General features: G+C 58.0%; 61 protein-coding genes. 8 read left to right on the forward strand and 53 right to left on the reverse strand.

Translation table 11 applies throughout. The features are described from left to right. The 6 genes from H6B15_RS10840 to H6B15_RS10865 form a co-directional block, all read right to left on the reverse strand. Window positions 1-114: transposase (locus H6B15_RS10840; RefSeq protein WP_204648047.1), on the reverse strand; the 114-nt coding region annotated here is incomplete at its 3' end. A gap of 55 nt (window positions 115-169) precedes the next feature. Beyond that, window positions 170-1,678, reverse strand: coding sequence for a recombinase family protein (locus H6B15_RS10845; protein ID WP_204648002.1), 1,509 nt, complete (start codon window positions 1,676-1,678; stop codon window positions 170-172). An 88-nt stretch (window positions 1,679-1,766) separates the two neighbouring features. Beyond that, complete coding sequence (locus H6B15_RS10850) at window positions 1,767-1,943, reverse strand: hypothetical protein (protein ID WP_204648003.1); 177 nt, start codon at window positions 1,941-1,943, stop codon at window positions 1,767-1,769. Window positions 1,944-2,080: 137 nt separating this feature from the next. Further along, the gene (locus tag H6B15_RS10855) at window positions 2,081-2,284 is read right to left on the reverse strand and encodes a hypothetical protein (RefSeq protein WP_204648004.1); all 204 of its coding nucleotides are present in this window, start codon (window positions 2,282-2,284) and stop codon (window positions 2,081-2,083) included. Between the two features lie 492 nt (window positions 2,285-2,776). Beyond that, window positions 2,777-3,199 carry an RNA polymerase sigma factor gene (locus tag H6B15_RS10860; RefSeq protein WP_204648005.1) on the reverse strand — a complete coding sequence of 141 codons (423 nt, stop codon included), beginning with the start codon at window positions 3,197-3,199 and terminating at the stop codon, window positions 2,777-2,779. A 496-nt stretch (window positions 3,200-3,695) separates the two neighbouring features. Next, window positions 3,696-4,439: an alpha/beta hydrolase gene (locus tag H6B15_RS10865; RefSeq protein WP_204648006.1), complete on the reverse strand. Its 744-nt coding sequence runs from the start codon at window positions 4,437-4,439 to the stop codon at window positions 3,696-3,698. Between the two features lie 182 nt (window positions 4,440-4,621). Here H6B15_RS10865 and H6B15_RS10870 point away from each other — a divergent pair, with 182 nt between their 5' ends. Continuing rightward, window positions 4,622-5,197, forward strand: a complete 576-nt coding sequence (locus tag H6B15_RS10870; protein WP_204648007.1) for a TetR/AcrR family transcriptional regulator — start codon at window positions 4,622-4,624, stop codon at window positions 5,195-5,197. 93 nt (window positions 5,198-5,290) lie between these two features. Beyond that, window positions 5,291-5,650: a helix-turn-helix transcriptional regulator gene (locus H6B15_RS10875; RefSeq protein ID WP_204648008.1), complete on the forward strand. Its 360-nt coding sequence runs from the start codon at window positions 5,291-5,293 to the stop codon at window positions 5,648-5,650. Window positions 5,651-5,825: 175 nt separating this feature from the next. On the opposite strand, the gene H6B15_RS10880 is transcribed toward H6B15_RS10875, so the two are convergent. The 29 genes from H6B15_RS10880 to H6B15_RS11015 form a co-directional block, all read right to left on the reverse strand. Then, a complete protein-coding gene (locus tag H6B15_RS10880; RefSeq protein WP_430661843.1) occupies window positions 5,826-7,223 on the reverse strand; it encodes a relaxase/mobilization nuclease domain-containing protein in 1,398 nt (465 codons plus the stop codon). 97 nt (window positions 7,224-7,320) lie between these two features. Continuing rightward, window positions 7,321-7,611, reverse strand: coding sequence for a CD1845 family protein (locus tag H6B15_RS10885; protein WP_036744856.1), 291 nt, complete (start codon window positions 7,609-7,611; stop codon window positions 7,321-7,323). Between the two features lie 173 nt (window positions 7,612-7,784). Further along, window positions 7,785-8,126: a plasmid mobilization protein gene (locus H6B15_RS10890; RefSeq protein ID WP_021419845.1), complete on the reverse strand. Its 342-nt coding sequence runs from the start codon at window positions 8,124-8,126 to the stop codon at window positions 7,785-7,787. After that, window positions 8,126-8,308: a DUF4316 domain-containing protein gene (locus H6B15_RS10895; protein WP_021419846.1), complete on the reverse strand. Its 183-nt coding sequence runs from the start codon at window positions 8,306-8,308 to the stop codon at window positions 8,126-8,128. Before H6B15_RS10895 ends, H6B15_RS10890 begins: the two co-directional genes overlap by 1 nt. Before the next feature lie 12 nt (window positions 8,309-8,320). Continuing rightward, on the reverse strand, window positions 8,321-8,944 hold the full coding sequence (locus H6B15_RS10900) for a hypothetical protein (RefSeq protein ID WP_204648009.1): 624 nt from the start codon (window positions 8,942-8,944) through the stop codon (window positions 8,321-8,323). A gap of 99 nt (window positions 8,945-9,043) precedes the next feature. Further along, a complete protein-coding gene (locus tag H6B15_RS10905; protein WP_102268374.1) occupies window positions 9,044-9,445 on the reverse strand; it encodes a cysteine-rich VLP protein in 402 nt (133 codons plus the stop codon). After that, window positions 9,446-9,637, reverse strand: a complete 192-nt coding sequence (locus H6B15_RS10910; protein ID WP_036744833.1) for a hypothetical protein — start codon at window positions 9,635-9,637, stop codon at window positions 9,446-9,448. Further along, window positions 9,634-10,308, reverse strand: a complete 675-nt coding sequence (locus H6B15_RS10915; protein ID WP_204648010.1) for a DUF4366 domain-containing protein — start codon at window positions 10,306-10,308, stop codon at window positions 9,634-9,636. Before H6B15_RS10915 ends, H6B15_RS10910 begins: the two co-directional genes overlap by 4 nt. After that, window positions 10,295-10,561, reverse strand: a complete 267-nt coding sequence (locus H6B15_RS10920) for a DUF4315 family protein (RefSeq protein WP_006574806.1) — start codon at window positions 10,559-10,561, stop codon at window positions 10,295-10,297. The genes H6B15_RS10915 and H6B15_RS10920 overlap by 14 nt, the downstream gene beginning before the upstream one ends. 22 nt (window positions 10,562-10,583) lie before the next feature. Beyond that, complete coding sequence (locus H6B15_RS10925; protein ID WP_204648011.1) at window positions 10,584-12,251, reverse strand: C40 family peptidase; 1,668 nt, start codon at window positions 12,249-12,251, stop codon at window positions 10,584-10,586. Between the two features lie 279 nt (window positions 12,252-12,530). Continuing rightward, window positions 12,531-14,960, reverse strand: a complete 2,430-nt coding sequence (locus tag H6B15_RS10930; protein ID WP_430661841.1) for a VirB4-like conjugal transfer ATPase, CD1110 family — start codon at window positions 14,958-14,960, stop codon at window positions 12,531-12,533. Beyond that, complete coding sequence (locus H6B15_RS10935) at window positions 14,878-15,264, reverse strand: PrgI family protein (RefSeq protein WP_021419855.1); 387 nt, start codon at window positions 15,262-15,264, stop codon at window positions 14,878-14,880. Before H6B15_RS10935 ends, H6B15_RS10930 begins: the two co-directional genes overlap by 83 nt. 44 nt (window positions 15,265-15,308) lie before the next feature. Further along, window positions 15,309-15,929: a DUF7007 domain-containing protein gene (locus tag H6B15_RS10940; protein ID WP_430661842.1), complete on the reverse strand. Its 621-nt coding sequence runs from the start codon at window positions 15,927-15,929 to the stop codon at window positions 15,309-15,311. A 42-nt stretch (window positions 15,930-15,971) separates the two neighbouring features. Then, on the reverse strand, window positions 15,972-16,613 hold the full coding sequence (locus H6B15_RS10945) for a septation protein SpoVG family protein (protein ID WP_158096794.1): 642 nt from the start codon (window positions 16,611-16,613) through the stop codon (window positions 15,972-15,974). 42 nt (window positions 16,614-16,655) lie between these two features. Then, window positions 16,656-17,522 (reverse strand): VirB6/TrbL-like conjugal transfer protein, CD1112 family, encoded by an 867-nt coding sequence (locus H6B15_RS10950; protein ID WP_204648012.1) that lies wholly within the window; start codon window positions 17,520-17,522, stop codon window positions 16,656-16,658. A gap of 41 nt (window positions 17,523-17,563) precedes the next feature. Further along, window positions 17,564-17,779: a Maff2 family mobile element protein gene (locus H6B15_RS10955; protein ID WP_021419859.1), complete on the reverse strand. Its 216-nt coding sequence runs from the start codon at window positions 17,777-17,779 to the stop codon at window positions 17,564-17,566. 85 nt (window positions 17,780-17,864) lie between these two features. After that, the gene (locus H6B15_RS10960) at window positions 17,865-19,688 is read right to left on the reverse strand and encodes a VirD4-like conjugal transfer protein, CD1115 family (protein ID WP_087214637.1); all 1,824 of its coding nucleotides are present in this window, start codon (window positions 19,686-19,688) and stop codon (window positions 17,865-17,867) included. Then, window positions 19,685-20,155 carry a PcfB family protein gene (locus tag H6B15_RS10965; RefSeq protein ID WP_087214635.1) on the reverse strand — a complete coding sequence of 157 codons (471 nt, stop codon included), beginning with the start codon at window positions 20,153-20,155 and terminating at the stop codon, window positions 19,685-19,687. The genes H6B15_RS10960 and H6B15_RS10965 overlap by 4 nt, the downstream gene beginning before the upstream one ends. A gap of 91 nt (window positions 20,156-20,246) precedes the next feature. Further along, complete coding sequence (locus H6B15_RS10970) at window positions 20,247-21,284, reverse strand: hypothetical protein (protein ID WP_243424385.1); 1,038 nt, start codon at window positions 21,282-21,284, stop codon at window positions 20,247-20,249. Between the two features lie 26 nt (window positions 21,285-21,310). Beyond that, window positions 21,311-22,024 (reverse strand): antirestriction protein ArdA, encoded by a 714-nt coding sequence (locus tag H6B15_RS10975; RefSeq protein WP_204648014.1) that lies wholly within the window; start codon window positions 22,022-22,024, stop codon window positions 21,311-21,313. Window positions 22,025-22,028: 4 nt separating this feature from the next. Further along, window positions 22,029-23,114, reverse strand: a complete 1,086-nt coding sequence (locus H6B15_RS10980) for a DNA cytosine methyltransferase (RefSeq protein WP_087233731.1) — start codon at window positions 23,112-23,114, stop codon at window positions 22,029-22,031. Then, complete coding sequence (locus H6B15_RS10985; RefSeq protein ID WP_036744842.1) at window positions 23,101-23,457, reverse strand: hypothetical protein; 357 nt, start codon at window positions 23,455-23,457, stop codon at window positions 23,101-23,103. The genes H6B15_RS10980 and H6B15_RS10985 overlap by 14 nt, the downstream gene beginning before the upstream one ends. A 307-nt stretch (window positions 23,458-23,764) precedes the next feature. After that, complete coding sequence (locus H6B15_RS10990; protein ID WP_204648015.1) at window positions 23,765-25,144, reverse strand: ParB/RepB/Spo0J family partition protein; 1,380 nt, start codon at window positions 25,142-25,144, stop codon at window positions 23,765-23,767. Between the two features lie 408 nt (window positions 25,145-25,552). Further along, window positions 25,553-25,918 carry a hypothetical protein gene (locus tag H6B15_RS15540; protein ID WP_243424386.1) on the reverse strand — a complete coding sequence of 122 codons (366 nt, stop codon included), beginning with the start codon at window positions 25,916-25,918 and terminating at the stop codon, window positions 25,553-25,555. Window positions 25,919-25,921: 3 nt separating this feature from the next. Then, window positions 25,922-26,476, reverse strand: coding sequence for a nucleoside hydrolase (locus tag H6B15_RS15545; RefSeq protein WP_243424387.1), 555 nt, complete (start codon window positions 26,474-26,476; stop codon window positions 25,922-25,924). A 184-nt stretch (window positions 26,477-26,660) separates the two neighbouring features. Further along, window positions 26,661-27,881 (reverse strand): helix-turn-helix domain-containing protein, encoded by a 1,221-nt coding sequence (locus H6B15_RS11000; RefSeq protein WP_204648016.1) that lies wholly within the window; start codon window positions 27,879-27,881, stop codon window positions 26,661-26,663. 36 nt (window positions 27,882-27,917) lie between these two features. Beyond that, window positions 27,918-28,082: a hypothetical protein gene (locus tag H6B15_RS11005; protein WP_204648017.1), complete on the reverse strand. Its 165-nt coding sequence runs from the start codon at window positions 28,080-28,082 to the stop codon at window positions 27,918-27,920. Between the two features lie 28 nt (window positions 28,083-28,110). Then, entirely contained in the window at window positions 28,111-28,512 is a 402-nt protein-coding gene (locus tag H6B15_RS11010; RefSeq protein WP_204648018.1) for a TM2 domain-containing protein, read from the reverse strand. A 90-nt stretch (window positions 28,513-28,602) separates the two neighbouring features. Beyond that, window positions 28,603-30,132: an MFS transporter gene (locus H6B15_RS11015; RefSeq protein WP_243424388.1), complete on the reverse strand. Its 1,530-nt coding sequence runs from the start codon at window positions 30,130-30,132 to the stop codon at window positions 28,603-28,605. A 397-nt stretch (window positions 30,133-30,529) separates the two neighbouring features. Here H6B15_RS11015 and uidA point away from each other — a divergent pair, with 397 nt between their 5' ends. The 3 genes from uidA to H6B15_RS11030 all read left to right on the forward strand — a co-directional run bounded on the left by uidA (window position 30,530) and on the right by H6B15_RS11030 (window position 36,247). Next, the gene (gene uidA / locus H6B15_RS11020) at window positions 30,530-32,350 is read left to right on the forward strand and encodes a beta-glucuronidase (protein WP_204648019.1); all 1,821 of its coding nucleotides are present in this window, start codon (window positions 30,530-30,532) and stop codon (window positions 32,348-32,350) included. Between the two features lie 77 nt (window positions 32,351-32,427). Further along, window positions 32,428-34,680 (forward strand): glycoside hydrolase family 3 protein, encoded by a 2,253-nt coding sequence (locus H6B15_RS11025; protein ID WP_204648020.1) that lies wholly within the window; start codon window positions 32,428-32,430, stop codon window positions 34,678-34,680. A gap of 52 nt (window positions 34,681-34,732) precedes the next feature. Next, window positions 34,733-36,247 (forward strand): beta-glucuronidase, encoded by a 1,515-nt coding sequence (locus H6B15_RS11030; protein ID WP_204648021.1) that lies wholly within the window; start codon window positions 34,733-34,735, stop codon window positions 36,245-36,247. Window positions 36,248-36,311: 64 nt separating this feature from the next. Here H6B15_RS11030 and H6B15_RS11035 read toward each other — a convergent pair whose 3' ends face one another. The 16 genes from H6B15_RS11035 to H6B15_RS11110 all read right to left on the reverse strand — a co-directional run bounded on the left by H6B15_RS11035 (window position 36,312) and on the right by H6B15_RS11110 (window position 50,360). After that, the gene (locus H6B15_RS11035; protein WP_204648022.1) at window positions 36,312-36,746 is read right to left on the reverse strand and encodes an RrF2 family transcriptional regulator; all 435 of its coding nucleotides are present in this window, start codon (window positions 36,744-36,746) and stop codon (window positions 36,312-36,314) included. Between the two features lie 91 nt (window positions 36,747-36,837). After that, the gene (gene nifU, locus H6B15_RS11040; protein WP_204648023.1) at window positions 36,838-37,269 is read right to left on the reverse strand and encodes a Fe-S cluster assembly scaffold protein NifU; all 432 of its coding nucleotides are present in this window, start codon (window positions 37,267-37,269) and stop codon (window positions 36,838-36,840) included. A gap of 13 nt (window positions 37,270-37,282) precedes the next feature. Continuing rightward, window positions 37,283-38,473, reverse strand: coding sequence for a cysteine desulfurase NifS (gene nifS, locus H6B15_RS11045; protein ID WP_204648024.1), 1,191 nt, complete (start codon window positions 38,471-38,473; stop codon window positions 37,283-37,285). Between the two features lie 18 nt (window positions 38,474-38,491). Continuing rightward, window positions 38,492-39,424 carry a cysteine synthase A gene (gene cysK / locus H6B15_RS11050; RefSeq protein ID WP_204648025.1) on the reverse strand — a complete coding sequence of 311 codons (933 nt, stop codon included), beginning with the start codon at window positions 39,422-39,424 and terminating at the stop codon, window positions 38,492-38,494. 4 nt (window positions 39,425-39,428) lie between these two features. Continuing rightward, window positions 39,429-40,718: an O-acetylhomoserine aminocarboxypropyltransferase/cysteine synthase family protein gene (locus tag H6B15_RS11055; protein WP_204648026.1), complete on the reverse strand. Its 1,290-nt coding sequence runs from the start codon at window positions 40,716-40,718 to the stop codon at window positions 39,429-39,431. Between the two features lie 250 nt (window positions 40,719-40,968). After that, window positions 40,969-41,790, reverse strand: coding sequence for a Cof-type HAD-IIB family hydrolase (locus tag H6B15_RS11060; protein WP_204648027.1), 822 nt, complete (start codon window positions 41,788-41,790; stop codon window positions 40,969-40,971). A 6-nt stretch (window positions 41,791-41,796) separates the two neighbouring features. Continuing rightward, window positions 41,797-42,087 (reverse strand): hypothetical protein, encoded by a 291-nt coding sequence (locus H6B15_RS11065; protein ID WP_204648028.1) that lies wholly within the window; start codon window positions 42,085-42,087, stop codon window positions 41,797-41,799. A gap of 112 nt (window positions 42,088-42,199) precedes the next feature. Continuing rightward, entirely contained in the window at window positions 42,200-43,027 is an 828-nt protein-coding gene (locus H6B15_RS11070; RefSeq protein ID WP_204648029.1) for a PTS system mannose/fructose/sorbose family transporter subunit IID, read from the reverse strand. Window positions 43,028-43,029: 2 nt separating this feature from the next. After that, a complete protein-coding gene (locus H6B15_RS11075; RefSeq protein ID WP_204648030.1) occupies window positions 43,030-43,875 on the reverse strand; it encodes a PTS mannose/fructose/sorbose/N-acetylgalactosamine transporter subunit IIC in 846 nt (281 codons plus the stop codon). 23 nt (window positions 43,876-43,898) lie between these two features. After that, entirely contained in the window at window positions 43,899-44,390 is a 492-nt protein-coding gene (locus H6B15_RS11080; protein ID WP_204648031.1) for a PTS system mannose/fructose/N-acetylgalactosamine-transporter subunit IIB, read from the reverse strand. A gap of 33 nt (window positions 44,391-44,423) precedes the next feature. After that, entirely contained in the window at window positions 44,424-44,849 is a 426-nt protein-coding gene (locus tag H6B15_RS11085) for a PTS sugar transporter subunit IIA (RefSeq protein WP_204648032.1), read from the reverse strand. Window positions 44,850-45,144: 295 nt separating this feature from the next. Continuing rightward, window positions 45,145-46,449 carry an extracellular solute-binding protein gene (locus tag H6B15_RS11090; RefSeq protein ID WP_204648034.1) on the reverse strand — a complete coding sequence of 435 codons (1,305 nt, stop codon included), beginning with the start codon at window positions 46,447-46,449 and terminating at the stop codon, window positions 45,145-45,147. Further along, on the reverse strand, window positions 46,446-47,114 hold the full coding sequence (locus H6B15_RS11095) for a response regulator transcription factor (protein WP_204648035.1): 669 nt from the start codon (window positions 47,112-47,114) through the stop codon (window positions 46,446-46,448). The genes H6B15_RS11090 and H6B15_RS11095 overlap by 4 nt, the downstream gene beginning before the upstream one ends. Then, complete coding sequence (locus H6B15_RS11100) at window positions 47,111-48,436, reverse strand: sensor histidine kinase (RefSeq protein ID WP_204648036.1); 1,326 nt, start codon at window positions 48,434-48,436, stop codon at window positions 47,111-47,113. The genes H6B15_RS11095 and H6B15_RS11100 overlap by 4 nt, the downstream gene beginning before the upstream one ends. Next, entirely contained in the window at window positions 48,436-49,407 is a 972-nt protein-coding gene (locus H6B15_RS11105; RefSeq protein WP_204648038.1) for a sugar ABC transporter substrate-binding protein, read from the reverse strand. Before H6B15_RS11105 ends, H6B15_RS11100 begins: the two co-directional genes overlap by 1 nt. Window positions 49,408-49,628: 221 nt before the next feature. After that, window positions 49,629-50,360 (reverse strand): YoaK family protein, encoded by a 732-nt coding sequence (locus H6B15_RS11110; RefSeq protein WP_345941979.1) that lies wholly within the window; start codon window positions 50,358-50,360, stop codon window positions 49,629-49,631. Window positions 50,361-50,544: 184 nt separating this feature from the next. On the opposite strand from H6B15_RS11110, the gene H6B15_RS11115 reads away from it, so the two are divergent. Next, on the forward strand, window positions 50,545-51,048 hold the full coding sequence (locus tag H6B15_RS11115) for an HD domain-containing protein (RefSeq protein ID WP_204648039.1): 504 nt from the start codon (window positions 50,545-50,547) through the stop codon (window positions 51,046-51,048). A gap of 68 nt (window positions 51,049-51,116) precedes the next feature. Here the strand turns inward: H6B15_RS11115 and H6B15_RS11120 are convergent, their stop codons facing one another. Continuing rightward, window positions 51,117-52,106 carry a Gfo/Idh/MocA family protein gene (locus tag H6B15_RS11120; protein ID WP_204648040.1) on the reverse strand — a complete coding sequence of 330 codons (990 nt, stop codon included), beginning with the start codon at window positions 52,104-52,106 and terminating at the stop codon, window positions 51,117-51,119. A 34-nt stretch (window positions 52,107-52,140) separates the two neighbouring features. Next, a complete protein-coding gene (locus tag H6B15_RS11125) occupies window positions 52,141-53,178 on the reverse strand; it encodes an AraC family transcriptional regulator (RefSeq protein WP_204648042.1) in 1,038 nt (345 codons plus the stop codon). 197 nt (window positions 53,179-53,375) lie between these two features. On the opposite strand from H6B15_RS11125, the gene H6B15_RS11130 reads away from it, so the two are divergent. Beyond that, window positions 53,376-53,963 carry a PTS transporter subunit EIIB gene (locus H6B15_RS11130; RefSeq protein WP_204648044.1) on the forward strand — a complete coding sequence of 196 codons (588 nt, stop codon included), beginning with the start codon at window positions 53,376-53,378 and terminating at the stop codon, window positions 53,961-53,963. A 13-nt stretch (window positions 53,964-53,976) separates the two neighbouring features. Then, window positions 53,977-54,771, forward strand: coding sequence for a PTS transporter subunit EIIC (locus H6B15_RS11135; RefSeq protein ID WP_204648045.1), 795 nt, complete (start codon window positions 53,977-53,979; stop codon window positions 54,769-54,771). Window positions 54,772-54,907 lie beyond the last annotated feature (136 nt).

The raw sequence follows: 54,907 nt of genomic DNA on the forward strand, positions 1-54,907 counted from the left end.
CGCTTTGATCTTTTTGTAAATGATTTGGCGACGGTACTTCGGCGCAAATACGATATGATATTTGCATCTGTACTTGCTATGTGATAAGCATCGGTGTACAAGGGGTACAAACAAGATTAAAAAGAAATTTTAGATTTGAAAGTAAGTAGAGTGGCAAAATCAAGAGTGTTCAGATTTTCCACTCTACTTGAACGTGGTCGCTGGTTGCGCTGATTGAAATAATCAGGCCGTCAGCGGCTTTTCTTTTGTCGTCAAACTCAATGCTGTCCCAGTGGTCAAGATAATAGGAAAGCTCCTGTTCCTTCTGGGGTGACATTGTTTCAACGGACAATTCTGCAATCGCCTTTGAAATGGTCTGGCGGCGAGTGTCCAGTTCTTCAATTTTTTTGTTGGCATAAGCAAGCAGTGTCGCATTGGCTCCGGTCAGTGTATCAAGCAGTTTTTCAATTTCAGCCTCGACCTGTGCAAGCTCGATCTGATGGGCGGTCAGTTTCGGATTTACCTTTTCCTCTCTGTCATGGCGGACTTGAAAATTCTTAAATCTCGCCCGCATGGCATTGAAGATAAATTCCTCAAATTCAGTCTTTCGGATTTTCCCACATCCCGGACAGCCTTTTGTTTGAATACGTTTCGTGCAACGGAAATATTCAACGCTTTTAGGATTGTGCGTGGCCTTTAGCGCATATCCGCAATGTCCGCATTTGACTTTTCCGGCAAGCCATGTATTTTTCGGTTTGCGGCCTTGCTGAAAGGTCTTATTCGTCATTAGCTTTTTCCGGCATTTCAGCCAAACATCAGATGGTATGAGTGCTTCATGTGGGGCAATCACAAGTATCTGATCTTTCAGGCATCTGTCCTTATCCTCCTTTACATCCCGGCCCTGATAGAGATAGCAGCCGTTGGTTCCGGCAAAATCAGAAGCGTCATTGACAATGGCCGCCCCCTGGCTCTTGAAAAACTCATAGAGTTCCAAGTCTGCCTGTGCATAGACCGGATTTCTCAAAAGCTGGGAGAGGAAAGTACGGAACAGGGATTTTCCGTAAACTTTGATATTCTGTTCTTCAAAGTAACGGGTAATATCCCCGAAGGACGTTTCCGGTTCGGAATACATCTCAAACATCAGCTTCACATATTGAGCGGTTTCGGGGTCTGCCACCATCTTCTTTGTACGGATACCTTCAACCACTGTCGGTTCCAACTGATAACCGTATGGGGCCTGCCCACTCATGTGAAAGCCTTTCAGGCACCGGGAATAGTAGGCGTCCGTCACGCGCTTCTGGATTGTCTCACGTTCAAGCTGTGCGAATACGATACATATATTCAGCATGGCCCGGCCCATCGGGGTCGAGGTGTCGAATTTCTCGGTGGAGGAAACAAACTCTACATCGTACTCTTGAAACAGCTCCATCATGTTCGCAAAATCCAGAATGGAGCGGCTGATCCGGTCCAGCTTATAGACGATTACCCGCCGAACCTTGCCCTTTCGGATTTCTCCCAGCAGCTTTTGAAACTCCGGTCTGTCTGTATTTTTCCCGGAATAGCCTTTATCCTTGAATACCTTACAGCTTCCGCCTTTCAGTTCGTACTTGCAAAAGTCAATCTGGCTTTCAATGCTGATACTGTCCTTGCGGTCTACTGACTGCCTTGCGTAAATACAATCTTCTCTGATAATGTCCATATTGGGCTCCTTTCCGTATGGAATGGAGCTACCAACCTTACAACTATATTATACCATTAGCAGCCCCGGACAACAATGTTGCGATTGATTAGTGAAACCTGTCCCCGTACTTGCTGAATATATCGTACAGGTTATTTTCGATTTCTCTTTTTCGCTTCTTCTTTTCCTCCGGGGAGAGTACCGGCGTCAGGTTTTCCAGCACAATGAGTTTGCCTTGAAAATAAACAGATTGCTTGTCGCTTTGGTATGTAACAGCTTGAACCATTGAAAACCTCCCTTTTCCAGTATAGGTTAATGCCGACCAGTCTCCCTCTTGTCCGAATGGGGAAACGTCAAAAAACGGCACCCCGGAAGGTGCCGCTCTTTGAGCTTTCCCCGGCTTCGGGCCAACATGGCCCGAGGTCAATAGTCGCCATGATAATATTTCTGCTCGGCCTCGTTGATGGTATGGATGTCAAAGGCTTCGTGAAGCTGCCGTACCACACGGCGAATATCCTCATGGGAGAAGCCACAGTCCTGCATTGCCATAATCACATAACCACGGCAGGCGTCGTTGCTCCATGCGTCCGGTTCCAATCCCGGAATGGACGGATAAGTTTTCTTCATAAGGTTCTCCTGTTCATAAAAGTATGGGGCCCCGCCGGAAAGGTCGCTCTATCATCAGACAGAATAGCGGCGAGGCCCCACAGGTCAAAAGTGCTTTTCAGATAGACCGGACGGACGGCTGGCGTTCCGCCCCATAGCATTTCAGCTCTCCCCATTCTGATGGCAAGGCGATCTCATTACCTGCGACGGCTCACGGTTCGCAACACCGCTGCACGCTCGGATTGTGACTAATCGCAAGTATCCGGGATTTTGTGTTTTATCCGGCGGACCCGCCAAGGCCCGCCTGCGGCATGGGCCTTATCGCTCCCTCTATCCTCTGACAATAGAGATCATGGCGGGCCTGTCACTGGACACAAGCACCCTTCGTATCCGGGTATCTTTTTATTCAGTTTTCAAGCTACGTAAGGCTTGTCCGAACTTCGGGCCAATGTGGCCCGGGGCTTTGACTGCCTCTCATATACCATTTCATTTTTTGGTCTAAATCGGTACGCCTTACAGAATTTTTTTCAAAATTTTTTCCAGGCTCCTCAGACCGCGCTCAATGGCGACCCGCACGACTTTTTCATGGACGCCTTCTGCCCGGGCAATATCCTTTTTAGTCATGCCGAGAATGAAATGGGCGTAAATACGTTTCGCCTGCTTATCCGGCAGACGGGAAATGGCGGCATGGAGTTCCTGCATAGTCACTTTGCGCTCATACAGCTCATGCGGAGAAAGAGCGACGAAAAGAGCCTCATGCTCAATGCCGTCATTCCGGTCGAGGGAGTAGTATGCCTTGTGCCGGTATGTACGTAGACGGTAAGCCGCCTCTTTGCGGTCGAACTCGGAAAACAGATCGGCCACTTCGTCAGTTACTTCAACAAAACAATCCTGTGTATAATGAGGGTAAATATCCCGCAGATTGATAACTTTCATAAATACCTCCGTTTCGGGTGTTCGGGTTGACGGGTAGCCGAAACGGAGGCGGTGGTGAGCGACACCGGGGCATGACCTCGGGCCAACATGGCCCGAAGTTATCCCAAGAGAACGCAAAAGCGCCTGCGCGGCATAAGGCCACGCAAGCGCACGAAATTATATATTCATTTATGTACTGCCAAACTGCACATCCGCCGCCGGACTGGTCCTGTTCGGGGAACGAGCTTTTTTTGACAGGTTAGGGGGATGGAAAAAGAAAAAGGACACAGCGATACCTCCCGGACACCGCCGTATCCTTAAAAAAGGGCGACTTTAACACACCCCCCGCAATCTCATTTTTTGAAAAGAAAACGACGGCTTGAAATTTGTTATTTCAAAACCGCCGTAAGGCTACTGTATTTTGTTTTGGCGCATGAATACCCAGCCGCCGAAACAACGGTTTTTTTATTATCCCGTTGGGCGGCTATTCTGTCCATTTATTAGCTATGAGTAAAAATTATCGTTCTATTTTTACTTCCTTGAATTTGGTTTGTACTTTGCCGGACTGAATGTTATTATCAATCCAGCTATATAAAATATCTAATTGCGGTTGGGTATGGAACCAGTGTTCCCCCGGCTCCCATATTGTTAATTCGCAATGATAAGTTTTTGCAAATGCCTCTACGGTATCACGATCTGTAAGATGGTCTTTTCCTGCATATAAAATTTTTGTTGGGACTTTCCATTGAGTGACCTGATTATTTGCTGCATACTCCCAATATTTCCACGAAAGCGTTTGTCCGAAAGATGTAGAAATAGTTTGCTCGTGTCTAAGTCTTTCTTGTGAAACATTAGCCCACGACATCATCTTTTGAATAAGCAATTTCATATCAAGAACAGGGGAAACAAATAAACTCTTTTCCAGACTTTCATTTTTGAAACTTAGCATACTGAACCATGCACCAATACTATTTGCAAATAGTGCAATATCTGCCCAGCGGTTTTTGACATATTGCATCACAGTTAGAAGCTCTGGCACAATAGTCCACGGATTAAATAAATCATGTTCCTCTTTTCTTTCGCCATGCTCGGGTAGATCAATACTTAATACTTGCCATCCATAACGATTTGCAATAGACGCAAATGCTTCTGCTTCTTCTTTATATCCTCCTTGACCGTGTATATAAAGATAGACTTTAGAGGATGTATCCCCCCATATAATTGCAGGAATGTTTTTGATATTCAAATGTTCATCAATCATTGTAGGAACCTCTCTGCCAAAAAAAACTATTGTAGTTAATTATAATGCTAATCTAATTAGTATTTTATAAAATAGCAAGCTGCTTGTCAAGTGCCACATGGAAAGAACCTAACTTTATTATTGACCACACTAACTCTATTAGCTAAAATAGTAATAGACAATGTAAAAATGAGAGGTGTACTATGCGTGTATCAAAATCGTTGGTAATAGAAACGGCTTCACAAATAGCAGACGAGCGAGGGTTAAATAGCCTATCTCTAAAGGTAGTTGCAGAAAAATTGAATGTACGAACACCATCCCTTTATAATCATATCGAAAGTCTTGACGATCTACTTCGGGAAGTAGCGCACAAAGGGATGCGCTCCATGAATGAGCAAATGGCACAGGCAGCCATTGGAAAGTCTGGCGATACTGCATTGAAAGGCGTCAGCGTTGAATATTTGAATTTTATTATTGAACACCCTGGGGTATATGAAACTATTCAGTGGGCTACATGGCATGGTACGGATGAAACCGCCCAAATATTTGGAAACTATATTAAGATTTTATCAACGATAATTTCGTCATACAATTTTCCATCTGAAAGCACAAATGAAATATTGAACCTTTTTACCGGATTTCTTCATGGCTTTACCACTTTACAAGTGCGCTATGCCTTTTCTGATCCGCAGAAAGTCCGAAATGAGCTCTGTAATGCTGTTGATACGATAATGTTAGGCGTTCACCAAAAATATGAAAATCGCATCGAAAACGAGTAATAAACCAAACGTGAAAATAAATAGTCAGTAGTATGAAATAGACAATCGTTCAAATAATATCACCTGAAATGTAAAATTACATTAGGTGATATTATGAAGATTGAGAGAGATAACCGACGATTTGATTTTCACGATATAGGACTCGCCATCAAGCGGGCGCGGGAGGCCGCTGGAATGACGCAGGAGCAACTGGCCTATATTGTTGACCGGGCTCCGCGTACCATCATGTATAACGAGAATGACGGCCAGCACCCCAGCTTCAATACCTTTTATCAGATGGTGACAATGTTCGATATATCGGTAGATCAATATTTCTATCCGTCCAAGAATAAAGGGAGCGAGTGTAGAAAGCGGATTGACGCCATGCTCAATGCCCTTGACGAAAAAGAATTGAAAGTCGTGGAGGCCACCATTCAAGCTATGAAGCAGGCCAAAGAAACGGAGGATTTGTAAAAGAGCGCATACCTCCGTTTTTTGCGCCATTTTCGGAGGTGTCGCTAAATGGCAAGCAATGCCTCCGTGGCCACAAAGGCCCGGACGCTGCTTGTTGGGGCTCGCCCCAAACCCGTATCTTCGGGCCAACATGGCCCGAAGTATTTGCGTCGCTTTGCTCCTTGTTTTCATAATCTCAACGCTCCTTTTCCTGCTTTCTGCCCGGCTCGGTGTAGCCCAGCAGAGTATCAATATTTGCCTTGATGGTGACGATCTCCTGCATATCCCGGCGCGCTTTCTGATACTCTCCATAAAGGCGCTTTTTCTTTGCCGTGAGCTTACGGCCTTCCTCCTTCAACGCATCCATTTTCGGGAGCTTCGCCCCGCCCAGTAGACGGCGCATTTCCGCCTGTGCCGCTCGGTACAGTTCAATATCGGCCTCATGCTCCGCAAGGAATTTCCGGCTGTACTTCGCAGCCTTGTACTGCTCAAAGACCGGGCGTGTTTTGGCATACTGAACCGTTGCGGTCTTTAGTCCAGCATTGGTTTTCATGGCCTGCTCCGTCTGCTTGATCTGCTCGGAAAGCGCGTGAAAATGGTCGGTTGCTTCGGTGGCTTTCTGCGCCAACTGCTCATAATCAGTCAGGCCATTGTCCTGTATATAGGCAAGGGCGGCGGCCATCTGCTTGATGTTGAACACCTTCGCCCACCGCTCGTAGCCCGGTCCCTTACCGGCAGCCAGCTTTGCTTGAATATCCACCGCCAGACTGATTTTTCGCTCCGGGCTTCCGGGGCGTTTTTCTTTGCCCTCAATAGCGGCCAGTATATCTTTCAGATCGTAGCCGTCCCCCAGCGTAGAGGCCCGCAGACGGGTAAAGCGTTCCTGTCCCTGACCGGTCAGCCGGAAGCTGATACCACCGCCCCGAACCTTCTTGACTTCATATCCAGCCCGCTTCATCAGACCGAGAAATTCGTCCAGATCGGCGGGGCGCTCCGCCAGCGCAGTATCAATCGCAAGGCGCAGCCGGTCCTGATACGAAAGCGGCCCTTTCCGTTCTTTCTGCCACTCCCCATAGTTCCGATACTTGCCCTTGCTCCGTGGCTTCGGGTTCTCCACGATGGACAGCCCGTTTTCAAGGCACAGCCTGTCGGAAAGCCGACGGAGGGCGAAGCTGGAGCCCCAAAAATTTCGGAATTTCCGGGTACAGTCAAGGGTGGTGGAGTTGTAATAGATGTGACAATGGATGTGATGGCGGTCTGTGTGCGTGGTAACGATAAAAGCGTGCCGCCCCTTCGTCCAGCGCATAGCCAGCTCATAGCCGATACGGTTTGCCTCCTTCGGGGTGATCTCTCCCGGATAAAAGGACTGTCGTATTTGATAGCACAGCACATCATTGGCCTTTTTCTGTTCCCGGCCTGTCATGGCGGCATAGCTGGCTTTCGCCAAAAGAAACTCGTCCGCCGCGGTGGCAGGGTCGCACTCATAAGCGGAGATATACTTTCCGCTTTCTGTTTTTTCCGGGTTTTTACCATAGTCCAGACAATCCCAGATGGCCTCGGCAATCGTTTCGCCTTCGCCCGCATGGCGCTGCAACAAAGTTGTGGTAGCCAGAAATCATCCCTCCCTTCTATGAAAAAAGGGCGGCCCGTCCAGACCGCCCCGACTTCGGGCCAACATGGCCCGAGGCTGTTTAACTTGCCAGAAACCGATACAGAGCGGATTTGCCTCCGTCCAGCGCCCAAAGCAGAGAACCAGCCGCCGCTTGCAGCCCATACGGCGAAAGGAGGAAGGCGAGGAACAGAAATACAATCCCGCCGATGGGGGTCGGCGTGAAAAAGAGGGCGATACCCAGCACCGCCAGGATCACGGAGGCAATCGTCAGCAGGAAGGCGCAAATATCAAACAAAAACACCAGCAGAGCCGCCAGAAGGGACAGCGCCAGAGCGAAGGGCGCGACTAATATTTTCAGCAGTATCTTCATCATCAAAACCTCCTTTATTCTTTCTATCTCTATTTTATCATGCCTGCCCGGGGACATAAATGTTGCGAAAGATTAGTGAATCCTGTCCCGGAGCTTCGGGTCAACATGGCCCGAAGTGGTAAAAAAAGAACAGGGCGGCAAGCCCCACACAACGGAAGCCTGCCGCCCTCGTCTTACTTTGCCACCAGCTCGGAGAGCTCCCGCAGCACCTTTGACACCTCGCCCCACAGCTTTTCATAGTCCCGCTTCAATCCGTCGATTTCCTCCGGGTACACGCCGTAGGTATGCGCGTGTACGGCGACCTGATTGAGATTATTGGAACAGCGCCTTTGCAGAGAGATCAATTCTTTTATGGGCGCAAGGTCAACGTGCAGGATATACCCGTTCAGAGCCATCTTCCGCACATAAGCCCCGGCATTGGAAATACCCGCTTCGGCCATCCGCTCATGGATGGCCGCCAGCTCGTCCGGCGTCACCATGACGTGAAGATGGACATTCCGCTTGCGGTTCTCCATCAGCGTTCCAGCTCCCGGCCCTTTCTGCGCTCTTTGGGCTCCTTCACTTTATCCAGCGGTTTTGCGTCCAGCTCCGGGGGCGCAGGCTGGATGGGCGTGTTGTTGGGTACGCCGTCGATCATGTTGCAGTTCTGCTCCGTGGAGAGCTCGGCGGTTTTCAGATAGTTGTCTTTTTCGTGCATGGCAATCCTCCTTTATCGTTCCTCATGGTTTTTATGGTCCCGCTTCTGGCTGGGTTCCTTCGGAGGTTCCTGCCCTCTGGCTCCATCCTTGAGCCGGGCGGTAATGGATGGGCGCGCCCGGTCAGGATTGCCCGGTGCGGGTTTCAGCTCATAGTCCTCCATCTGTTTTTCGGTCAGCGGCTTTGCATAGGTTAGTTCACCCCATGCCATCAGCCTGCCATTTGCCACAGGGCGCCGCCTGTCGTCATCGTAGTTGACGATGGAAAGCGGCGGGTTATCCGATGGCTTCGGGTAGGTGCCTATGTCCACAGGGCGCTGGGTGGAATAGTAGCGGTAAACGCCTTCCGGGCCCAGCTCCGTATTTTTGACTGCCGCATGATAAAGGTACTGATAATCGTCCACCCGGCGGTCAAAATCCTTCTGCGCCCATTCCAGACTGTTTCCATAGCGGCCCCAGTAGTAATCCCGCTGGCCCTTTTCGCCTTCGGTAAACTGCCAGGTCACAAAGAGGCTCGGCGCGCCCGGGTTATGCCCCAGCGCAAAACCGTGTCCGCTGTCAAAGGTGGTGGCTTTCAAAATGGCATAGCCTTGTACGATCTCCAAGAGATACCTCCTTTCTGAACCTCGGGCCAACATGGCCCGAAGTGTGGTATGTTACGAAATGAGGGAGTAAACCGGGGCGGGATGGGTTGCAGTATTCCCGCCCCGGAAACGCCCTCAAAAAAGCCCGGAATATCAAGCCTTTCGGGGCGGCAAATCGTAACCGCCGCCCGGCCTTTTCTCCCGCATTTTCCTCATGCGTTCCCGGCTTTTCCGGCGGTTTCCTTCGGCCTTGCAGGCGTCGGAACAGTAGGCTTGACGGCCTTCGGGTAAAAATGCCCGCCCGCAGACCGTACAGGCCCGAAGCTCCGGGGAGCCGCCTTCAACGGTCAGCGCCGCAAGAAGCTCCGGGTCGAGGGGCAAGACGGCCTCCCGGAAATACCGGCAGTAAGCGCCCGTCCAGCATTTGTGCAGCATATAGCAGCCACAGTCCAGCGGCAGGCACAGGCCCGTTTCCCGGTCATAGTTGGCGCACATCCCCGTGACAAGGGAACGGATTTTCTTCTTCTCGTCACGGGTCAGCTCCCGGGCGTCCATTCAGGACTTCGGGCCACGATGGCCCGAAGGGCGGGGCTCCACGATCAGCGCCCGGAATTTCTTCCGACACTGTTTTTTCCTGCCTTTGCACTCCTTGTAGTAGCGGCATCCGGTACAAGGGTCATCGCTGCCCCGGCCCGGCCACGGCACTTCCTTCATCATTCGCTCAAAGGGGCTGTTGGTAAAATTCACTGGCGGGCCTCCTGTTCTTCCGTGTCCTCGTCCCACGGAGGGGTATCGTCATCCTCGGGTTCCTCTGCGATTTCCTCCGGCCCTTCGTCCTCATATTCGCAGTAGTCGTCCTCCAGGTCCGGCGCTTCGTGCTTCGGCTTGTAAATCTTGAAGTAATAACCGGCACCGCCGCCGATCAGCACCACCGCCCCGATCAGGAGCAGCGAAAGAAGCGGGCTGTCTGTTTTTTCGGCCTCGGGTTCGGGTTCCGGCTCGGTCACTTCCTCCACGGGTTCGGTGGGCTCCGGCTCCGGTTCGGGGGTCACTTCCTCGGCTGGTTCCTCGCCCTGTTCGGCAAGAGGCAGAAGGTCATCCACGGTTACAGCGTTGAGGAAATAGACGTTTTCGCTGGTTTTCTGCTTGTCGATCACCAGATAGAAAACACTCTCGTCTGCGGTGGTAATGGTGTAGAACTCTTTGCCGTCCTCGTTGGTGGCGTTGTCCACCACCGTTCCCGTTCCATCCGGGGTAAAGGGGTTCTGGGTTTCCGGCTCCGCCTCGGTTTCCACCGGGGCGGGAGTGGCCTCGGGCTGCGGCTCATTGCTCTGGGCGTAAGCCGGGACCGTAAAGATCAGGCAACACAAAAGGCTGGCAGTCATCACCGCCAGCCTGCGAAATTTAGTTTTCTTCATGGGCCGTGTCCTCCTTCTCGGGTGCCTCCGGCTTCGGGCCATTGTGGCCCGAAGCGGCAAGGCTGTTTTTGGGGTCGTTCAGAAATGCCATCAGCTCGGCGGGGGTCAGTTTGAGAGAGCGCACCGCCTGCACAATCTGGCTGTTTTCTTCCTCCTGTTTCTGCTTTTCCAGTTCCCGGATTTTGGCCTGCCACTCGGCGGCCTTCTCCCGGGCCTTTTCCAGCTCCTTATCGAGCTTGTCGATCTTGTTCATGCAAGGGCTCCTTTCTTCTGGCTCACAAGCGCCCGAAGGCGTAGAAATGTGTCTGCCAGTAGCTTGAATTGATATTTGCGTATTGGATGGGAGAACCACAATGGAGCATCATCCCGTCGCCCACATAAATCCCCACATGGGACACAGGGCCGGGGCTGTCATAGGTTCCCGTGAAAAAGATAATGTCGCCCGGCTTTGCCTCGGAGGGGGAAATGATGGCACACTGGTTGTAAATGCCCTGCGCCGTGGTACGGGGCAGGTTGTGGACGCCGCTGGCCGTGTACACCCAGCAGACAAAGCCCGAGCAGTCAAAGGAGGTGGACGGGCTGGAGCCGCCCCACACATAAGGCCAGCCGATGTACTTTGTCGCCTCCGCCATGAGCGCCGCAAAGGCCGGATCATCCAGCGCCTCGCCGGGTATCTCATAGCTGGGGCCGGTGTCCTCGCCGCCGGTATAAATCCCTTCCCACAAATAGGGCTTGTTGCCTTTGAGCTGCTGCATGACGGTGTAGATTTCCCGCTGCTGTTCATCCAGCCTCGGCAGGATTACGGCAGGCAGCGTTTTGTTTGTGAGGGTCACATTGAGGATGTAATACTCATAGGGGACTTCCTCGGTGGTGGTTTCTCCGGTTTCCGGGTCGGTGCTGGTTTCGGTGCGGTAGCGTATCTCGATTTCCTCCGTCAAGGTCAGCTCATACTGCGCCTCGAAGATCTCCCGCAGCTCGTCCTGCACCTGCTCCCGGAAATAAACATGGTACTTTGCCGAGAGATAGGACGCCAACTCATAGGGGTTGTGACCGATCTCGTCCACGGAATAGCGGTACTCGTCATAGCCGGGATGGGTGCTTTCGATGTTCGCTACCGTCTGCGCCAGTTCGTTTTCCAGCGCCGTGTAGTCCTCGTCCACGCCAAGCAGGTCGGCGTCCTCGGAAGCATAGGAAGTGCCGGACACCGCATTGGCAAGACCGCTGCCAAGTGTGGGAAAGATGGAACTTACCGCCGACAGGATATAGCAGACCAGCAGCAACAGCACCAAAACCAAAACCGCCACGGGATGACGGGTCACAAACTGCGCTGCCCGCCGGGTCACATTCCCCGAAGCGGCAGCGGCTTTCTTTGCGGCCTTTGCGCTCTGTTTTGCCGCCGCCTTTGCCTCTTTGGAATACCGGCGTTTTAGTTTCCACTTCTGCTGTATCCGGGACAGCGGATTGCTGGCAAGCTCCGGGTGTTCGGCGGCCATCTTCTGAAAATCCACATTGGCCCGGGCTTTTATGTCCTTCCGTTCCCACTTTGCCACCTTCCGGGCCGGGTGTTCCCGCCAGCGCCGTTTTGCATACCGGGTCAGTTTCCGGGTCCCGGCCTCAGCGGTCAGCTCGGATTTATGCGCTCCTTCCACGCCCACATTTTCATGCTCGACTTCGTGGATTTTGTTGTGGAGATAAAACCATGCCTCGGTGCGGGCTCCCCGGACGGCTTTCTTTGCAAGCCCCGGCGGCTTCTGCGCCGCCCGTTTCGCCTCGACCTTATCCAGCTTCTCCCGGGCCTTTCCCAGCTTTTCCCCGGCGCGCTCCGCTTTGGCCTGCGCCTTCTGGTACTTGTCCTTTTTGCTCCCGGCTTTCTCGGCGGAGCCCTCCGGCTCCTGCGCCTTGCTGGTATCCTGCGGACCGCCCCTGTCATCCTCCTGCCTCATGCGGTCAGAAGGGCGGGCTTTCCGGCTGTCCTCTTGAAACTTGCCGCTTTTGGACTTCGGGCCATCATGGCCCGAAGTGCCGGTCTGCCCGGTATCCTCGTCCTCAAACCGCAGGCGTCGGGACGGTGCGGGGGAAGGCCCTTCCCGGTCAGCCGGTCCGGGGCGAGTGCTCCCGGTATCCTCCGGCGGCCCCGGCCTTTGAAAATTCCGTTTATCCGGTTTCTTTCCGATGATGTATCCCTCCTTTCCGAACCTCGGGCCAGCATGGCCCGAAGTGTGTTACGCCCGCTTCATTTCCTGTTTCTTGTCCTCCGGGCGGGTGGTCATAATGGCGTACAGCTCGGTATTCTGCGGGAAGCGGTCAACAAACGGGATGGTGGTGTTCCCGAAGAACAACAGCCCTTCGCCGGAATTGGTGTGGGTCACATAGGAAAGCTGGTGGGGGCTGATACCGAGCTGTTTGGCTAAAATCTGGCGGTCCCCCTGCGCCTGCGAGAGCAGCACAAGGAAGTCCGAGTTCTCAAAGATGTTCTCGATCTCCGGGCTGGCAAGGAAGTCCTTCACGTTCTGCGTTAAGGCGCTGGGTACGCAGCCCTTCTTACGGAGCATTTTCCAGATCGCCACACAGTAGCTTGCCGTCAGCCGGTCACGGAGCAGCACATGGAACTCGTCGAAGTAACACCATGTAGCGATACCGCGCAGGAAATTTATGGACACCTGCGAATTGACAAGGTCCTGCATAATGAGCATGGCAATCGTCCGAAGCCCGGCCCCCAGCTTTTTCAGGTCGAGGCACACAAGGCGGCGGTTCAGGTCCACATTGGTTTCATGGTTGAACACATTGAGAGAGCCCGACACATAGATTTCAAGGGCCGTCGCCAGCCGTACCGCCTCGCCCTCGGGCTGGGAACAGAGCAGGTCATAGAGGGTTTGGAGGGTCGGCATTTTCGCCGTCTCCGGGTTCTGCAAATGCTCCCGGTACATCTGGCGCACACAGCGGTCAATGACGGTCCGTTCTACCGGCTGCAAGCCGTCCTTGCCGCCAACGATCAGCTCCATCAACGACAGGATAAAGTCGGCTTTCAGTGCCATCGGGTTTTCCTCGTCGAAGCTCAAATCAATGTCCATCGGGTTAATGTGGTGCGGGCTGTCCGGGGCGATCTCGATGACCTGCCCGCCCAGCCGCTTGATAAGGGGCGAGTATTCGCCCATCGGGTCCACCACGATAATTCGGTCACGGGTGGCAAGGAACACGTTCACAAGCTCCCGCTTTGCGGCAAAGGATTTGCCGGAGCCCGGCACGCCAAGGAACAGACCGTTGGGGTTTTTGAGCTTCTTCCGGTTTGCCATGATGACGTTATGGGAAAGAGCATTGAGCCCGTAATAGACGGCCTCGCCGTCCATGCGGAGCTCCTGTGTCATAAAGGGAACGAAAATAGCCGTGGAGCTGGTGGTCATGCCGCGCTTGATCTCAATGCCGTTATGGCCCAGCGGCAGGCTGGAAAGAAAACCGTCCTCCTGCTGGAAGTCCAGCCGTTTCAAGGTGCAGTTGTATTTCTGAACGATACCCGACACCGTGAACAGGTCATTGTCCAGCTCCCGACGGGTCGGAGCCATGTTCACCACAAGGAAGGTCAGCAGGAACATTCGCTCGTTCCGACTCTGCAAATCTTCCAAGAGGGTCTTTGCGTCATTGCTGTACGTCACAAGGTCGGGCGGGAGTATGTCCATGTCATATCCGGCCCGGGCGGCCTTCTTCTGTTCCTCCACCTTCATCTTGTCAATGTCGGAGACTTTGGCCTTGATGGATTTCACGGCGGCGGCCTGATCGACGGTCTGGATATGGAGCGTGATCGTCATTTCTGCGTCCATTTCCAAAAGCTCCGCCAGCAGCTTGTCCGAGAGCTCCGAGGCCAAAATCTGCAAATAAGAGGCAGCGCCCCAGGTCGTCCCCACCCGGAACAGGCGGCTGAAACGGAAGTCGAAGCTGTCCGGGGCAATAAAGTCCTTTGTGGAAAGGCCGGTCTGGGGTATCATATCCCACGAAAACCGGAAGGGATCGGTGCCGCCGGGGTGGAGCTGCCCGTGAAGGAGCTCCAGCCGTTCCAGCCCCGAGAGGGAGCGGCACTTGACGCCCAGCTTTTTGAAGTTGCCGCAAATGTCCGCCTCCACACGCTCCAGCCTGGCCCTTGCGGTGGAGAGGTCGTCCACGTTCACACCGAAGGTCAGGAGCTTTGTGCGGACAATGCCGTTGTTGCTTTTGGCGATCTGGTTTTCCAGCATTTCCACATACTCACGCCGGACGCTGTTGTAGTCGTCCTCCTGCATGGGGATGTTGACGCTGTACCGGCTGCCCGGGCGGCTCCGGTGGTTGAGGAAAGAAAGCTGAAACGGCAAGGAGCTGTCAAAGTAGTTCAGACAGGCGCTCCATCCGTCAAAGATGGCCGCCTGATCTTCGGTCTGGGCGAGCTGGTAGTTGATGTCCTCGTATTCAATGGTTTTGGTGTAATAGCGGTCCTCCACCCGGCACACCCCATCCCGGTACATTTCCCGGTAAGGGAGGGTTTGCTGGGCGGTGGTGGGAATGTCCTTTCCCTTTGTGAACAGGCCGAGAAGGCCCGTCTTGTCAGGCTTTTTGCCTGCGGGCTTTCCGGCCCTTCTGTTGTTTTGCAATCGGCTGCGCCTCCTTTCTGGCGCCAAGCAGCGCATAGAAGTTTTCGGTTTTGTAAGGCCGCACCCGGGGATAGAGGAACCGGGTGCGGATGATGTTTTTCAGCACCTTTTCCAGCGGCAGGCCGTCCCGCTCATACATAGCGAAAAAGAAGAACGGGAGCATGAGGCCGATCATCAGGAACATGGCGGCGCTGTTTCCGATACTGCCACGGGAAAACAGGTAGGCCGGAAGGCCCACCGCCGCCGCGCCGGAAAAACAAATAAGCTGGCGCTTCGTGAGATTGAAGGCCAGCTTTGTCTTGATTTTGGACAGGTCTTTGGGTACTGGCACATAGGCCATTTCATTACACCTCCTTTACCGCTTCGGGCCAACATGGCCCGAAGCTACCTTGCGGCCTCTTTGGCCGGGGCTGTGCTGCGGGCGGCTTCGGCGGCCTCCCGTCCGCTCTGCCTTGCCCGCCAGTATTCGGGATTGTATTGCCGGATGGACTGATTGAGGTTTTCTTCAAACCGCTCTTTGTCCTTGATACGGTCGGGGATCTTCCAGAGCTTTTTGTCCAGCAGCTCCCGGAGCACCACACTTTCCTGTGCGTCCTCCTCATAGCAGATATAGCCCTTATCCTTGAAACCGCATTTTTTCGCCGCCGGAGAGAGGACGGCGGCCACCTCGTTTGCAACCATCGTTCCGCCGTGGCTGGCGGTGGATACCAAAAACACGCCCGGGCAGAGAACTTCACAGCTCTGCACCTCTCCCCACGGGGAGGTCCGGGGCGCATGGAACATCCCGCCCGTCCGGCCTCGGTCCGCCTGCATGAGCGCCGCCTTTTCCAAGATGGCCTTCAGCTCCGGGGAAAAGTAGGCGTATTCCCGCAGGACACGGGCGGCGTCCCCGCCGCAGGCGTTCATCAACAGGGTATAGGCGTCGCTGTCCGCTTTGGTACAGCGGCCCAGCAGCTTGCCGTCATAGTAGCAGGCCGCGTCATAGCCCGTTCGTTTGCGTGGCATGGGTTTCGCCTCCTTTCCGCTTCGGGCCAGCATGGCCCGAGGTCAACGCTCCGCACCACGGCTGGGCTTTTCCTTCGGGGGCCGTTCCGCTTTTGCCTGTTCGGCAGCCGCTTTCCCGGCCTTGAGCTGTTCGCTGATGGACGCACGCCCGGCAGAGCCGCGCTCCGCCATCTGTTCCAGCTTTACTTCATAGGCTTGCAGAACAGCGGTGTTGAGCTGTTCCCGGAACTCCTTCGTGACGGGATAGGCCATATCCCGATAGCCGCCCTTGCCGTCCGGCTGGCTGGGCATCCCCACGAAAAGGCCCTTGCTGCCCTGCACGATTTTCAGATTTTCCACCACAAAGCAGTCGTTGAATTTCACGCTGGCAAAGCCCATCAGGTTTTTCACAGGTTCGATGACCCGCACGCTTACATCCAGCTTCAACGGTGCGGCGGGGGTGGCGTCCGCAACCTTTTCCTGCATGGTTTCCTCCTTTCCGGCGGGAACAAGGTTCCCGTCCTTGTAGTCATAGCCTTCCGCCCGGAGTGCCGCCAGCGTGTCCGCCGATACGCAGCCGGACAGTTTCAGATCGGTTTCCACCATAAAGCGCATGGTGTCTGTTTTAGAAAATTCCTCGGGGAGCTTTCCGTAGAAAGCCGGGTGCGGCTGTCCGTCCGCGCCCTGTTTGTAGCGCCGGGGCATACCGCCTCCTTTCCGCTTCGGGCCAACATGGCCCGAAGTCTCTTAGTGGCAGCCGAAGATGGATTTTGCAAGGCTGCCCGTTTTGAACAGGGTAAAACACAGCAGCACCGTATAGCCCACACAGCCCCAGATCGCCCCGATGGGGTCGCCGTCGGTGGCGATACTCTGGATAAGCACCGCATAAATGGCGACACAGACCAAAATCAGCAAGCCTTGAAAGCCTACCGCAAAGAGGGAACGGAAATAGTTCTGCCCCATGTGTCCGGTTTCCCGGTTGGGGACGGTGGCAAACGGGATGGGTGCCAAACTTGTGAGTAAGTAAATTTCAATCATACGGCCATATACGATAACGAAGATCACGATGTTTAAGGCAATCATGGTAAGTTGAATCAGGAATGACTGGAGCCAGAGGCCAAACAGGGGGCCTAACTCCATTTCCTCCAGCTCGGTCCGCAGACTGTCCATTACATCCGTTGTGATCTCTGTCCCGTTCTGGATAATGCCCGCCGATTGCTGGATGACGTGCTGGCTCACGTCAAAGACGGCCAGCACGATATTGAAGGTATTCGTCAGGATCATTACCGCCACAAAGGTTTTGAACACCCACTTGAAAAACATCCATGTGTCAACGTCATGGAGGTTGTTGCGGTCAATGAGCATTTGTATCAGCTCATAGGTCATTACAAAAGTGAGGATGACCCCGGCGATTGGCAGAATGGCGGTTTCAGAGATTTGCCGTATCATGGAAAAGACCCCGGCGTTCCAGTCCGCCGGGGTCGTGCCTACCTGTGTGGCGATCTCGCCAACGCTCTGATTGACGTTATTGAAAAGGCCATCCAGATTTCCCATGATACCATCGACAAGCAAACCTTTGAGCCATTCAACGATTGCGTCGATGATAAAGTCCATACATCAGCTCCTTTTCTGGAAAAAGGGACAACGGGTAAGGGTTAGCTGAACAGGCCGGACAGCAGAGGGATAAGCTGCATACCGATCAGGACGACACCGCCGCCCGCCATGAGCTGCTTAATGCCCTGGCTCTTTGCCGCGGGGTTGTCGGACCCGTAACCTTCCAGCAGGTTGATGACGCCCCACACCGCCAGACCAGCGCCCAGAGCCATGACCAGAATCTTGAGAATGTCGATAGCAGAGTTGAAAAATTCCATATACGTTCCTCCATTTTGTTTGTTGGTTTTGGGTACAAAAAAAGCCGCCCACATTGGCGGCGCTTCGGGCCATCATGGCCCGAAGTTACACAAACTCGTCGCTGTCCAGATCGTCAAAATTCAACAGGTCAGCTTCTTCGTCTGTGTCGGAGCCGTCCACCTCGTACACCGTGTATTCGTCCTCCGGCTTTAGTCTCAATGGCCGGTGGCGGAACAGGCTTTCCAAGTGGAAGGCGTTTTTCTTTTTGTCAAACTCGGCTGTGTACTTGTAGTTGGGGTGCTTTTTCAAATCGTATTTGGGAGAAAAGAAGGGCGGAAGCCCTCGAAGCTGCAAGATGCACTTGTCTCCCGGCATGGTGGTGATCTCGCTGGTCGTCATCAGCTCCCGGCCAAGCCGCTGCATATTCTGGCTGTAACTCTCGGACTGACCCCGGCTGCGGCCTTCGGTCTGCATGGAGATAGTGGCCTTGCCCAGCCAGTTTTCCGAAATATCCTTTAGGGTGGAAGCCTCCCGGCCTCCGAGGAACACGATACTGTCCATGTTTCCCATGATGGTTTCGGAATGGTCCTTGTACAGCGCCTTGCATTGGCTCATGGCCTGATAAAAGAGCGTCAGGCTGATCTCCCGGGAACGGATAACGGCAACGATTTTTTCCAGCCCCGGCACCTGTCCCGTGTTGGCCGCCTCGTCCCACAGCACCCGTACATGATGGGGCAGGCGTCCGCCATAGGTGTTGTCGGCCCGTTCACACAGAAGGTTGAACATCTGCGAGAAAGCGAGTGCCACAAGAAAGTTATAGGTGGTGTCCGTATCGCTGATAAGGAAAAACAGCGCCGATTTTTCATCCCCCAGCCGGTCAAGCTCCAGCTCATCATAGGACATGATCTCCCGAAGCTGGGGAATGTCAAAGGGGGCAAGTCTGGCTCCGCAGCTAATCAGTATGCTCTTAGCTGTCTTGCCGCTTGCCAGCTTGTACTTCTTATACTGCCTCACAGCGAAGTGCTGGGGACTCCGGCGCTCCAGCCCGTCAAACATATAGTCCACCGCGTTTTTGAAGGTTTCATCATCCTCCCGGACTTCCATGCTGTTTATCATTTCCACCAGCGTATTCATGTTGCGTTCTTCCTCCGGCCCCTCAAATACGATGTAGGCCACAAGGGCGCAGTACAAAAGGGTTTCGGCTTTAGTCCAGAACTCGTCGCCCTCCTTGCCGTCGCCTTTGGTGTTGGCAATCAGGGCGGTAACGAATTTCAGCACGTCGCTTTCCGTTTTGATGTAGGCCAGCGGATTGTAGTGCATGGATTTGGAGAAGTCGATACTATTGAACACCCGCACCTTATATTTCTCCCGTTGCAGGAACCGTCCGCATTGGTCGAGGGTGCCGCCCTTCGGGTCCACCACCACATACGAGGAATGGGCTTGAAGGAGCTGCGGGGTCAGCCAGAACCTTGTTTTGCCCGAACCGGACGAGCCGATAACGCAGGCGTTCAGGTTGCGGGCGTTGGCGGGTATCTTCGGGCGTGTGTTCATGGTAAGGAACTCCGTCCCGGTCAGAATGACATTGTTCTGAAATTTGGGGTCTACAAACGGCTTTATATCCTCCTTTGTTCCCCAGCGGGCGGTGCCGTACTCCGCATCCCGCCGGAATTTCTTTGCCTGCTTGATTTTGGACTGTATCAGCAGATACACCCCAGCCGCACCGGCGAGGCCCACCAGCAGGTCAATGCCGCCCAGTCCCGGCCAGTAGGTTTCAAAGGCTTTGGGGAAGGTGTCGAGCATCCCCATGAGCTTTGTCCCGAAGTCGGCACCGGACGCGATACGGTAGGCCGTCCCGATTTTGGAGAAAAACCAGAACACAAAGAGGTACGGCAGGTTGGGGAGCACATATTTTCTGATCTTGTCACTCAACGTCTGTCCTTCACCGCCTCTCTGGTCCGCTGCTTCTCCTTCGGCTTTGTCCTGATCTGCTCTGTGAGCTTGCGGAGCTGGCCGAGGATAGAAGCCTTGTCCTGGTCTTTGTTCAGCACCTTTGTACTGTATTTCTGGAAGGCCGCCGTGATGGCGTCCGCCTGATTGGCTTTGAAGAACAGCAGATAATGGCCGGGGCTCACTTTATGGAAAGCGTAGTCCACATGGAACTCCTTCGCTATCCGGTCAAAATCCTTTGGCGCGCCCACATACTGCATGGCGTTTTTACCGCCGTAGTGGTTCATCAGCTTTTTCACGCTCTGGCGGCCCTGCGGGGTCAGCGCCTTCCGGTGGTGCTTTTGCAGCGCCCGAACCACCTTGCCAAGAGCGGCGGCCAGCACTTTTCCCGTCAGCTTTGCCGTCTTGATCGAAAGGGCAACTGTTTTTTGGTTTACTTCTTCCTGCATAAAACCTCCTTTCCGTCAGGGCTTCCGGTAGACGGGAGGCCCCCGTACACTCCGGGGCAACAGAAAACCTCGGGCCAATGTGGCCCGAGGCTTACCGCTCGGCATCCCTGCCGGACGGAGCTTTCTTTTCCGGCTCCGTCTGGACTTTTTCGCCCTGTTCCCGCATGGTCTGCAAGATAGAGGGCTTCTTTTGAAGCTGGGAGGGCTTTTCGCCGGACAGCGGCTTGATACATTCCAGACGGTCAGCCGCCCGGATGGCGTTGTCCGTGAGCTGCCGCTGCCATGCGCCCACGCTGGGAGCCCAGCGAAAGCCGTTGCTTTTCAGCTCGGCCCGGGTGTCCGCGTCAGGCTTTCCATCAAAGAACACCTGCAAGCGGTTGTCCTCCCGGTTCATTTCCACACGGCCCCCGTCAAACTCCCAGCCGGAAAACTCCCGCTGCGCCTGTTTGGAAAGCTGTTCGATACGGGCCTTTACCCGGCGGATCTCCGCGTTGTTGTTGGTAAGCTGGTAGCTTTCAAAGGGCCTCGGGTCGCTCCGCCAGCTTGACGCCATGCTGGCTTTCAGCTTTTCGATCTGGTCAGGCGACAGCAGCGCACAGCCGTCCAGCTTGCCATGCTTGCGGTAATAAGCGTTGACCTCCTTCATAATGAGCTGGGAGCGTTCCAGCCCATCCAGCTTTTTCTGGAGCTTTTCAATGGCCGCCGGGTCATCGGCGCTGATACCGCCCATGCCGGTACTGCGTATCTTATCCAGCAGCCCTTGAATATGCCGCCATTCCTCCATGTTGCTGTCCCGCGCCCGGTTCTGTTTTTCTTTCTTTCCCACCGGGAAATTGGAAGGCCCGGCGATCAGCACAGAAGGAACTCTTGTGTCAATGGCAAAGCCCTGGTTCATGTTTTCGGCCAGCTTGCGGGCGTAGGTGTCTAACAGATGGTCGATCTTCTCATGGTACATGGGGTCCACCCGGGATTTTTGCTGTTCGGCTATGGCTGCGGCCTTGTCTACCATTGCCCGGTATTCCGCCGTTGCGCTCCCTTCCTTATAGTCGGAAAAGCTGTTCATTTCCTTTGCCCGGCGGGCGGCCCCTTCATTGATGGGGTAATAGTTGATGGTATGCACCTCCTTCATGCTTCGGGCCATGTTGGCCCGAAGTCTTACCGTTCCTCATGGGAAGGCCCCGCCTTGTCCTTTTGCGGAACGGGCGGGGCCTCTTGAAACCGTTTGAGTGCGCCGAGAATGGAATGGGCGGGCTCGGCCTTTTCGGGATAGGCAAATACCCGGTGTTCCGGAGGTATGTCCTGCGTCCCGTGGTAATGCTCCTTAAAGCCCACCGGGTCCGCCGCCACATAGCCGCCGGGAGCGAATACGCCGCCCTCGTTGATACGCATATCCCGTCCGTATGCCTCATAATCGAAGTAGCCTTGAATGTGCTCCGGTATGTCGATGGTCCCCAGCTCGTCGGCGTACAGATGGCCCAGCCCTTCATCATCGGAAATATCCGGGTAAAAGCGGTAGAGGTCAAGGTTCTGCGTCAGGTTGATTAGGTCCTTCACGCTGCCCGTGTGTTTTCCCAAGACAAGAGCGGCCTCAAAGGTTTCCAATCCGCCCTTGTCCCGTACTTCCAGCAGGGCATGGCCCAGCTCGTTCAGCTCGTCGATGTTCTCGTACTCGTCCAGATAGTCGTACAGTCCCAGCACATCGCTGTCAAAGCTGGTAATAAACACTTCGCTGTACCGCTTTCCGTCTATCCCGATTTTGGCAAGGGCAGCCTGTACCTCCTGTGTGGTCGTGGGAAAATGTACCGTTGTTCCCACTTCAATCCCCATCATGGGGTACAGGGCCGTGTTGGTTATATAGGCTTCAAACATGGGCTCAATCCTCCTTTCCGTCCCTGTCTGCCAGCACTTCATAAATCCCGGCCATGATGTAATCGGCGCAAGGGAGAGCAATCGCATTTCCCAGCGCCTTGTAGCGTTGCAGAGGCCGGATTTCCTCGCCGTCCGCCCCGTACTTTGTCCAGCCCTCCGGCAGCCCCATCAGCCGCTCACTTTCCGTTTCCGTCAAGAAGCGGATACAGCCGCCGTCCGGGTCGCCCTCGTACCAAAAGGCGAAGGGCGTCACGTCGCTGGCTAAAAGAGTGGGAAAAGGGTCAGTTGGTAATCCGAAGCTGTTTCGGAAGGCGGTTTCTTCCTGCCTTTTTGCCGCTCCCCGCATACGGAAGCATTGAAAGGGGTGGATGACTGGTATTTGCCGCCCTGTTTCAAAAGAAGATGTTCGATCTCCTTCGGCGGCGGTCCGCCCGCCCTCTCGGCAAGGCGGAGGAAGTGGGAGCATTGGACGGGGCTTAAATAGTATGTCGGCGGCACGTTTGCCTCTAAAATCCGCCACGATGAAAATTCGCTGCCTTCGCGCCAGCCTTCGGGAGCCTGCCCAATACTGGGCGTCCATGAGCCGCCAGCACACATCAGGCGTTCCCCCTCGCACCATTCCGGCGTTTCCCCATCTTCCAGAAGGAGGCATTGGAACTTCGGTGTCCGAGAAGGCGGATAGGACGGCTCTAAAATCCATCCGGTCATTTGTAGAAAACGCTCCCATGACGTTTTCCCAAACAGCGATAGCTGGATATAGGTTATCAGTGGCATCCCTCATTTCCTGTATGATACGAAACGCCTGATAAAACAGGCTGGATTTTGCCCCGGCAAGGCCGGAGCGGTTGCCGATCAGAGAAAGGTTCTGACAGGGAGAGCCGAAGGTTATCACATGGACAGGCGGGATTTTTCCGCCGTCCACCTTCGTAATGTCCCCCAAGTGCGCCATATCGGGAAAGTGCCTTTTGGTTATGGAGATCGGCGCTTTTTCAATCTCGCTGGCCCACACCGGACGAATACCGCAGCGGGAGGCCGCCAGAGGGAAAACGCCTATCCCGTCAAAAAGGCTCCCCAGCTTAATGTCCGGCATGACCCGGGCCGCCGTGCCCCTTCACGGCAAGAACCCCGTCCAGCGTAGTAGCCGCGATACCCAGCCGCCCGGCAACCGCAATATCGTTTTTCACATCCTCGTCCACCGCACCGCCGCAGACGATCAGGGTATGAGAGCGCCGCAGCATATCCCGGCGCATATCAATCCCGGCCTTATGTTCCTCGGGAACGCTGTCATTCAAGAACAGCGGAAGATACAAAAGCGGGCAGATGGGGGAAAAGCCCGCCTCATAGGCAAGACGGCAGTAGTGGGCCGCCAGCTCCATATCAATATCCGGCTCACCGCTCCATGCGGCGGTCAGATAGGCCAAAGGTCGTTTCATTGGTTCAACCTCCATTTCTTTCTGATTTGCGGAAAGCAAGGTTTCGCCCAACCCCTCCGCCCCTTCCCCCGGGAAGGGGGACGGCTCTGGAGAATTTATATCCCCGTCGCTTGTCCGGGAAAAAGCATAACCGGGAGAAATCCGTCAAGGGTGCCTCTGGCACCGCCTGCGGCGGCGTTGCCCTTGACTGATTTTCCCGGCTATGCTACGGAATAACTGGCGACGGGGAATAATTTATATCTCCAGAGCTTCGGGGCGCGGGGCAGCGCCCCGCAATCCTCGGGCCATCTTGACCCGAAGTTTCGGCTTACTTTTCCGGCTCGGTTTTCTTCTCCGGCTTTTCGTGTTCCTTCTGCTGGCCCTTCCAGTCGTCCAGCAGCTTGATGATCTGGTCCTTCATTTCCCTCGGCGTGGTTTCCTTGCCGAAGTATTTGCTCAGTTCCGCACCCGTCAGAATCACTTTGTCTACCTCCTTTTTGTCCTCCATCATAATGCCGTCGATCACATCCCCGTTGAGCAGCTTCTTTTCGTCCAGCTCCCGCATACGCTTTGCCTGCGCCTGCGAAGGCGATGACTGCTGGCTGTCGATGGCGACGGCGATATAGTTCTGGTTCTTCTTGCCAATGTAGGAAAGCTCCACCGCCGTAGTGAAGCCCAGCTTTTTTTCGTCCATCAGCTTCATCAGGTCGGGGACCAGCTCATTCAGCCGGATATACCGCTGCACCTGCTTGACGGCCATCTTGTTCCGCTCGGCCACGATCTCGTTGGAGCGTTTGCCTGCGTCCTTCGGGTCAATCTGGCCCGAAGTGCGGGAGCCCTGGTGCTTGATAGCCTCAAGCTGCATTTTCAGAGCTTTGGCCCGCTCGCTGGGGAGGATTTCTTCGCGCTGGTTCAGATTGTCCTCCACCATCTGCGTGATGGCTTCATCGTCCGTCAGGTTGCGGACGATACAGGGCATATCCGCATATCCGGCAAGCTCGCTGGCCTTCTGGCGGCGGTGGCCGGACACGATCTCATAGCCGCCATCCTCACGGGGACGGACGATAGCGGGCTGGGTAACGCCCTTGTCCTTGACGCTGGACACCATAGCCCGCATTTCTTCATCGTCCCGGACCTCAAAGGGATGGTTTTTGAAGGCGTGGAGCTCGTTCAGCTTGATATATACGATCTGTTCCTCGCCACGGCGGGGAGCCTCCTTCGGCCCCTCGGGTTCCTTCGGAGCGGGAGCAGCCTGCACCGTAGGAGCCGCTTTTTTCTCCGGTTTCTCTTTGGGGGGCTTTTCCGGCTTTTTCTGTGCGGGGGCTTTGGGCTTCGGAGCGGCGGCCTTGTCCTTATCCGCTTTCGGAGGACGGCCCCGGCGCTTCGGCTGCTCGGGTTCTTTGGGCTTTTCCTGTTTTCCTTCGGCCTTTTTCGGAGCCTCTGGCTGCTTTTCCGGTTTCTCCGTTTTTGCCGGGGCAGGCTTTTCCCCGCCGGAAGCTGCCGCCCGTTCCTCGGCTTTCTTTCCTTTCATAATTTCAGCGAAGTCATAGACGGACACCTGCGGACTCTTTGCCTGCTGTTCCGTCTTTTTTTCGTCCTCCGGGGGAGTAGGCGTTTTCTCCGGCTCGGGCGGAGTTTCCTTGCCCGGCCCGGTATCTGTTACCGTCTGCTCCGGCATTTTCGTGGTTTTATCATCTGCCATAAGCATTTACCTCCTGTTTTTGGGCGTAAAAAAAGGGCTCAACTTTTCAGTCAAGCCCCCGTGGGAAGTTCCTCCTTTCTCCGCCAAGATACAAAAATACCGCCCGTAGTCTCGTTTGGGCGGTACTTTGTGTAAGATTGGCAGTCCATTATTAAGTTTTTTATTATGTTCCCTTTGTACACCGTTGCAAACTTTTTATGTCATCCATTGACAAGAACCTCCTGTGCTTTTTGCTTGGTTGCCAGACCAGCTTTATTTTAGCACAGGAGGTTCTTTCTCTTCACTAAAGTATTTTTTATCCACCCCCAGTTGAACTGGGGGATTTTATCATGCCTATTCGGCGCCATGGAAAGGGATTCTGCCCGAGGATTGACCCCGGGCAGAATCCCTTTGTCTATCCGGCTTGCACCCGGATTATACCGTATGGTGTTTTTGGGCAAACAGGGCCAGTTTGGCATACAGGTCCTCCAGAATCAACCGGCTGTCGATACGGCGGTACACCCGGATCGGGCGGTCGGTACCCAGGGGCACATAGGTACTGTCGGAGGTGATCAGCGGCGCCGGCACCCAGTCAAAATCAAAGCGGTGCTCAAACAGCAGCAATCCCACAGCCGGATTGTCCCCCAGAATCCAGGTTTCCCCCGTCCGGTATGGATTTTTGCGCACAATATCCTCCCGGCTGTGCTCTTCCAGTTGGTCGCACAGGTAGGCACCGATCTTGCCGCAGGGCCGCACGCGGTACTCCAGTTCCGCCAGCGAAACCGTCATCGTTTCGTACACATTCTAGGGAACCTGCCACAGCTCGATGGGGCTGGAAAACACCACCCGTGCCGAGATACGATCATTGTCCAGATTGAACTCCGCACTGCCCGTTGGGTACTTTCCCCCACCGATCCAGATGGCTTTCAGTCTTCCGGCAATCCGCGGTTCCATCAGATAGGCCGAGGCCAGGTCGGTGAGCGGGCCAAGAAAAAGGATATACAGCGGACGGGAATCCTCCTTCATGGCTTCCCGTACAATGAGCCGGGCCCCTTCGGAATCCACCGGCACGCTTCTGTCGGACATGGCATGGACAGCGCCGCGGTACAGCACTCCCTCGGAAGGCAGATCCATCTTTTCAAAAATCGTTTCCAGTTCGCGGTAACTTTGCTCCATGGAATCGGGCACACGGTCGGTGCCGAAATGGGCTGCAATAAAGCCCACATTTTCAAAGCGGGGACTCAGGATTGCCTGTACGACGGCAAACGGGTCATCCGCTTCGTTCTTGGCGTCGGTATCAGTGATGACCCGCACCATCTTTTCCTGTGTGACGGAAAAATGGTAGTTGCTGTAGTTCATCCTGCGTATTCATCCTTTCCGTTATGTATCTCAGCGGGACGGGGTTGCTTTCATCCTAGAGCAGCCCGCCCTTTCTGTCAAGGCACAACAGCAAAAGCCCGCCCCGTTCTGACACACGGGGACGGGCTTTTGCCGTTGGGAAGAAAGACGGGAGAGTAAGCTGTGCAGATGTTCGGCCGCCCGCTTATCCCTCGCCGGGTTTGCCGGCATGGGTGCGGCGGTATTGAGTGGGGGTCTGCCCCATGGACTTTTTGAACAGTTTGGTAAAGTAGTTCACATCCAGAATGCCCACCCGCTCCGCCACCGTCGCCACACTCATTTTGGTGGAGCTCATCAGGTGGGCGGCGCGTTTGATGCGCTGGGTGTTGATGTAATCGATGAGGGTGGTGCCGGTTTCCCGCTTGAACAGGTTGGACAGGTAGCTGGGACTGATGTAGCACATGCCCGCCAGGGATTTGAGGGACAACTCGGTGCTCAGGTTCAGGTTGATGTGGTTGATGACCTTCTGCACCAGCGGGGAATACTGCTTGACCGAGTACTGGCGCACATAGGCGCAGTATTCCCGGATCATCTGTCCGATCAGGCCGTCGCGGTCATTCACCGACATGTTCTCGATAATAGAGGCATACCGGGAGGAAATTTCGTCGATGTAATAGGGATGCACCATGCCGCTTTCCATGGATTTGCGCAGCAGGGTGTTCATGATGGTCATCATGATCTTGGTCTGGTAGGGCGTTTTGGTAAACCGGCCCTTGAAGTGGAACCGCCCCAGCAGGGAAAGTCCTTCCAGCGCCGCTTCGGTATCCCCGCGGCCAACGGCGTCCAGCAGTTTGTGCTCAGCGGCATAGCGCTGTTCCAGCATGCTGGCCGGCAGATCCTGCTCAAAGGCGGGCTCGGTGAAATAGCGGGTATCCGGGCTGAAATTCAGGGGCAGATATTCCCGCATCTCCTTGACCTGAAATTCTTCTTCGGGAAACGCCATGGAAACCAGGGTGGTGATGGTGGAGATAAGTTCGGTGCCTTCCACCACACGAACCCCGTTATAGTATTCCTGTACCGCTTCGGAAGCCGCTTTGCCCATATACCGCTCCACATAGTGGATCTGGTCCGGGGTCCGCTTGCCCACCGTCCAGGGACCGATCAGGCAGATCTGGCCTTCCACATCGGGCATGTGGAACAACGCATAATGCAGCTCAAAGACGTCCTCGGCAAAAATCAGCGCATTGTCGGGGAAATCCTCCACCAAGGACCGGCCGAAGGCCTGCCAGTCAAACACCGGGTCCAGGGCCCGGCGCAAACCGTAGTCAAAGGTTTCCAGGCCGTCGAATGGCGCCTTGGCCACCGTGACCTGAATGTTGCGTGCGGCCATCATTTTCCGGATGAGCTGCATAAGATCAACCTGCATGAGATCCCTCCTTGGCCGCCGGTGTTCCGGGGCTGGTCAGTCCTTTTTCCTGTTTTGGCTCTTGTCTGTGCCGGAGCGGCGGCGCCCCCAATGGTTCATCAGCGGCGGCAGCACCAACGCCAGCACAATCAGTACCAGTACAATTTCCCATCCCGGGAACTGGTGGCCGGTATTGAACAAGACGGAAAAGATTTTTTCCATAGATTTGCCTGTCCTTCCATGCAGAGGGTCACAGATACAGGATACCCTTTTCGTCGGTCTTCATGGGAACCACCACCATCACATCAATGAGGGTCATGGCAAAGGAAAACCCGGTCCAGCAGGTGAGCAGATACACCACCGCGGTGATCCACTGTTTGGCATAAAACCGGTGGGCACCGAACATGCCCAGCAGGCACAGCCACAGATAGGTCTTTTTGCGCACCGGCTGTTTCACCCGGCGTTCCCGGTATCGGAACGCACCGTCCACCAACCGCCACAGAGGGTTGTGGTGGGTGTCGGTTTCCACGCCGTGAGCTTCCCGCAGATGGGCAAGCTGGTCCTCGGCCACCGCAAAATCCGTGATGGACGGGGCGGTATCCGCCGCGGCGCCGGCGGTGCAGGGCTTTTCGCAACGGTTTTTCTTGCTCAATGGTAACACCTCATGGTTCTGTTAAAAAGCGGGCCCTGCACCCAAGGCGCAGGGCCGCGGGGAGTATGCGAATGTCAACGGGTCATGAAATCAGGCATTGCCTTCGGCCATGGCCTTTTCCTTGATGGCCACGATCTCGTTCTGCAGTTCGGCCATCTTTTCCTTGCTCAAGGGATAGAACTTCATGGCGATGAGGTTGCAGATTAGGCCCAGGATCAGGATGCCGTAGGCCAGGAAGGCCACGCCCAAGCGCAGCTGCGGGGTAACAATGTCGCCCATGACGGGGTTGTGATCGGTGAAGCCGCAGGCCGCAAAGACCAGGCCGGCGATCAGGGGAGCCAGAGAAGAGATGATCTTATCCACAAAGCTGAACAGGGTGCCCATCAGGCCGGGAACGTAACGGCCGGTGCGGTAGACTTCGTAGTCGGCGCAGTCGGCGGTCATGGGGATGACGATGTTGCCGGAGATGCCCTGGAAGCCGCCCTGGAAGATGCTCAGGACGATGTGCAGGATCAGGAAGTAACCCCAGTGCAGTGCACCGGTCTGGGGGTCGGAAGTCATGGTGGTGGGGTCGCCGAAGAGCCACAGGGCACCCAGGGCCAGGTTGACCACGATGCCGCCGCCGATGGAGCCGATGACCATGCCTTTTTTCTGGCCCAGACGGGTGGCCAGCAGCGAGATGGCCAGGAAGGTGGCAATGCAGGTGGGGATGGTGGTCAGGGCGGTGACGCTGCCCTGCAGCACGGTGGAACCGGCGATGCAGGCGAACATGGCCACACCCACGGCGCCGGTCTTGGCGGAGGAGGCCAGCTTATCGGTGGAGGCGGAGAGGACCAGCATCTGGATGGCGCGGTTGTTCTTCAGGGTATCCCAGTAATCCTTCAGGCCGACCTTGATGACCTGGCCGGTGCCGAAGAACTCGCTGCGGTCCTTGGGCGCAATGGCGATGACCGCCAGAATGGTGCAGATGCCGGAAGAAATGGCGGTGAACAGCCACAGGGTGTGGAAGAACTGGGTGGAGGTGTATCCGCCCACACTGTCCAGGCTGGCGGCCAGGTTGGCGGCAACCACAGCCAGACCGGCGAACAGGATTACATTATACACCGCGTCAAAGGAGGCAAACAAGGGGCGCTGCTTGGGATCGTTGGTCAGGCAGCTCTGGGCGCTCTTGGTGACCACGCACTGGCAGGTGTAGCCCAGATAGTAGATGCAGGTGATGACGATGAAGAAGATGAACCGGGCCGCGCCGTGCAGCTGGTGGGTCACATGGAACATGATGAAGCTGGTGATGGCCAGGATCACGTTGCCGATGATCATGAAGGGGCGGTTTTTACCGAAACGGCCGTTGGTCTTGTCCACCATGTAGCCCACGAAGGGGTCGGTGACGCCGTCCCAGATACGCATGACCATGGAGAAGCTGGAGGCCACCACCATGCCCACGCCGACAAAGCCCATCAGGTAGTAGCTGAGGTACATCATCATGAACATGTACAGGTTGGTGGCGGTGTTGTTCAGCGCAAAGCAGCCGATCCGCCACAGGGGAACGCGGTGAATGCCGTTTGTCTCGTAGTCCTTATCATAGAACTTATCGGGGAGGGAGCGCATTTTTCTATTCGCCATTATGATTTCTCCTTACCTTTATCTGTGTTGTTTGCGGGTGATTTATCTGCCGGAACGCGTCTGCCGCTACACGCCCGGCACCACTTGTATTTTTTATGGCGGATTTATTCCCCTGCCGGTGAGTAAATTTTAATGCTCCTTCCGCCATATTTTACGGTTTTCACATTTTTTTGAGTTTTCAAAATAAGTTTCGTGCGCAAAGACAAACAGTTTCTGTTTTCCGGCGGCACCAAAACGGGAGCGTTTCCTGTCAAGAATCGGGGGATATTCCGGTTTTACAGAAAAATTCTACTAACATCTGCCTCCCGCTTTATGGCATAATGAAAGTACCGAAAGCGTCGGGTTCTGCCGTTCCGACCAAGACACCACGATTCAAAATACCAGGAGGTACTGTCCTATGGAAAACTCTTTGCTGTATCCCGTTTCCTCCGCAACCCGCCGGGTAGTCAGCCTGGACGGCATGTGGAAATTCCAGTTTGACCCCGAAAGCACCGGTCTCGCTTCGGACTGGGCCAACGGCCTGCCCGATCCCGTCCTGATGCCGGTTCCCTCCTCCTTCTGTGACCTGTTCACCGACAAGGACAGCCGGGAATACTGCGGCGATTTCTGGTACGAAACCGACTTCTTCGTGCCCGGCGAATGGAACGGCTGCGATGTGGCCATCCGTTTCGGCTCCGCCACCCACCGCGCCCGGGTGTTCGTCAACGGGGTGGAAGTCACCAGCCATGAAGGCGGGTTCCTTCCTTTTAACGCGGATGTGGCCGAAATCGTGCGCTACAACCAGTACAACAAGCTGGCCGTGCTGCTGAACAACGAGCTCAACGAGTACATGCTGCCCGCCGGCAAGACCTCGGTTCTGTCCAACGGCAAGAAGGTGGCTGCCCCCTACTTTGACTTCTACAACTACGCCGGCCTGCAGCGCCCAGTAAAGCTGCTCTGCCTGCCCAAGGAGCAGGTCATGGACTTCACGGTGAACCACCGCCTGTGCGGCGCCGACGCCGAAGTGGATTACACCGTCAAGACCAACGGCGACCACGACTGCACCGTGGAAGTGTACGACGCCGACCACAACAAGGTGGCCGAAGCCACCGGCAAGACCGGCACCCTGCACATTGCCAACGCCCATCTGTGGAATGTGCATGCTTCCTACCTGTACACCTTTTTGGTGCGCATTGTTGACGGCAGCGCCGTGGTGGACGAATACTTTGAAAAGATCGGTGTGCGCACCTTTGAAATCAAGGACGGACACTTCCTGCTCAACGGCAAGCCGGTGTATCTGCGGGGCTTCGGCAAACACGAGGATGCCGACCTGCGCGGCCGCGGCCTGGACCTGGTCACCGTCAAGCGGGACTATGAGTGCATGAAGTGGATCGGTGCCAACTGCTTCCGCACCAGCCACTATCCTTATGCCGAAGAACTGTACCAGATGGCCGACGAGGAAGGCTTTTTGATCATTGACGAAGTGCCCGCCGTGGGCTTCATGGAAAGCACCATGAACTTCCTGGCTGCCAACCAGGGCAACCACAAACCGGTGGGCTTCTTTGAGAAGGACACCACCCCTCAGTTGCTGGAAAACCACAAGCAGGCCCTGACCGAGATGATCACCCGGGACAAGAACCACGCCTCGGTCATTGCGTGGAGCATCCTGAACGAGCCTCAGTGCACCAGCGAGGGCACCGAAGCCTACTTCAAGCCGCTGTTTGACCTGGCCCACGAGCTGGATGTGCAGAAGCGCCCCCGCACCTACGCCATCGTGATGATGAGCCTGCCCAACACCAGCAAAGGCCAGCAGTTTGCCGATTTCATCAGCCTGAACCGGTACTACGGCTGGTATGTCATGGGCGGCTACGGCATGGTGGATGCGGAAGCGGCTTTCCGCAAGGAGATGGACGGCTGGGCCCAGGTGCTCAATGGCCGGCCCATGATCTTTACCGAGTACGGCGCCGACACCCTGCCCACCGAACACAAACTGCCCAGCGTGATGTGGAGTCAGGAATACCAGAACGAATATCTGGACATGAACCACCGTGTGTTCGACAGCTACGACTTTGTGCAGGGCGAACTGGTGTGGAACTTTGCCGACTTCCAGACCACCGAGGGCATCATGCGTGCCAACGGCAACAAGAAGGGCATCTTCACCCGCCAGCGCCAGCCCAAGGACGCGGCCTTCCACTTCCGCGCCCGCTGGACCTCCCTGCCCCTGGACTACAAGGGCTGATTTCTTCCCCGGCGGGGAAACTTTCCCGCCGGGGTTTTGATGTTTGCCCACTTTTCCAACGAAAGGATGATCCCAACATGGCCGAAAAAGCCTCCCGCCGGTTCCGCCGCATCCGAAACCCAGACGGCGCTGTCCTCAGCACCGTCAGCCGCGCTCTGCTGAGCCAGGACGGGCTGACCTTCAAGGATATTGACGGCAGCGGCACCGTCAGCGTGGTCAACGACTGGCGCCGCCCCGCTGCCGAGCGCGCGGCCGCCTATGTCAAACAGCTCACCGTGCCGGAAAAGATTGCCCAGCTGTTTGTGGCTGACTGGCGCATGGCCAAGTATCCGGCCGCCGGCCCCCACGCCCCCAGGATTGAAAACCCCATCCATGACGAGACGGGAATTCTGGACGAGACCGAGTGCGACACCGAAAGCATCTTCGGCAAGCAGCACATCATCGGCACCACCCAGATGCTGAAAGAAAACTTTTACCGCCACGTGATCCTGCGCGCCAACGCCACCCCCACCGACCTGGCCGACTGGATCAACCAGGTCAACGCAGTGTGCGAAGAGTGCGGTCACTTTATCCCCATGTCGGCCACCTCCAATTCCCGCAACGAGAACGGCGAGGTGGTGTTCGGCATGAACGACGCCTTCGGCGTGCTGGCCACCTGGCCCGGCACCCTGGGCATTGCCGCCGCCGTGAAGGGCACCGGCCGCATCGACATCATCGACAAGTTTGCGGACACGGTGCGCCGGGAATGGAACGCCTGCGGCATGCGCAAAGGCTACATGTACATGGCCGATACCGTCACCGATCCCCGGTGGCAGCGCACCTACGGCACATTCGGTGAGGACCCCCGGCTGATCAGCGAGATCATGCGTCATCTGGTGCCCGGCATCCAGGGCAAGGCCCACGGCGTGGCCAAGGACGGCGTAGCCGTGACCACCAAGCACTTTCCCGGCGGCGGCGCCCGGGAAAACGGCTTTGACCCCCACTATGCCGCCGGGCAGTGGAACGTTTACGCCACCCCGGGTAGCCTGGAGACCTATCACCTGCCCCCCTTCCAGGCGGCGGTGGACTGCGGCACCTCCTCCATCATGCCCTACTACTCCAAGCCGGCGGCGGACAAGAGCGCCCCGCAGAAAGACCCGGCAGGCAACCTCATTGACCTGAAACCCTACGGCTTTGCCTACAACAAGTATTTCATCGACACCATCCTGCGCAGGCAGATGGGCTTTACCGGCTACATCAACTCGGATTCCGGCATCACCCGCAACATGGCCTGGGGTGTGGAGATGCTGGACGCCGCCGAGCGGGTGGGCTTTGCGGTGAACCATGCCGGGGTGGACATCATCAGCGGCATCTTTGACACCGACGCCGCCCGGGAAGCCTATGACCGGGCCCGCAATGGCTACTATGACACCCATCCCGTGCCGGAAGGTTTCACCCCCGACCAGCTGGTGCTCACCGACGAAGCGCTGGACCGTGCGGTGAGCCGCACCCTCACCGAGATGTTTGAGCTGGGCATGGTGGATGATCCCTTCCGGGACCCCGATGAGGCCGAAGCCATGGTGGCCCGCAAAGAAGACTGGGCGGAAGCCGCCCGGGTGCACCGGGAAAGTGTGGTGCTGCTGAAAAACGACGGCACCCTGCCCCTGACCGACGACAAGCTGGCGGGCAAGACGGTGTATGCCGAAGCCTTCCACAAAGACCCGCGGCTGTCCGAGCAGTCCACCGCCAGACTGCGGGAACTGCTGGACGGCCTGACCCTGACCGACGATCCCGCTCAGGCGGACATTGCCCTGCTGTTCGTGACACCCCAGTCTGGCGCCTACTTCAACGCCACCCCGGGGTATCTGGAACTGGACCTGTGCGAGGGCAAGACGGTGCACAATGTGGACGAGGCGGGCCGTCCCGCCCCCGAAACCCACGAGGAGACCACCGTCACCGGCATGGGCCGCCTTGCCGAGATTGCCGCGGCGGTGCACGCCCGGGGCGGCAAGGTCATCGGCAATCTGAACATCACCCTGGCCTGGGAGCCCGGCAACCTGGAATCCCTGTGCGACGCCCTGACCGCCGGGTTTGACACCTACCCCGACGCCACTCTGGACGTGATGCGCGGCCGGTTTGCCCCGGTGGGCAAGCTGCCCCTGACCATGCCCCGGGGCGACGCAGTGCTGGCCGTCAACGCCGAGGGCGTGTGCATCAGCCCCAACGACGTGCCCGGCTACGACAAGGACCGGTACATGCCCGATGCCCTGAAGGACGAAAACGGCAAGGCCTATGCCTACCGGGACGCCGCCGGGAACTATTACGAGTATGGATTCGGCCTTTCCTATTAACCTAACAGGATAAACAATATTTTATTATACAAATCGTAAAGGAGATTGTATCATGGCAGAGTTCCTTAAACTTTCGCCCGAAAGCCTGCGCCAGCTGCGCACGGTGGATGAACGGCTGGTTTCCTACAACGTGGAGATGACCGAGGTCACCGGCGGCACCTTCTGGAAAGCCTACACCCCCGAGGAGATTGCGGGCACCAAGCCCTTCCAGGGACCGGTGGGCTCTTTGGCCAACCACACCGCCATGGCTGCGCTGATGCAGTTCTATCCCCCCATCGACCTCAAGAACGAAAAGCTGCGCAAGCTGGCCAAGGACATCGGCCCCGCCTGGGTGCGGGTATCCGGCACCTGGTCCACCAAGACCTACTACGACTTTGACGGCAAGGCGGGCGGCAAGGCCCCCGAAGGCTACCAGAGCGTTCTGACCAAGGAACAATGGCTGGGCGTGCTGGATTTCTGCCGGGATATCGGCGCCAAGCTGATGATCTCGGTGGCCAACTGCGCCGGTCTGCACAGTGCCCACGAGCCCTGGAATCCCAGCCAGGCCGAGCAGATTTTTGCCCTGAGCAAGGAATACGGTGTGCCCATCAACGCCGCCGAGTTCATGAACGAGCCCAACATGCTGACCATGAGCGGCGCCCCCGAAGGCTACACCGCCGCCGACTTTGTGCGGGACCAGGATCTGTTCAACCGCTGGGTGCATGAGAACTACCCCGACTGCCTGACGGTGGGCCCCTGCAGCACCGTGGGCATTGTGGGCGAGGACGGCGACAACGCCCTGGGCGGCGGCATCGCCGACGTGATGGTGTCGGTTTCCACCGACGATCTGATGAACGGCTCCACCGAACCCATGGAAGTGTACAGTTACCATTATTACAACGGCGTGTCCGAACGGCTGCAGTCCATCATGCCCAAGGCCCACTGGTCTCCCGAAAAGGCCCACACCGAGGAGTATCTGGCGGTGGCGCCGGGCATGGCTAAGGCCAACGCCCCCCTGCGTGACAAGTATGTGCCCGGCGGCCAGATGTGGGTCACCGAGTCCGGCGATGCGGGCGGCGGCGGCGATACCTGGGCTTCCACCTATCTGGATGTGCTGCGCACCCTCAACGAGCTGGGCGGATTTTCCGCCGTTACCGACGGCATCATCTTCCACAACACCCTGGCTTCCAGCGATTACGGCTATCTGAAGCCGGAAGTCTTTGACCCCCGTCCCAACTTCTTTGCGGTGGTGCTGTGGAACCGGCTGATGGGCACCACCGTCTTTGACGCCGCCGAGCCCATCCGGGAAGGCGCCCACGTGTACGCCCATTCCCGCCGGGACGGCAAGCCCGGCAAGGCTTATCTGGTGATCAACAATTCCATGACCGAGACCACCGAGGTGGAGCTGCCCGGCAAGGTGCAGGTCTACCAGCTCACCGCCGAAACGCCCCGGGCTTCGGTGATGCAGTGCAACGGCGTGCCCCTGGTGCTGGGTGAGGGCTATGCCCTGCCCGCCATGGACCCCGTGACCGCCGAAGGCCGCGTACAGCTGCCGCCCATGAGCTGCACCTTTATCATCACCGACTGATACCGGCATAAAAACAAAGCGGACAAGCAAATGCTTGTCCGCTCTGTTGCTTTGTATGGTCGGCTTACAGGTCCGGGCAGGGGGCGTCGGGGTCTTCCTTCCGCATCAGGTCCGCCAGGGTAACCGTGCTCAGATAGTCGTTGATGAGCTTGTCCAGGTTGCGCCACAAAGGCAGGGTGCGGCATTCGGCGGCACGCTGGCAGGGCGCTGCGCCGCATTCCAGGCAGGCCACAGGGGCCAGTGTTCCCTCGGTCAGCGTCAAAATCTCGCTGACGGGATAGTCCCGGGGCGGCCTGGTCAGGCGGTATCCCCCGCCCTTGCCCTGTACCCCCTCCACCAGGTGGGCGCCCACCAGCAGCCGGAGAATCTTTTCCATATACTTTAAGGAAATTTCCTGCCGTTCCGCCACCGATTTCATGGCTATATACCGTCCGTTACCGTGCTCGGCCAGGTCGATCATGACCCGCAGGGCGTAACGGCCCCTTGTGGATATCATCATACTGCTTCACTCCCGGGTCCATCATAGCACAGATTCCGGCCCGGCATCAAGCGGCATTCATTCCTGAAACCCGCTTTGCGCCCTGCCTTCTTCATCCGGCGCAGTGGTCACAATGCTCACAGTCCGGGAAGCGGCTGCGGTCGTAGGGGATGCCGTTCTTGTCGTAATAATCCTGGACTGCCTTCTTGATGGCCTCCTCCGCCAGCACCGAGCAGTGAATCTTGTGACCGGGCAGGCCGTCCAGGGCTTCGGTCACCGCCTTGTTGGTCAGGGTCAGGGCCTCGTCCAGGGTCTTGCCCTTGATCAGCTCGGTGGCCATGGAGCTGGACGCGATGGCGCTGCCGCAGCCGAAGGTCTCGAACTTGACGTCGGTGATCCGGTCATCGTCGATCTTCAGATAAATCTTCATGATGTCGCCACAGACCGGATTGCCCACCTCCCCCACACCGTCGGCGTTTTCCAACACGCCCACGTTTCGGGGATGGCGGAAATGATCCATAACTTTTTCGCTGTACAATGCCATTGTATTACACCTCTTATTCTGCAAACACGTGGGGGCGCTTTCCGGTGACCAGGTCCCGCCAGAAGGGGGAGATGCTCCGCAGATAGGTCACCACCTCGGTAACCGCCCCGATGATGGAATCCATGTCCGCCTCTGTGAGGGAGGCGTCCAGGCTGAGCCGCAGCGAACCGTGGGCCACCTCGTGGGGGCGGCCGATGGCCAGCAGCACGTGGCTGGGGTCCAGGGACCCGCTGGTGCAGGCCGAGCCGGAGGAGGCACAGACCCCTTTATCGTCCAGCAACAGCAGCAGGGATTCCCCCTCGATGCCCTCAAAGCAGAAGCTCACGTTGCCGGGCAGACGGTGGGTGCGGTCGCCGTTGACCTCGCTGTAGGGGATCTTGTCCAGCCCGTCCATGAGCTTTTCCCGCAGGCGGAGCAGCCTGGCGTTGCTTTCTTTCATGTGGGCGCAAGCTTCCTCCAGCGCCGCCGCCATGCCCATGATGGCGGGAACATTCTCGGTGCCCGCGCGCTTGCGCCGTTCCTGGGCGCCGCCGCGGATCAGGGGTTCCAGCACCACACCCCGCCGGGCGTACAGGGCGCCGATGCCCTTGGGCCCGTGGAACTTGTGGGCGGAGAGGGAGAGCATGTCGATGTTCTCCTTCTCCACGTCGATGGGCAGATGTCCCACCGTCTGCACCGCGTCGGTGTGGAAGAGGACGCCCTTTTCCCGGCAGACGGCCCCGATTTCGGCGATGGGCTGGATGGTGCCGATCTCGTTGTTGGCGTACATGACGGTGACCAGGCAGGTATCCTCCCGGATGGCTTCGGCCACCTGGTCGGGGGTCACCAGGCCGTCGGCGTGCACATCCAGCAGGGTGACTTCATAGCCCTGGCTCTTCAGCTTGTCCAGGGTGTGCAGCACGGCGTGGTGTTCAAAGGCCGTGGAAACAATGTGCTTCTTGCCCTTGCGTGCTCCCAGGGCGGCGGCGGTCAGGATAGCCTGGTTGTCCGCCTCGCTGCCGCCGGACGTGAAGGTGATCTCCCGGGGATCGGCGTGCAGGCAGGCCGCAATGCGGCTGCGGGCGTCCTCCAGCGCTTCCTTGGCCTGCTGGCCGAAGGCGTACAGGCTGGAAGGGTTGCCGTAGGCTTCTTCCATATAGGGCAGCATGGCTTGGATGGCCGCCTTGCTCATCCTGGTGGTGGCGGCATTATCTGCGTAAATCATATCAGAACTCCTTGGTTCTTACTCCGCAAACAGCGGGGTGGAAAGGTAACGGTCGCCGGTGTCCGGCAGCAGGACCACAATGGTCTTGCCCTTGTTCTCGGGGCGCTGGGCCAGGGTCACGGCGGCCCGGACGGCGGCGCCGGAGGAAATGCCCACCAGCACCCCCTCCTGCCGGCCGACCCGTCGGCCGTAGTCGAAGGCGTCTTCGTTGGACACGGTGATCACCTCATCGTAAACATGAGTGTTCAGGTTGTCCGGCACAAACCCCGCGCCGATGCCCTGAATCTTGTGGGGGCCGGGGTTGCCGCCGGAAAGCACCGGGGAGGATTCCGGCTCCACCGCCACCACCCGCACGGCGGGGTTGCGGCTCTTGAGGTACTCGCCCACACCGGTGATGGTGCCGCCGGTGCCCACACCGGCCACAAAGATGTCCACCTGACCGTCGGTGTCCGCCCAGATTTCCGGGCCGGTGGTGGCCCGGTGCACGGCGGGGTTGGCCGGGTTGGCGAACTGGCCGGGCAGGAAGCTGTCCGGAATCTCCCTGGCCAGCTCCTCCGCCCTGGCAATGGCGCCCTTCATTCCCTTGGCGCCCTCGGTGAGAACCAGCTCAGCACCGTAGGCCTTCATCAGCTGGCGGCGCTCCACGCTCATGGTGTCGGGCATGACCAGAATCAGCCGGTAGCCCCGGGCAGCAGCCACCGAGGCCAGTCCGATGCCGGTGTTGCCGGAGGTGGGTTCGATGATCACCGAACCGGGGTGCAGCAGCCCCCGCTCCTCCGCGTCCCGGATCATGGCCAGGGCAATGCGGTCCTTCACCGAGCCGGCGGGGTTGAAATATTCCAGCTTGGCCAGAATCCGGGCTTTCAGATGTTCGGACTGTTCCAGATGGGTCAGTTCCAGCAGGGGGGTCTTGCCGATGAGCTGATCGGCGGAAGTGTAAATCTTAGCCATGATATTATGCCTCCTTAGCATGCTGGAACGCCTGTTCCAGGTCTGCGATGATGTCGTCAATATGTTCGGTGCCGATGGACAGGCGGATGGTGTTCTGGTAGATACCCACATCCGCCAGTTCGGCGTCGGCGAGCTGGCTGTGGGTGGTGGAAGCCGGGTGGATCACCAGACTTTTCACGTCCGCCACGTTGGCCAGCAAAGAGAAAATCTGCAAGCTGTCGATGAAGCGGAATGCCTCTTCCCTGCCGCCCTTGATGCGGAAGGTGAAGATGGACGCCCCGCCGTGGGGAAAGTATTTTTGGTACAGTGCGTGGTCCGGGTGGTCGGGCAGCGAGGGGTGGCTCACCTGCTCCACCTGGGGATGGGCGGCCAGATACCGCACCACCTTCTGGGTGTTCTCCACATGGCGTTCCAGGCGCAGGCTCAGGGTCTCGGTGCCCTGGAGCAGCAGGAAGGCCGCAAAGGGACTGATGCAGGCACCCTGGTCCCGCAGCAGGACCGCCCGGATGTAGGTGACAAAGGCAGCCTTGCCGGCGGCTTGGGTGAACCGGACCCCGTGGTAGCTGGGGTTGGCAGCACTCAGCCAGGGATACCGTTCCCCGGCCGCCCAGTCGAAGGTGCCGCCGTCCACGATGACGCCGCCCAGGGTGGTGCCGTGGCCGCCGATGAACTTGGTGGCCGAGTGAACCACAATGTCGGCGCCGTGTTCCAGCGGGCGGATCAGGTAGGGGGTGCCGAAGGTGTTGTCGATGACCAGGGGCAGGCCGTGGCGGTGGGCCAGCGCCGCCACCGCGTCAATGTCGGGGATATCGCTGTTGGGATTGCCCAGCGTTTCGATGTAGATGGCCTTGGTATTGGGCCGGATGGCCGCTTCCACGGCGGCCAGGTCGTGAATGTCCACAAAGCTGGCCTGGATGCCGTACAGCGGCAGGGTGTGGGCCAGCAGGTTGCTGGTGCCGCCGTAGATGGTTTTCTGGGCCACAATGTGCTCCCCCTGCCGGGCCAGGGCCTGGAGGGTGTAGGTGATGGCCGCCGCGCCGGAAGCCACCGCCAGGGCGGCCACGCCCCCTTCCAGGGCGGCGATGCGCCGCTCAAACACATCCTGGGTGGAGTTGGTCAGGCGGCCGTAGATGTTGCCGCCCTCCGCCAGGCTGAAGCGGTCCGCCACCTGCCGGCAGTCGGCAAACACATAGGAGGTGGTGGCGTAGATGGGCACGGCCCGGGCGTCGGAGGCGGGGTCGGCCTGTTCCTGCCCCACATGGAGCTGGAGGGTTTCGAATTTATAGTCAGACATATTCTGCGTTCCTTTCTGTTCTTTTGTTTCAGCTACAGAACAGACAACACATTCGCCCGAAGCGGAAGTTCTTGCGCAGAAGCCGGAAAAAATTCTTTTGCATGGCCGCCTCCTTTTACCTACTGTTTTGGTATGGTATTGAGATCATACCACCTTTTACCTACCAAGTCAAGGGGTAAATAAAAAAAGAGACCATGCCTCTGGCATGATCTCTTTTTGCGGGAATGCTGTATGATGAAGGAGTGTTATTTTACGGTTTTGGGTCGGGGGAAAAACGCAGCCGGTTCAGGGCCACATACACCCCGTCCTGGTCGTTGGTGGAGGTGACGAAGTCCGCGGCCGCCTGCACGGCGGGGGCGGCGTTGCCCATGGCCACCCCCAGCCCGGCCAGGCGCAGCATGCCGGCGTCCACTTCCCCGTCCCCGCAGGCCACCGCCTGTGCGGCGGAGAGCTTGTAGTACTCCAATACGGCGGTCATGGCCCGTTCCTTGCACACGCCGGCGGCCACCACTTCCAGATAGGTGGGGTTGGAGCGCAGCACCGACAGTTCGGGGAACTGGGGCGTCAGGCGGCGCTGCAGATCGGTGACGGCCTTTTCAGGGCCGATACACAGCAGCTTGTGCACCTTGCCAAAGCGTTCGGCTCCAGTGCCCAGGGGGGCGGCCAGGGGATCGCAGCCGGTGATGGCCGCTTCCCGCCGGATGGCCGGATGGTTGGGGTCGGGGGTCAGCCAGGCATCGTACAGGTAGGCGCTGAGGGCCACCTGGGGCCAGCCTTCCAGCACGGCCTGCTCAAACCGGACGGCGGTTTGGGCAGGGATGCCGCTGTCATACAGGATGTGCTGGTCGGGCAGCACCGCCAGCGCACCGGCACAGCAGATGGCCGGGCCCTGAAAGCCCAGTTCCCCATAGATGGGGGCCAGGCCCTTGGGCGGCCGGGCGCTGGCCAGCACCACCGGTATGGATTTCCGGTTCAGGCGGCACAGCAGATCCCGGGTGGGCTCGGTCACCCGATGCCGGCTGTCCAGCAGGGTGCCATCCACATCCAGAAAGACGATGGAATAGTTTGCCATGGTTCTTCACCCCTTGGCGGGCGCATCGTCGGCCGGTTCCAGGGTGGCCAGGATGGCTTCCACATTTTTTTGGCCGCAGACGATGCTCAGGTGCACCAGCAGGGTCAGGACCATGCCGGCCACCCCCAGCACCGCACCCGCAATACCGGCGGCCAGCACATGGGCGGTAAAGCCCCAGGCAGCCAGTGCCATGAAGCAGGCGGAAAGCAGGAACAGCACCCGCCGCCAGCCGCTGATGGTGTGCAGGGCCTGTTTCTGGCGCTGCGCTTCGTTCAAAGCCTGTTGATTGGTGAGCATGGGTAAGACCTCCTTGGGGCGAACCATACAAAAGTGGAGCGGCCGGCCGGATGGCTCCGGGCCGGCCGCCCCTTTTTGAGAGATGACGGAATGTTTGTGTAAAGAAAGCCGCTCAGTAGCTCAGACCCGGATCGAAGAAGCCGACCAGGACGCCCACGAAAGCGATGACCACCAGCAGAAGCATGACCACGATGGGGCTCATCTTTTTCTTGCTCATGAGCCACCAGCACAGCAGCACGAACAGGGCGGACAGGATGTGGGGATAAACGGTATCCAGGGTGCTCTGCAGGTCAACGATGGTTTCGCCGTTGCTGCCCACCATCTTGAAGGCGGTGCTGATGGAAACCCAGCTGGCGGTGACGCCGCCGATGACCATGGTGCCGATCATGACGATGGCTTCACGGATGGCGTTGGCTTTTTCGCCCACCAGGAATTCCACGGCCTTGCCGCCCATCTCATAGCCCTTGAAGTAGAGCAGGCGCATGATGAGGAACATGCCGATGTTCCACACCAGGATGTAGAAGATGGCGCCCAGGGGAGAACCGCCGCCGGACAGGCTGAGGGCGATGCCCAGCAGGATGGGAATGACGGTGCCGACCACCAGGGAGTCGCCGATGCCGGCCAGGGGGCCCATCAGACCGGCGCGGATGCCGTTGATGGTCTCGCCGTCCACCGGCTCACCGTTGGCGCGGGCTTCCTCCATGCCGGCGGTGATGCCCACGACCACCGAGCCGACCTGAGGTTCGGTGTTGAAGAAGGCGGTGTAGGTCTGCATCTTTTCGGTCTGTTCTTCGTTGGTGTCATACAGGTCCTGCAGGATGGGCAGCATGGCCAGCATGTAACCGAAGGTCTGCATATGTTCCTGAGAGAAGCAGGTCAGATGGCCGTAGAACCAGTTCAGGAAGGACTTGTTCAATGCCTTTTTGGAAAGCTTTTTCATGATCAGATATCCTCCTCGTCATCATCGTCCCCGGGAGCAGCACCAACGGTCGCCGGGCGCATGGCAGCGCAGCTGATCTGGTACTTGATCAGGGCGAAGAAGCCGGCCACGATGGCGCAGCCGATCAGGTTCAGGCCCATGCAGCCGCACAGGGTAAAGCCAAAGAAGAAGGTCAGGAAGTCCTTCGGGCTGGTGACCACCTGCTTGAGCAGGATGGCAACGCCGACGGCCGGCAGCAGCGAACCGACGGTGAACAGGGTCTTCATGATGATGCCGTCCATGGGCAGGTAGCTCTGGATCAGCTGGACCATGTTGGAGCCGAAGTAGCAGATGATGAAGGTGGGGATGAAGGAGCACAGAATGTGGGAGATCCAGGGGAAGACCATATCCACCAGGTACAGGCTCTTCAGGTTGCCCTTTTCCACGTTGCGCCAGCCGATGTGCTGCCACACCAGGTTGACGGTGGCGGTGCCGTAGAACAGCACGGTGCCCAGGGTGCCCACGGTGGAAGCCAAGGTCACGGCCATGTCCTGGGCAGCGGAGGTGGCGGGGTCAAGCCCGGCAGCGCTGACGTACAGCATGGCCAGAGGGATGCCGATGTAGGAGATGGCGCGCACGTCCGCAGAGACCGTTCCGCCGGGGGTGACCAGCGCGATGTAGACCAGCTGCACCGCAGCACCCAGGAAAATACCCATGGGCACGTTGCCCAGGATCAGGCCAACGACCAGGCCGGCTACCAGCGGACGGCCCAGGGTGTAGTTACCGAAGGTCGTGCCGCCCATGCCCGGCATGGACGACAGGCAGGCGCACAGGCCCAGCAATGCCGCCTGAAATACATTGATCGTCATGGAAATTCCTCCTCAAGAAATGATTATTTGTAGCCAAACTGGCCGCGGAACTTCTTCCAGTTGCCGATGGCTGCTTCCTTGATGAGGGCAAACTCGATGTCGTACCCGGCAGCCATCAGCTTTTCAAAAGCGGCGGCTTCCTCGGGGGTGACGCTCTGGTTGTTGCCCAGCTTGATGGCCCCGGGGCGGTCGTTGCAGGGGCCGACGATGATGGTGTGGATGCCCGGGTCAAAGGGCTGGTCCAGCAGAACCTTGGCCATGTCCACCGGGTTCTTGGTGATCAGGAAATACTGATCCTTGCTGGCCACAACCTTGTCCTTCTTCTTCTGCCAGGCGTCCAGGGTCCAGACAAAGGTCTTCTTGTCGCAGGCGTTCTTGTAGGCGGCGGACAGGATGGAGTTGTTGGCCGCGGCGTCATTGACAGCCACCAGGCCGGTGCAGGGATATTCCAGCGCCCAACGGGTGCAGGTCTGGCCGTGAATCATGCGGTCGTCGATACGAATGAAGCTGATCATAGGGGATTTCCTCCTTCTTGAATGTAACTCTGTTCAGATATCGTCGTCGGATTCGGCATCGTCCGCCGCGGCAAAGGGGCGGATCTGCTCGGCGGCTTCGGCCTGGACGGCGGTGACCGCTTCGTCCAGGGTCATGTCCTCGGCTTCGCAGGCCGAGATGGCCATGGGCAGGTTCATGCCGCCGATGGCCCGGACCTTACCCAGGCCAAACTTGGCGTCCAGCTGCTCCATCAGGCCGGTCAGGGGCGAACCACCCATCAGGTCCGCCAGCACCAGGACTTCGTCCTCGGCGGTGATGGGGTCGATGACCTGGCGGATCTCGGCCTTGAAGTCATCCTGGCTCATGCCGTCGTGGAAGGGAATGTCCAGCACATCGTCGCGCTCCCCTTCCAGCATGTTGAGCGCCGTGTGCAGTCCGGGGGCGAACTCGCCGTGGGCTACCAGCAAAAGATACCGCATTTTCTCATCTCTCCTTTTGTTTTTTGCCTTGCGGTGGCTTTCTTTTGTTGTCTTTATTGTAAGAAATAACGCCCCCGCATACATCTGCATTTTGTCACGACTTGGGCATGACAAATGTCACGCTTTTTTTGGTTTTTTCCGTGAATATGCCGGTTTGACCGCATCAAACGCCTTTCTTTTGTGCAACATAACCATTACAGTAAGCAAAGCGCAGACAAAAAAAGACCCCCGGTTCCTTTTGCGGTACTCACAAAAGAAACCGGGGTCCGGTGTTTTTGGTTTTTGGGGAGCAGATTCAGCCGGTACTTTGCAGATACAGGTCGATCTGCCGCTGGGCGGTGGCCAATGTGGTGGCCAGGGAACGGTTGTTGGTCACGGCGTTGCTGACGGCGGTATCCGCCATAGCCGCGGCCTGCTCCTGGGCCGGGAACTGGGGCACCGTGACGGCAGTGCGCATGATCTCGCCGATGGCGGCACTGTTGAAGGTGCTGGTGCCCTGGGTTTCGGCAAAGATACGGTCCAGCAGGGCGGTATTTTCGGTCACCGCCCGCAGGGGCGAGATGCCCTGGGATTGCAGGAACAGCTGCCCCTGGGTGGTTTCGTCGGCACACAGGGTGCACAGCAGTTCCCAGGCCAGCCGGGTGTACAGGCTGCGGGCGCTGATGCCCACCTGCACCGTATGCAGCTCGCTGGTGTTGCCGCCTTCCGGCCCGGCCGGCATGCGCAGGCAGTCCCACACAAAGCTGGAATATTTCTTGACCCGCCAGGGGTAGGGCTGGTAGGCCCGGTACTCGCTGAACAGGAAGGGGCGGAAGGCCACATGGCCGGTGTCAAACTCCTGGGCGGTCACGGTATAGCCGGTGTCCAGGCTGCCCAGCGTCTGCACAAACCGGATGGCCTCCTCCACCCGGCTGTCCGCCAGGTAACACTGTTCCCCGTCGGCGGAAAAGAGGGTGGCCCCATTGGCGTACAATGCATTCTGCCAGGTATAGCCGTAGATGCCGTAGTCCCGGTCGGCACTGTCCGGCTGGGCGTCGGCAATGGTCTGGCAGATGGCATACAGGTCCTGCCAGGTCCAGTCGTTTTCCGGCATGGGAATGTTGTACTGTTCCAACAGGGTGCGGTTCACGAACATGACCATGGCGGCGCTTTCGTAGGGCAGGGCCATCTGGGAACCGCCATAGTTGCCCGCCTGCAGGCAGGCGTCATAGTAGATGCTGCGGTCCAGGCCGTTTTCCCCGTCCATCAGGCCGTCCAGCGGGGCCAGGGCACCGGTTTCGGCCAAAAGACCGAAGTCGTCCGGCAGCACAAAGAACACATCGGGCTCGGTGCCGGCCAGCAGTTTGTCGGCCAGCCATTCGCTGTATTCGTCGGTGGGGATGCCGCTTTCATACTCCACCGTGACGCCGGGGTGGGCGGCCTCAAACCGGGCAATGGCATCGTCCAGCACCTGGTAGCTGCTGCCGTTGGGAGTGCCCCAATAGCTGCCCGCAAACACCCCCAGGTGCAGCACGGTATCGCCCCGGGGCCAGAGCATGGCCGCCGCCAAAACCACCAGCAGCGCCGCGCCCCCCACCAGCGCGGCTGTGCGCCGCCTCACGGCAGATCCCGGCGCCGCAGGCCGGTTTCCACCGCCCAGATGGCCAGCTGGGTGCGGTCACGCAGGCCCAGCTTGCCCAGCACCGTGCTGATGATGTTGCGCACGGTGCCTTCCGACAGGCAGAGTTCGGCGGCGATTTCCTTGTTGGAAAGGCCGCGCCCCACCGACTGCACCACCGGCAGTTCCCCCTTGGTGAGGGTTTCGGCCCGGTGATCCTCCACCGGAATGCCGGTTTCGCCGTGGGCCATGCTGGAAAACAGCTGGATCATCTTGCTGGCGATGTTGGGGTTGACCATGGCCCCGCCGCTGTGGGCCACCCGGATGGCTTCGGCCAGTTCGGTGACGCCGGCGCCCTTGAGCAGATAGCCGCTGGCGCCGTTTTTCAGCGCACCGAACACGTACTCGTCATCCGCAAAGGTGGTGAGCACAATGACCTTGGTGGCCGGGTACTTTTCCTTGATCATGCGGGTGGCTTCCACTCCGTCCAGCACCGGCATGCGGATGTCCATGAGCACCACATCCGGCCGGTTTTTGGCCACGCTCTCCACCGCAGCGCCGCCGTCCCCCACCGTGTCCACCACTTCCATGTCGGGGTTGACGTTCAAAACGATCTTCAGGCTCTGGCAGAACAGTTCCTGATCGTCCGCAATCACCACACGGATCATATATTTTCCTCCCCTTTCTGCCGCGGCTGCAGCCGGGCGGTCAATGCAAAGCCGGGTCCTTCCTCCGGCGGCCGGTTGCCGTATTCCAGGCTGCCGTGCAGCAGTTCCAGGCGCTCCCGCATATGCCGCAGGCCAAAGCCTTCCGGCTTGCCGGGCGCCATGCCTTCCCCGTCGTCCCGCACCGTGATGGTCAGTGTCTCGCCAAAACGGTCCAGTCGCACTTCAATGTTGCGGGCATGGCCATGGCGCACCGCGTTGGTCAGACTTTCCTGAATGACACGGTAGATGGCTTCCTCCTCATCGGGGGCAAAGTCCAGGTTGCCGGCGTTCTGGGTGTAGGTGACCTTGGCCGCGGTGGTCAGGCAGAATTTCTCGATGGTATTTTCCAATGCTTCGGCAAAATCGGTGTGTTCCAGGGCATCCGGCCGCAGGGCGTTGATGGACCGGCGCACATCGTTGAGCCCTTCCCGCGCCGTCTGGTTGGCCAGCTGCAGTTGTTTGCGGGCCTGGTCGGGGGCGGCATCCATGAGAATCAGGCTGGCGTCGGTGGTCATGATGATGCCGGTGAGGGTGTGGCCCAGGGTGTCGTGAATTTCCCGGGCAAGGCGGTTGCGTTCCCGCAGTTCGGCCATGTGCTCGGTCTTGTCCGCGTATTCCTGCAGCTGACGGTAGCTTTCCTGCAGTTCGGCGTTGAGCTGGTGCACCCGGGTGTTTTCCGCCTTCTGACCCAGGAACAAGAGCACCAGAAAGACCACAAACAGCAGCACGTGCAAAGAGGTCAGCAGACTTTCCACCCCGCTGAACCAGCTGCTGTAAAATTCGGTGTAGTAGGACAGATACTGGCTCAGGGGAATTTCGGAGAAAAACACCGAGGCGATGCTGTAATCCGCCAGGGCGTACAGAACCGTCAGCACCGCAATGATGCAGGCCCGGCCGTATTTTTCCTGGGCGGTGTAGACCAGATCGGCCAGCACCATGAGGAAAAAGCCCCGATAGTAGAAGTTCAGGCTGGTCACTTCCGCCGCAGCCAGCAGGATTTCGGCGGTGAACACCGCCGCCCGCAATCCCCGCCGCCCGGGGGGCAGGTAGTCCTTGCCCAAAATCAGCGCCGCCAGGGGCACAAACAGCCCCAGGGAAAGCACCGCCATCTGCCAGGGCGGGGCCGGCACCTGCTTGGCCGAGGCAAGAAAATCCCTGGCGGAAAAGCTGCCGGAAATGCGCAGGGCCGTCAGCCCGCGCAGCAGAGAATAATACACCACCAACACCAGGTTGATGGCCAGCATCAGACCCCGCAGGGTCCGCAAGATTTGATCCTGTTTCATCATTGCCACCCGCTTGTGCCGTACTGGGCCACGTTGTCCTTGGTCAGCAGGGTGACCGGCAGCACGATCTCCTTTTCCGGGGTGCCGCCGTCCAAGGCCAGGTACGCCTGCTCCACGGCGGTTTCGGCCATTTCTCCCAGCATCTGGGCACTGGTGGCGGTCATCAGGCCGTCGGCCACCAGGACCTTGCCTTCCGGCGAGCCGTCCACCCCGTACACCAGGAACCGGTCGCTGAGCCCGGCCCCCTCAATGGCCGCCAGGGCGCCCAAGGCGCTGGGGTCGTTCAGGGCCATGACCACATCCGCTTCCGGGTGTTCGGCCAGCAGCTGTTCCATCACCGGCATGGCGTTTTCGATCTGGCCGTCGGAGGAACCGGACCCCACCACCGCAAAGCCCTCGTGCCCCTGGATGGTATCCACAAAGCCCCGGATGCGGTCGGCGCCCGAGCGGGCGGTGATGTGTTCCAGCAGCAGAATGTTGGCGGAGTCCCGCACGCTGAGCAGGTGTTCGGCGCACTGCACCCCCGCCTGGTAGTTGTCCGACAGGATGGTGGAGGTGACCAGGCTGTCATCCTTCACCGGGGCGTCGATGACGATGACCGGCACGCCCGCATCCGCCGCCAGGCGCAGCCCGTCGCCCACCTTTTCCCAATCCACCGGGTTGAGCAGAATGGCCGACACCCCTCTGTCCAGCAGGTCGGCAATCTCCTCATTCTGGCGGTCCTGGTCCATGACCGCGTCCCTGGTCAGCAGACGGTCGCCCCGGGCTTCCACCGCCGACTGCAGCCGGGCGTCCAGTTCCTGGTAGAAGGGGTTGTTCATGGTCATGTAGGTGGCCCCGATCAGGCGCTGGTTTTCGGTCTGTCCGGCCGAATGGTCCCCCGGCAGCCACAGAAGAGGAAGCAGCGCGGCGGCCAGCAGCCCGGCCACCAGCACCCCGCCGATGACCGGAAGCATCTTTTGCAGTTTCATCCGCGTTCCTCCCCCGGGCGGTCTTGTCCGGCCCGATTTTTTTGTACTTTGGCTTTATTATAGTACGTGGATACGTTTCTGCGCAAGGGCAGGAAGCGGTTTCGTTTTTTCCCGCCGCAAGGCCGTTGGCCTCTCCCTTCTTCTGGGGTACAAGGCCTTGGCCCGTGGCCCAAAACAAAAAGGCAGGGTGCGCGCCCTGCCTTTCGGGATGTAGGAAATTGTCAGTGGCCGGAGGGCTTCTGTTCCACCAGCGCCCGCTCGGTGGTCAGGTCCGCGTGGAGCAGCGTGACAAAGATCACGCACAGCGGAAGGATGGTGATCCAGATGGACCGCCCGCCCAGAAAACGGCCGAAGACCGTACCCACCACCGCGCCGGTGATGAAAAAGAAGAGCATGCCCGCATGGCGGCCCCACTTGCGGCGGTGAGAGGTGTTACCGGTACGGTGGTGGCGCAGTTCGGCAGCCAGCCCCACCCCCACCTGGCGGATATGGTTGGTGACAAAGGTGGTGGCCACCGGAACGCCTTCGGCCTGGCGGAAGGTATTGTACTGCATGGAGGCCAGGAAGTTGATGGCCACCTGGGAGATCTGCACCGGGGCGGAGTCGGGCACAAAGCCCAGGGCCAGCACAGCCAGCATTTCGATGAGGATAAGAAGGGTATCCCACCGCACTTTCAGCCGGTGTTTCAGCGGGTTGGGAAGCAGTTCGGACACAAACGCCCCCAGAATGTACGCCGAAATGGGCACCAGGTAGTATACAGCCTTGTTCCATTCCCCGCTGCCCAGCGCCAAGCCCATAAGCACCACGTTGCCGGTCTGGGCATTGCAGAAGATGCCCCCGCGCAGCAGATAGGTGTATGCCCCCCAGAACCCGGCCACGCAGATCAGGGTAAAGTAGACCCAGGTCTTTTCACAGGTGAGAAAATGCTTCTGGTTATCGTTGTTTTCCGTCACAGTAAGCCTCTTTTCCAGAATTTGTTGGGTATTTTTTATTATACCTGTTTTTGGCCGTAAAGGCAAATGAGGCCCGGCCTGGCAAAGGGCGGAGACATTTTTTTGAAATTTGTCTTTGTTTGGAGTATCATAGAGAGGTATTGTACAAAGGAAAAAGCCCGATTTGCCCGGAAAGGAGCGCACCATGGACACCGCCAAAACCATCGATACCCTGACCCTGAAAATGTTTGCCTTCAACGCGGGGGATGCCAAGCGCATCCAGCACCTGATGAAGGTCCACCGCTTTGCCCAGCTCATTGCCCGCATGGAGGGCCTGGACACCCACACCCGGTTTGTGGTGGAGTGCGCCGCCCTGGTTCATGATATCGGCATCCGCCCCGCAGAAGCCAAGTACGGCAGCTGCACCGGCAAGCTGCAGGAGCAGGAAGGTCCCGCCTACGCCCGTCCCATGCTGGAAGAGCTGGGCCTGGATGCGGCGGACATCGACCGCATCTGCTATCTGGTGGGGCACCACCACACCTACACCGGCATCGACTGGGCGGACTACCAGATTCTGGTAGAAGCGGATTTTCTGGTGAACCTGTATGAGGACGGCGTGGGGGCGGACGGCGTCCGCCATGCCCTGGATACCATCTTCCGCACCAAGGCGGGACGGGACCTGTGCACGGAGATTTACGGCGTGCAGTGAACACAAGCCAAACAGCCCCCGCCGGGCAGCAGATACCCGGCGAGGGCTGTTTTTCTATACAATAAAAGTCAGTCGATCTCCTCACAAGGGTAACGGAGGCCCATCTGGGCGCGCAGATGGTCCATCTGTTCCATCATGTGCACCGTCTCGGCATGGGGCATGGAGGGACACTCGGTCAGCCCCTTTTGGATGCTGTCCACCGTCTCCAGCACTTCGTACTCATACCCGGTGAGCTGGGGCGGGCAGTCCAGGCTGTGAATCAGCCGGTTGTCGGCGTCGTACACCCGCAGGCCCTGGGGATTGTTGATGTTTTCCACCATCATGTACCCCTTGGTGCCGTAGATGACGCCGTACCGGTCGGACACCGCGTTGGCGGCGGCGGTCAGGTTGGCCACCCGGCCGTCCTGCCAGGTCATGGTGATGCTGTCGGTCAGGTCCACCCCGTTTTCGTTTTTGGTGCACAGACCGTGGATGGCATCCGGGCGGCCGAAGACCATCTCCGCAAAGTTCAGGGTGTAGACCCCCACGTCCAGTAGGGCGCCGCCAGCCAGTTCCGGCACCACGATGCGGTGGTTGCCGGTGATGAAGTAGCCCAGGTTGGCGGTGAGCAGCCGGGGTTCCCCGATGAGCCCGGCGTCCAGGGTTTCCCGGATGATACGGCGCATGGGCTGGTACCGGGTCCAGATGGCCTCGGTGACCAGCACCCCCTTGCTGCGGGCGTAGCGGATGGCATCCTCCGCCTGGCGGGCGCTGACGGTGAAGGACTTTTCGCACAGGATGTGCTTGCCGTGGTCGGCGCAGAGCTTGGTGTGCCGGTAATGGTGGGAGTGGGGCGTGGCGATGTAGACAAGGTCCAGGTCGGGGTCGCTGAGCATTTCCTCGTAGCTGCCGAAGGCCTTGTGCACCCCGTGGGCCTTGGCGAAGGCCTGGGCCCGGGACAGGTCCCGCGCTCCCACGGCGTAGAGTTCCACCTCCGGATGTCCGTTCTCATTGAGCAGACGGACGGTGTTGGCCATGACGCCGGCAATCTGCCCGGCGCCCAGAATTCCCATTTTCATTGTATATACCTCCCATGATGATCTGCGGCGGCTTTCAGCGGCGGGCCCGGTATTCCGCCGGGGTACAGCCGTAGCGTTCCGCAAACTTTTTATAAAAGAAATTTTCGTTGGTGTACCCGCACTGCTGGGCCACCTGGTGCACCGGCCGGGTGGTGGAACGAAGCAGGAAGGCTGCTCTGGCCAGACGGCCGTCGGTGATCAGATCCTTGAAGCTGCTGCCGGTGGCCTGGCGAAGCATGCGGGACAAGGCGTTGGGATGAAATCCGAACCGGGCGGCGGTTTCGGCCAGGGTGCAGGTGGTGCAGTTGTCGTCCATGTAGCGCAGAATCTCGGTGAGATAGCTGCGGCGGGCCTGGCGGTATTCGCTCTCCATGGCGCCCTGGTAGCTGCGCACCAGTTCGATGAACACCAGGTTCATGTAGCTGCTGATGGCACCCTCGGCACAGATCTGGGGGTCCAGATACTCACAGAAAACCTCCTCCATCAGGTCCCGGAAAAAGGGGCTTTTGTCGGTGTGAAACAAAAGGTACCGGCTGTGGTCCCGCTCCTCGCTCAGGGCGTTGGACAAAAACCGGGGAATGGGACCGCTGGCGGTAAACCGCTCCACAAAGCTGGCGGTGAAGTAATGCCGGTCCATCAGGCAGTTGAGCACAATGTCCTTTTCCCCGGTGGGCAGGATGGTGTGCACCACCCCGCTGTCCATGATGCACACGTCCCCGGTGCGCATGGCCAGGCGGTGGCCGTTGATTTCGGCGGTGCACTGCCCCTCATAGACATAACTCATCTCGATATAATCGTGCCGGTGCAGCGGTACCCGGGAAAACCGGGTCTGCTTGTTGAAGGCGATGCCGCTGACCTCCGCCGGGGTGAAGTTCGCCTTATCGCTGAAACTGCCGTGTCCCCTGGCACCACCGCCCACCACCGGCCCCGGAAACACATACACGCCGTTTTCCCATCGGGTTTTGGCATCCTGGCTCTGGTAATATTCCAGTGATTTCTCGGGGTGGTCCCGGTAGAGGCGTTCCTTCTCTGTTGTCGGGATGACCAATTCATGGAATTCTTCTTTGTTCATTTTGCCACACCCCCTGTTTTCACCGCCGCAAAATGTTTGATTTTGTCAGGATTCCGGTTCTGTTTCGTGATTGCTCCGGTGTGTTTTCCGCGCTATACTGAGGCTGTAAAAACAAGACCAGTATACCACGGGCCCGGGCTGCTGGCAACAATTTCATCGGATGTATGAAAAAAGTAACCATATTGGAGGAAACAGACATGGCAAGAACGGATTACCCTCAGTTTGCGGCTGAGATCGTGGCCGCTGTGGGTGGCAAGGAAAATATTGTCAGTGTGACCCATTGCATGACCCGGCTGCGCTTTGTGCTGGCTGACGAGAGCATCGTCAAGGACGAGGATGTGAAGAAGGTCAAGGGCGTCATGGGCGTGGTCCATGGCGGCGGCCAGTACCAGATTCCCATCGGTACCCAGGTGGAGGACCTGTGCCCCGAAGTGGAAAAACTGCTGCGCGGCGCGGACACCATGGCCGCCGGCAAGGCCAAGGCTGAAAGCATGCGGGTTGTGAGCAAGGACAGCTGGTACAACCGCTTCTTCAAGGCCATTTCCGGCTGCATCATCCCCAGCATCGCCCCCATGGCTGCCGGCGGTATCATCAAAGGCGTGCTGACCATCCTGACCACCTTCGGCGTGCTGGCTTCCACCGACGGCACCTACATGATCTTCTACGCCGCGGCCGACGCCCTGATGTACTTCTTCCCCATCATCATCGGCTTCTCCGCCGGCAAGGTCTTCGGCATGAACCCCTACACCGCCGCCTGCCTGGGCGCTGCCATGCTGTTATCCTGACCTGGCCGCCTTTGTGGGCGCCGAAACCCCGCTGACCTTCTTCGGCATTCCGGTCACCATGCTGGGCTACCAGCAGACCATCCTGCCCATCCTGCTGGCCGTGTTCGTGGGCAGCAAGATCAAAAAGCTGGCCAAGAAACTGATTCCCCAGGTTCTGCAGCTCATGTTCGTTCCCACCGTGGTGCTGTGCATCACCTTCCCCCTGCCCCTGCTGGTGGTGGGCCCCGTCATGACCGCCGTTTCCAACACGGTGGCTGGTGCGGTCAACACCCTGTTCACCATGGTGCCTGTGGTCTGCGGCGGCGTTCTGGGTGCTTTCTGGCAGCTGTTTGTCATGATGGGCATCCATGCGGCCATGATCCCCATCATCATGAACAACATCACCACCCTGGGTTACTGCCCGGTCAACGCCATCCTGGGCCTGACCGTGTGGGCTCTGGCCGGCGTCAGCCTGGGCTATGCCCTGAGCGTTAAGGACAAGGAACTCAAGGCCACCGCATTCGGCAGCATGGCTTCCGCTCTGTGCGGCATCACCGAACCCACCATCTACACCGTGGCCCTGACCAACTTCAAGCGCTTCATCGCAGCCTTCATCGGCGGCGGCATCGCCGGTGTCATCGGCGGCGCCCTGGGCATCAAGTTCTACACCTGGGCCGGTGACGGTCTGTTCCGTATCCCCGGCATGATCAATCCCGCCGGGCTGGATGTGAGCTTCTACGGCTTCCTGGCCTGCGCCGCCATCGCCTTTGTGGTTTCCGGTGCCATCTCCTTTATTGTCACCGACCCCAACGAGGCCGCCCAGGCGTAAAATCCGCCTGAGTCTGGAAAGTACCTGTCCCCCATGTTATAATAAACATAAATCAAAACCACCCGTTGAACGGGTGGTTTGAACAGGCCCTATAAGGGCCTATCTCCTGTGGTCGCTCCCTAAAGGGAGCCCCGAA

Source organism: Gemmiger formicilis (assembly GCF_016900095.1).
In the GTDB taxonomy this organism is placed as follows: Bacteria; Bacillota; Clostridia; order Oscillospirales; family Ruminococcaceae; genus Gemmiger; species Gemmiger formicilis_A.

What these genes read in the sequence shown, in the direction of transcription:
- H6B15_RS10845 (WP_204648002.1), bottom strand. Translation starts at nt 1,678, where the DNA reads ATGGACATTATCAGAGAAGATTGTATTTACGCAAGGCAGTCAGTAGAC.
- H6B15_RS10850 (WP_204648003.1), bottom strand. Translation starts at nt 1,943, where the DNA reads ATGGTTCAAGCTGTTACATACCAAAGCGACAAGCAATCTGTTTATTTT.
- H6B15_RS10855 (WP_204648004.1), bottom strand. Translation starts at nt 2,284, where the DNA reads ATGAAGAAAACTTATCCGTCCATTCCGGGATTGGAACCGGACGCATGG.
- H6B15_RS10860 (WP_204648005.1), bottom strand. Translation starts at nt 3,199, where the DNA reads ATGAAAGTTATCAATCTGCGGGATATTTACCCTCATTATACACAGGAT.
- H6B15_RS10865 (WP_204648006.1), bottom strand. Translation starts at nt 4,439, where the DNA reads ATGATTGATGAACATTTGAATATCAAAAACATTCCTGCAATTATATGG.
- H6B15_RS10870 (WP_204648007.1), top strand. Translation starts at nt 4,622, where the DNA reads ATGCGTGTATCAAAATCGTTGGTAATAGAAACGGCTTCACAAATAGCA.
- H6B15_RS10875 (WP_204648008.1), top strand. Translation starts at nt 5,291, where the DNA reads ATGAAGATTGAGAGAGATAACCGACGATTTGATTTTCACGATATAGGA.
- H6B15_RS10885 (WP_036744856.1), bottom strand. Translation starts at nt 7,611, where the DNA reads ATGAAGATACTGCTGAAAATATTAGTCGCGCCCTTCGCTCTGGCGCTG.
- H6B15_RS10890 (WP_021419845.1), bottom strand. Translation starts at nt 8,126, where the DNA reads ATGGAGAACCGCAAGCGGAATGTCCATCTTCACGTCATGGTGACGCCG.
- H6B15_RS10895 (WP_021419846.1), bottom strand. Translation starts at nt 8,308, where the DNA reads ATGCACGAAAAAGACAACTATCTGAAAACCGCCGAGCTCTCCACGGAG.
- H6B15_RS10900 (WP_204648009.1), bottom strand. Translation starts at nt 8,944, where the DNA reads ATGTTGGCCCGAGGTTCAGAAAGGAGGTATCTCTTGGAGATCGTACAA.
- H6B15_RS10905 (WP_102268374.1), bottom strand. Translation starts at nt 9,445, where the DNA reads ATGGACGCCCGGGAGCTGACCCGTGACGAGAAGAAGAAAATCCGTTCC.
- H6B15_RS10915 (WP_204648010.1), bottom strand. Translation starts at nt 10,308, where the DNA reads ATGAAGAAAACTAAATTTCGCAGGCTGGCGGTGATGACTGCCAGCCTT.
- H6B15_RS10920 (WP_006574806.1), bottom strand. Translation starts at nt 10,561, where the DNA reads ATGAACAAGATCGACAAGCTCGATAAGGAGCTGGAAAAGGCCCGGGAG.
- H6B15_RS10925 (WP_204648011.1), bottom strand. Translation starts at nt 12,251, where the DNA reads ATGAGGCAGGAGGATGACAGGGGCGGTCCGCAGGATACCAGCAAGGCG.
- H6B15_RS10930 (WP_430661841.1), bottom strand. Translation starts at nt 14,960, where the DNA reads ATGCGCTGCTTGGCGCCAGAAAGGAGGCGCAGCCGATTGCAAAACAAC.
- H6B15_RS10935 (WP_021419855.1), bottom strand. Translation starts at nt 15,264, where the DNA reads ATGGCCTATGTGCCAGTACCCAAAGACCTGTCCAAAATCAAGACAAAG.
- H6B15_RS10940 (WP_430661842.1), bottom strand. Translation starts at nt 15,929, where the DNA reads ATGCCACGCAAACGAACGGGCTATGACGCGGCCTGCTACTATGACGGC.
- H6B15_RS10945 (WP_158096794.1), bottom strand. Translation starts at nt 16,613, where the DNA reads ATGCCCCGGCGCTACAAACAGGGCGCGGACGGACAGCCGCACCCGGCT.
- H6B15_RS10950 (WP_204648012.1), bottom strand. Translation starts at nt 17,522, where the DNA reads ATGGACTTTATCATCGACGCAATCGTTGAATGGCTCAAAGGTTTGCTT.
- H6B15_RS10955 (WP_021419859.1), bottom strand. Translation starts at nt 17,779, where the DNA reads ATGGAATTTTTCAACTCTGCTATCGACATTCTCAAGATTCTGGTCATG.
- H6B15_RS10965 (WP_087214635.1), bottom strand. Translation starts at nt 20,155, where the DNA reads ATGCAGGAAGAAGTAAACCAAAAAACAGTTGCCCTTTCGATCAAGACG.
- H6B15_RS10970 (WP_243424385.1), bottom strand. Translation starts at nt 21,284, where the DNA reads ATGAAGGAGGTGCATACCATCAACTATTACCCCATCAATGAAGGGGCC.
- H6B15_RS10975 (WP_204648014.1), bottom strand. Translation starts at nt 22,024, where the DNA reads ATGTTTGAAGCCTATATAACCAACACGGCCCTGTACCCCATGATGGGG.
- H6B15_RS10980 (WP_087233731.1), bottom strand. Translation starts at nt 23,114, where the DNA reads ATGCCGGACATTAAGCTGGGGAGCCTTTTTGACGGGATAGGCGTTTTC.
- H6B15_RS10985 (WP_036744842.1), bottom strand. Translation starts at nt 23,457, where the DNA reads ATGAAACGACCTTTGGCCTATCTGACCGCCGCATGGAGCGGTGAGCCG.
- H6B15_RS10990 (WP_204648015.1), bottom strand. Translation starts at nt 25,144, where the DNA reads ATGCTTATGGCAGATGATAAAACCACGAAAATGCCGGAGCAGACGGTA.
- H6B15_RS15545 (WP_243424387.1), bottom strand. Translation starts at nt 26,476, where the DNA reads ATGAACTACAGCAACTACCATTTTTCCGTCACACAGGAAAAGATGGTG.
- H6B15_RS11000 (WP_204648016.1), bottom strand. Translation starts at nt 27,881, where the DNA reads ATGCAGGTTGATCTTATGCAGCTCATCCGGAAAATGATGGCCGCACGC.
- H6B15_RS11005 (WP_204648017.1), bottom strand. Translation starts at nt 28,082, where the DNA reads ATGGAAAAAATCTTTTCCGTCTTGTTCAATACCGGCCACCAGTTCCCG.
- H6B15_RS11015 (WP_243424388.1), bottom strand. Translation starts at nt 30,132, where the DNA reads ATGGCGAATAGAAAAATGCGCTCCCTCCCCGATAAGTTCTATGATAAG.
- uidA (WP_204648019.1), top strand. Translation starts at nt 30,530, where the DNA reads ATGGAAAACTCTTTGCTGTATCCCGTTTCCTCCGCAACCCGCCGGGTA.
- H6B15_RS11025 (WP_204648020.1), top strand. Translation starts at nt 32,428, where the DNA reads ATGGCCGAAAAAGCCTCCCGCCGGTTCCGCCGCATCCGAAACCCAGAC.
- H6B15_RS11030 (WP_204648021.1), top strand. Translation starts at nt 34,733, where the DNA reads ATGGCAGAGTTCCTTAAACTTTCGCCCGAAAGCCTGCGCCAGCTGCGC.
- H6B15_RS11035 (WP_204648022.1), bottom strand. Translation starts at nt 36,746, where the DNA reads ATGATGATATCCACAAGGGGCCGTTACGCCCTGCGGGTCATGATCGAC.
- nifU (WP_204648023.1), bottom strand. Translation starts at nt 37,269, where the DNA reads ATGGCATTGTACAGCGAAAAAGTTATGGATCATTTCCGCCATCCCCGA.
- nifS (WP_204648024.1), bottom strand. Translation starts at nt 38,473, where the DNA reads ATGATTTACGCAGATAATGCCGCCACCACCAGGATGAGCAAGGCGGCC.
- cysK (WP_204648025.1), bottom strand. Translation starts at nt 39,424, where the DNA reads ATGGCTAAGATTTACACTTCCGCCGATCAGCTCATCGGCAAGACCCCC.
- H6B15_RS11055 (WP_204648026.1), bottom strand. Translation starts at nt 40,718, where the DNA reads ATGTCTGACTATAAATTCGAAACCCTCCAGCTCCATGTGGGGCAGGAA.
- H6B15_RS11060 (WP_204648027.1), bottom strand. Translation starts at nt 41,790, where the DNA reads ATGGCAAACTATTCCATCGTCTTTCTGGATGTGGATGGCACCCTGCTG.
- H6B15_RS11065 (WP_204648028.1), bottom strand. Translation starts at nt 42,087, where the DNA reads ATGCTCACCAATCAACAGGCTTTGAACGAAGCGCAGCGCCAGAAACAG.
- H6B15_RS11070 (WP_204648029.1), bottom strand. Translation starts at nt 43,027, where the DNA reads ATGAAAAAGCTTTCCAAAAAGGCATTGAACAAGTCCTTCCTGAACTGG.
- H6B15_RS11075 (WP_204648030.1), bottom strand. Translation starts at nt 43,875, where the DNA reads ATGACGATCAATGTATTTCAGGCGGCATTGCTGGGCCTGTGCGCCTGC.
- H6B15_RS11080 (WP_204648031.1), bottom strand. Translation starts at nt 44,390, where the DNA reads ATGATCAGCTTCATTCGTATCGACGACCGCATGATTCACGGCCAGACC.
- H6B15_RS11085 (WP_204648032.1), bottom strand. Translation starts at nt 44,849, where the DNA reads ATGCGGTATCTTTTGCTGGTAGCCCACGGCGAGTTCGCCCCCGGACTG.
- H6B15_RS11095 (WP_204648035.1), bottom strand. Translation starts at nt 47,114, where the DNA reads ATGATCCGTGTGGTGATTGCGGACGATCAGGAACTGTTCTGCCAGAGC.
- H6B15_RS11100 (WP_204648036.1), bottom strand. Translation starts at nt 48,436, where the DNA reads ATGAAACAGGATCAAATCTTGCGGACCCTGCGGGGTCTGATGCTGGCC.
- H6B15_RS11105 (WP_204648038.1), bottom strand. Translation starts at nt 49,407, where the DNA reads ATGAAACTGCAAAAGATGCTTCCGGTCATCGGCGGGGTGCTGGTGGCC.
- H6B15_RS11115 (WP_204648039.1), top strand. Translation starts at nt 50,545, where the DNA reads ATGGACACCGCCAAAACCATCGATACCCTGACCCTGAAAATGTTTGCC.
- H6B15_RS11120 (WP_204648040.1), bottom strand. Translation starts at nt 52,106, where the DNA reads ATGAAAATGGGAATTCTGGGCGCCGGGCAGATTGCCGGCGTCATGGCC.
- H6B15_RS11125 (WP_204648042.1), bottom strand. Translation starts at nt 53,178, where the DNA reads ATGAACAAAGAAGAATTCCATGAATTGGTCATCCCGACAACAGAGAAG.
- H6B15_RS11130 (WP_204648044.1), top strand. Translation starts at nt 53,376, where the DNA reads ATGGCAAGAACGGATTACCCTCAGTTTGCGGCTGAGATCGTGGCCGCT.